Here is a 57671-nt window from a genome sequence, read left to right on the forward strand (position 1 = left end):
GCTTCATGAGGTTTTCCATCTTCTGGTTCGCGCCTTGCATTCCAAGCGGGGCGAGCTCGCTTTCAAACAGCGGAAGATGTTCTATCTCGTCGCTAGAATTGGCCGCCTTGTAGCATTCCAGAAATTCATTCGCGACTTGGCTGGAGTAAGAGCTCTCCTTGCGCGGGCTGGCTTCGATGAAAAGTACTTTCGCCATGGGAACTGTCCTTCGTTTCTTAGAGTTGGCTTGGGTTGGCAATGCGCTGTTAAAGCGATTGCCCGTCATCCACTGTGAACGTTCCGCCTGTGACGTAACGAGACGCATCTGAGCAGAGGTACAGCGTCAGATCATCGAGTGCGTCAAAATCCATCAGGCGTCTCCGGTTCCAACCAGCAATCTGCCGCTCACCGCCCTCAGTGTCGAACCAATCACCCATTATCTCGGTCCGAATATAGCCGGGCTGGATGGTATTGACGTTGATCCCTTGGCGCACCCATTCGCGGGCAAATAGCCGGCCAAGATGCGCCACGCCCGCTTTGCTTGCGCCATAGGCCGCATCGCCCGGTGCATTCATTTGCGCGGTGATCGATCCGATCAGCACAATGCGCCCTTGGCTCGTATCGGAAGAATTCGCAGCAATCATCCGCTTTGCACCCTCGCGGGCAAGCAAGTAGACGCCAAGAAAATTGGTATCGAGAACCGTTCGAAGCCCATCAATGGGCACATCGGTTGACCGGCCATTCGCCGCCGTTCCCGCATTTGCGATGACCGTGTCCACTGTACCAAACGCCGCCTCGGCGGCGTCATAAGCCGCCACAACGGAGTCTTCATCAGTCACGTCGAGAGCGACTGCCAGGGACCTTCCTCCAGACTCCGCGATTTCACCTGAAAGCGCTTCGGTTCTGTCAGCCCTGCGCGCACCGAGAATGACGTTTGCGCCCGCTTTGGCAAGGATGCGAGCGAGATGCGCGCCGATGCCGGATGAAGCCCCGCTCAACATCAGGGTCCGATTTGTGAGGTTTGAGATCATCGGTTTTTTCCCACTGGTTTGACAAGGAATATTGGCCATCGACACGAGCCTAGAAGCCAGTTCCATTGATCTGCAGCTTAGCTTTACATTGTTGTTCAACCAACTAATTTCTTAGTGTACCAAGCTGCGCCCAGTGAGAGAGACCTGAACCGATCGCAGTTCTACAATGGTGCCGGAAGTTTGAGCTCGAATGCTACGGACAAGACTACAGCGGGGTAGAGCTCCAATCGAACGGGGCAAACCAGCTTTTCCGAGTTCGGGCGCCTTAAAAAGTGCAGGTCTGTGTCGCTAAAAGCCGCTACAATTCAGGCTAAAAGCCAATAGCAGTATGGCTTCGAGCAGCGATGCCCGATACCTCACCGCCTCTTGCTTCCTATATGCTTCCAGTTCAAACGACAAATGGCCCCGCTGGTAACAGCGGGGCCTTTTTGCATTGGGTTTTCAATGTGATGCTGGTTGCGGGAGTAGGATTTGAACCTACGACCTTCAGGTTATGAGCCTGACGAGCTACCGGACTGCTCCATCCCGCGCTACCTAGCTGCGCATCTGGCCGATATCCGGACCAGAGACGCCAAAAGGGCCAACCTAAATAGGCCAGCCCCTTTTGACTGCCTTGGCAGACGCTCAAGACAGGCTTTGACATATGAATGGGTTTTAAATCCCGCGCGCGTTTTGAAACGCTATCCAACAGGCTTCAATGCCTGGCGACGACCTACTCTTCCATGCCTTAAGACATAGTACCATCGGCGCTATCTGGTTTCACGGCCGAGTTCGAGATGGGATCGGGTGGGTCACAGACGCTATGGCCACCAAGCAATGGGGCCTGTCGGATATGCGGGTTAAATCGATGTGTGTGTTTGAACAACAAGTGTTGGTGTTCTTGGGCGTATCTGGCTTGGGTGATTCTCTCACCAATGCCAGCCTACCATCAGGCAGGACTGTCATTGACAGTGCGAACTCTCAAGCGCGAACAGAACTATTAGGACCAGTTAGCTACACGCATTACTGCGCTTCCACACCTGGCCTATCAACGTAGTGGTCTACTACGGTTCGATGATACCTTATCTCAAGGGAGGCTTCCCGCTTAGATGCTTTCAGCGGTTATCCCGTCCATACATAGCTACCCAGCGGCACGCCTGGCGGCATGACTGGTACACCAGAGGTATGTTCACCCCGGTCCTCTCGTACTAGGGGCAACTCCTTTCAAGTATCGACGCCCACGGCAGATAGGGACCAAACTGTCTCGCGACGTTCTGAACCCAGCTCACGTACCACTTTAATTGGCGAACAGCCAAACCCTTGGGACCTGCTCCAGCCCCAGGATGTGATGAGCCGACATCGAGGTGCCAAACGATTCCGTCGATATGAGCTCTTGGGAATCATCAGCCTGTTATCCCCGGCGTACCTTTTATCCGTTGAGCGATGGCCCTTCCACGAGGGACCACCGGATCACTATGACCGACTTTCGTCTCTGCTCGACCTGTCGGTCTCGCAGTCAGGCATGCTTATGCCATTGCACTCTCGCAGCCGGTTTCCAACCGGCCTGAGCATACCATCGCGCGCCTCCGTTACTCTTTAGGAGGCGACCGCCCCAGTCAAACTACCCGCCATAGAGGGTCCCACTACCGGATAACGGTAGTTGGTTAGACATCAGAAACAAACAGGGTGGTATTTCACAGGTTGGCTCCACAAGGACTGGCGCCCAAGTTTCAAAGCCTCCCACCTATTCTACACAATTTCTTCCTAATGCCACTCTAAAGCTGCAGTAAAGGTGCACGGGGTCTTTCCGTCTAACCGCGGGTACTCCGCATCTTCACGGAGAATTCAATTTCGCTGAGCATATCCTGGAGACAGTGGGGAAGTCGTTACGCCATTCGTGCAGGTCGGAACTTACCCGACAAGGAATTTCGCTACCTTAGGACCGTTATAGTTACGGCCGCCGTTTACTTGGGCTTCAATTCGGAGCTTGCACTCCTCCTCTTAACCTTCAAGCACCGGGCAGGCGTCAGACCCTATACGTCGTCTTGAAGCCGACTTAGCAGAGTCCTGTGTTTTTGATAAACAGTCGCTACCCCCTGGCCTGTGCCCCCTGTAAAGAGTTGCCTCAATACAGGGCCTCCTTCTTCCGAAGGTACGGAGGCAATTTGCCGAGTTCCTTCAGGATACTTCTCTCAAGCGCCTTGGTATACTCTACCTGACCACCTGTGTCGGTTTCGGGTACGGTTTATACGGAGAGGCTATTTCCAGGAACAACTTGGCAGCATGACCAATCCAATAAGGCCACACTACTTCCGCCATCCGTCACACATCTCCAAGCCCACGAATATTTACGTGGTTCCCATCGACTACCCCCTTCGGGCTCGTCTTAGGGGCCGGCTAACCCTGCTCCGATTAGCGTTGAGCAGGAACCCTTGGTCTTTCGGCGAGAGGGCATCTCACCCTCTTTATCGCTACTCATGTCAGCATTCGCACTTCCGATATCTCCACCGTCGGTTACCCTTCGGCTTCATCAACTTACGGAACGCTCCGCTACCGCTCATAGTAAACTATGAACCCTAAGCTTCGGTGCATTACTTTAGCCCCGTTACATCTTCGCCGCAGGAACCCTTATTTAGACCAGTGAGCTGTTACGCTTTCTTTAAAGGATGGCTGCTTCTAAGCCAACCTCCTGGTTGTTTTGGGATTCCCACATGCTTTCCCACTTAGTAATGACTTGGGGACCTTAGCTGTAGGTTAGGGCTGTTTCCCTTTTGACGACGGACCTTAGCACCCGCCGTCTGTCTGCCAGACAAGACTCGATGGTATTCGGAGTTTGGTTAGGTTTGGTACCGCTCGCGCAGCCCTAGCCCATCCAGTGCTCTACCCCCATCGGCATACATCTGACGCTCTACCTCAATAGATTTCGCGGAGAACCAGCTATTTCCCGGCTTGATTGGCCTTTCACCCCTAAACACAAGTCATCCGAGCATTTTTCAACATGCAACGGTTCGGTCCTCCAGTGCGTGTTACCGCACCTTCAACCTGCTCATGCCTAGATCGCCGGGGTTCGGGTCTAATCCAACATACTCAGTCGCCCTATTCAGACTCGCTTTCGCTTCGCCTACACCTAACGGCTTAAGCTTGCATGCTAGATTAAGTCACTGACCCATTATGCAAGAGGTACGCTGTCACCCCCTATGGGGCTCCAACTGCTTGTAAGCATCCGGTTTCAGGTACTGTTTCACTCCCCTCATCGGGGTGCTTTTCACCTTTCCCTCACGGTACTGTGTTCGCTATCGGTCATGTACGAGTATTTAGGCTTGGAGGGTGGTCCCCCCATGTTCAGACAGAATTTCACGTGTTCCGCCCTACTCAAGTCCTTTTCTAGTCTTTTCGCATACGGGACTGTCACCCACTATGGTCTCACTTTCCAGAGAGTTCTGCTAATAATAGAAAAGGCACTGGCCTGGTCCCGGTTCGCTCGCCACTACTACGGGAATCTCGGTTGATGTCTTTTCCTCCAGGTACTGAGATGTTTCAGTTCCCCGGGTTTGCTTCACCAAAGCTATATATTCACTAAGGTGATACCTTATCCACCTCTCTCAATCTCTCCGAAGAGAAAATGAAAGAAATGGTGAAGGTGGGTTTCCCCATTCGGAAATCGCCGGATCAAAGATTGCTCACATCTCCCCGACGCTTATCGCAGCGTGCCACGTCCTTCTTCGCCTGTACATGCCAAGGCATCCACCAAATGCTCTTACCTCACGCTTGAGAATCCACACCATCAACGACAGACCTGCATAAAGATCTGAAGTCTTGCGATGATGTAGAGAATTATCTCAGCCAGATAATCAATTTGATTGATTTTGTGATGCACTGATCGCGTTAGAATGGTCGGCTAGACCATCCGTGCAATCAATGCGCCACGGCATCGATTTAAAAACCCATTCACAATGTCAAATGATCGGCGGAAACCCGCCTGACCTGTCAGAAGACAGGATCTGTTTCTTTTCATCTATCAGATTAAATACCTGGTGGAGCCTATCGGGATCGAACCGATGACCCCCTGCTTGCAAAGCAGGTGCTCTCCCAGCTGAGCTAAGGCCCCTTAGGTGGTGAACAGCCATCGCGATTAAGCGATGGTAGGTCCGAGTGGATTTGAACCACCGACCTCACCCTTATCAGGGGTGCGCTCTAACCAACTGAGCTACGGACCTGCACCGATGAACCGGCTTGCATTCTCTTACAAGAAAGCATGGCCGATTGCGGCGCGAGCCAGCTCAGGCAAACAACGCAACAATACCGCAAAAGCGGCCGAAGCGCTGTATCTGATTGATGAAAGGACATGAGGACGACGGCAATGTTCTTTGGAACTTGCGAAGCACTTCCAAACGCGAGGTCTGGCGCTTTCGCTTGTATCCTTAGAAAGGAGGTGATCCAGCCGCAGGTTCCCCTACGGCTACCTTGTTACGACTTCACCCCAGTCGCTGATCCCACCGTGGCTAGCTGCCTCCTAAAAGGTTAGCGCACTATCTTCGGGTGAAACCAACTCCCATGGTGTGACGGGCGGTGTGTACAAGGCCTGGGAACGTATTCACCGCGGCATGCTGATCCGCGATTACTAGCGATTCCGCCTTCATGCTCTCGAGTTGCAGAGAACAATCCGAACTGAGACATCTTTTGGAGATTAGCTAACCCTTGCGGGATCGCTGCTCACTGTAGATGCCATTGTAGCACGTGTGTAGCCCAGCCTGTAAGGGCCATGAGGACTTGACGTCATCCCCACCTTCCTCCGGCTTATCACCGGCAGTTTCCTTAAAGTGCCCAACTAAATGATGGCAACTAAGGACGAGGGTTGCGCTCGTTGCGGGACTTAACCCAACATCTCACGACACGAGCTGACGACAGCCATGCAGCACCTGTCACTAGGTCCCCGAAGGGAAAAGATCTGTCTCCAGAAATCGTCCTAGGATGTCAAAGGCTGGTAAGGTTCTGCGCGTTGCTTCGAATTAAACCACATGCTCCACCGCTTGTGCAGGCCCCCGTCAATTCCTTTGAGTTTTAATCTTGCGACCGTACTCCCCAGGCGGATAACTTAATGCGTTAGCTGCGCCACCCAAGCTCTATGAGCCCGGACAGCTAGTTATCATCGTTTACGGCGTGGACTACCAGGGTATCTAATCCTGTTTGCTCCCCACGCTTTCGCACCTCAGCGTCAATAATTGTCCAGTCAGTCGCCTTCGCCACTGGTGTTCTTCCGAATATCTACGAATTTCACCTCTACACTCGGAATTCCACTGACCTCTCCAATATTCTAGCTTCCCAGTTTCAAGGGCAGTTCCGGAGTTGAGCTCCGGGATTTCACCCCTGACTTAAAAAGCCGCCTACGCGCGCTTTACGCCCAGTAATTCCGAACAACGCTAGCTCCCTCCGTATTACCGCGGCTGCTGGCACGGAGTTAGCCGGAGCTTATTCTCTAGGTACTGTCATTATCATCCCTAGTAAAAGAGCTTTACAACCCTAAGGCCTTCATCACTCACGCGGCATTGCTGGATCAGGCTTTCGCCCATTGTCCAATATTCCCCACTGCTGCCTCCCGTAGGAGTCTGGGCCGTGTCTCAGTCCCAGTGTGGCTGATCATCCTCTCAGACCAGCTATAGATCGTCGACTTGGTAGGCCGTTACCCCACCAACTATCTAATCTAACGCGGGCCCATCTAAAGGCGATAAATCTTTGGTCCGAAGACATTATCCGGTATTAGCTCAAATTTCTCTGAGTTATTCCGAACCTAAAGGCAGGTTCCCACGCGTTACGCACCCGTGCGCCACTAACCCCGAAGGGTTCGTTCGACTTGCATGTGTTAGGCATGCCGCCAGCGTTCGTTCTGAGCCAGGATCAAACTCTCAAGTTTGTGAGACTAACCTACCGGACACGAAGTAAACTTCGCCGTTCCGACAAGCCAGAATATCAAGGAGCCGATACCTGCACTGTCAAACGTAATGGATACGAATGAACATGTATCATCAATCCAGACTGTGGAGCCTGGAAGGATGTGGCATCGGCTTGAAATTAACCGGTTACTGGAGCCTTAATGCCTCCAGACCGGGCGCCGTCGCCCACATGTCCCTTCATCAAAAACCAACAATGTCAAAGAGCTCACCAAGCAGCAGAAGCGGACAGCAATGGTATCCCCGATTTACACCGGGGGACCGGCTATCCGTTTGATGTTGGCGACCAACGTTGGCGGGGCCGGTTAAACCGTCAGCGCCGCGTCGGTGGAGGTCATCTAGGCGCGACCTGAGATTCGGTCAACGCCTTTTTGCAATTTTATTTCAAACAACTTCAAAAACGCCAGATTTCCGGGGTTTATGTAGCCATCCGACCCGCTAGAGATGGGGTTGCTGCGCGCAATTGCAACCCCTGCCCGCGCAATCCCGACTGTAAAATTCAATTCCAAAGTAACCATAAGCCAAAGCTAGGCTTCGGATTGTTCATGATTTTGCGCTATGGGCAGCGCCATGAGCTCTGAAAACAGGCCTTCGGTCGCAGACCAAGCAAGCGAGATCGCGCGGCGCGGCATCTGCGAATCAAGCAGATGGCGGGTTTGCTTCGCGTGTGCGCCTTGCCGTGGCCTGGCGATATGGCGGTCAGGTCGCAGCGCAGATCATCACCTGGAGCTCTACCATCATGGTGGTGCGGCTGCTTGATCCGTCGGATTACGGCCTGTTCGCGATGAGCCAGGTGCTGATTACCGCCCTCGCCTTTATGAACGGGCAAAGCTTTGCGGCCTCTTTGGTGCGCGCGGCCAATGTCGGCCCGCGCGAAGTGAGCCAGGTATTTGGGCTTTTGCTCATGCTCAATATAACGCTTGCGACGCTTGTTTTCATCCTCGCGCCATTTTCTGCCGCCTATTTCGGCGAGCCGCAGGTTGCTGAGCTGCTGCGTATCCAGATGGTCATCTTCCTTATCGTCCCGTTCATGGCGCTGCCCGAGGCGATGTTGGCGCGCCAATTGCAATTCCGCCCGCAAGCGATTGCGAGCATGGCGGGCGCTGTCAGCGGCGCGGGCGTGGCGCTTGGCATGGCCTATTTTGGCTGGGGCGTTTGGGCGCTGGTCTATGCGCCCATTGCGCTGTTCGCGGTGCGCGCGATTATCGTATCCTTTGTCGCGCGCATTATTGCCTGGCCGCAATTCGATCTGCGCGGCGCGCGCGCGATCATCACCTTTGGCGGCACCCTGACCCTGTGCCAGCTGTTCTGGATCATTCAGAGCCAATCTGACATTTTCATCGCAGGCCGCGCGTTCGAAACCTATGAGCTGGGCCTTTATTCCGAGGCGCTATTTGTCGCGCTGATCGTGACCGGGCGGTTTTTGCCGCCGATTAACGAGGTGTCCTTCCCTGCCTATTCGGAGCTTCACAACAAAGGCCGCGCGCTGGCTCCCTATTTTGCCCGCGTGCAGCAGACCGTCGCGCTGGTGGTTGCTCCGATCTATATTGGGCTGTCTTTCACCGCGACCGAAGCGGTTGCCACTCTGTTTGGGCCCAAGTGGATGGGGATGGCCCCGCTGCTTGCCAATCTGGCGATCATCATGCCGGTATTTGCCGTGCAGATTGTGTGTGCGCCTTCGACCAATGCTATCGGCAAACCTTGGATTTACCTCACCACATCAATTTGCGGCGCGATTGCTTTTGCCACCTGCTTTGCTTTCGGCGTGGCTTATGGACCCGCTGGGCTGACCTATGCCTGGTGGATCGCTGCGCCCACATTGCTGGCGATTACGATGGCGCTTACATTGCCTGCCTTGAAATTGGGCGTGATGGATCTGTTTAAGGCCTGGCTGCCTGCGATTGTATCCGGCGCGATGATGGGCGGGGCGGTCTATCTGGCGCTTGGGGCGATGCCGCAATGGGCCCCCTGGTGGAGATTGCTCGCTATCGTGCCTGCCGGCGCGGCCGTCTATGGTGCCGCCTTATGGTTCATCTGGCCGCAGACCGTGCGCGACAGCTGGGAAATGCTGCGCCAGAAAAAACCTGCAGGTCCGATCGATCCATCGGGCGAATTGCCGAGCGCTCCGCTTTGAGCTGCCTGCCATTTGGGCAATCCTGCATTGTCTGATAGCTTTGCTTACAGCGCCGCACCAAGAATCAAGGCGCGTCTGGGATCGGATCATATGTCTTATAAGCACTTCGTCACTGCCGCAGTCTTGGCTCTTTCTTTGGCAAGCAGCCCTGCCTTCGCGGAAAACGCCGCCGCCGAAAGCAACGCCCCATTCATCCAGCCCGCGCCCAAACCCAAAGTGCCGGTTGCAGGGATCGACAAGGCGGAAATCACGCCGAACCTCGCCAATCCAGCCACCGAAATTCTCGACCTCGACGAAGAACGCAATCAGCGCCTCACTGTGCCTGTCATGATTGAAGGCAGCGGGCCTTTTGACTTTATGATCGACACCGGCAGCCAGGCAACGGCGGTCACTCACCAGATCAATGAAGGCCTCGCGCTCACGCCTTTGGGTACCGCCACGCTGGTCGGTATGGCCAGCCGGCGGCCCGTTAGCCTTGTCGAGGTCGACAGCATGACCGTCGGATCGCATGTGATCGAGGGGCTGGAGGCTCCCGTGCTTGATCGCCAGCATTTGGGAGCGGATGGCATTATCGGTCTTGATAGCCTCCAAGATTTCCGGGTTCTCATGGATTTTCGCGAAGAAACCATCGCGCTCGAAGATGTGGCGAGCAAAGGCAATTACCGCAAAGGCTTTGAGATTATCGTGCGGGCTCGGTCAAAGCTGGGCCAATTGCTCATCACCGATGCGATTGTCGAAGGCGTGCGCGCCACCGTTATCATCGATACAGGAGCGCAATTCAGCCTCGCCAACAACGCCTTGCGCGACAAGCTGCGCGCCAAACGCGCAACAGAAGTTGAGACGACCGATGTGAACGGGGTTTCGATGATTGGCCAATTGGCAATCGTGCGCACTTTGAAAATACAGGGATTGGCGCTGTCCAACGTTCCACTGACTTTTGCCGATGCGCCCGCATTCGAAGCGCTGGGATTGAAGGACAAGCCGGTCCTTTCGCTCGGCATGCAACATCTGAAAATGTTTGACCGGGTGGCGATTGATTTTTCCAACCAGCGGATCTTGTTCGATGTGCCCCGCGATGTCGCGCGTGAAATGCGGCGGGCCCGGCGAAGCTCGCGCAGTTTCTAAAAAACCTCCGCTCAAACCCAATACGGATAGCAGTCCCTTGCCCTAGGCCCCGCGCGCGCCCACATGGTGGAGCGCAATGCCGCCTGACAATCCCTCCTCCGACACCGCAAACACGCCGCCTGAGGCGGAGGGCTGGCACACGCTCAAACGGTTTCTTCCCTATCTATGGCCAAGCGATAATCCCGGCCTGAGGGTCCGAATTGCCATATCACTGGTGCTGGTGCTTGCGGCTAAGGGCGTGACGCTTGCCCTGCCCTTTGCTTACAAAGGCGCTGTCAATGCGATGGAGGGCAACCCTGCGGTTGCAGCGATAGATACAGGCGCCAGCGTCGCGCTCGCCTTGGTGTGCGCTTATGTGCTGGGCCGGTTCACCTCGCTATTGTTCGACAATCTGCGCAATATCGCGTTTGAGCGTGTGGGCCAGATGGCCACGCTGGCGCTTGCAGAAGATGTGTTCCACCGCCTGCACCGCCTGTCGCTTCGGTTCCATCTGACCCGCCGCACGGGCGAAGTGACCAAGATCATCGAACGCGGCACCAAAAGCATCGACATGATGCTCTATTTCCTGCTGTTCAACATTGCCCCCACCGCGATTGAGCTAATTGCAGTCGGCGTGATTTTCTACCTCAATTTCGGCTGGGAACTGGTGGCGGCAACTGGCCTGACCGTGGTCACCTATATTGCGGTTACCCGCTGGATCACCGAATGGCGCACAAAATTGCGGCGCGAAATGAATGATCTGGATGGCCAGGCGCTGCACCGCGCGGTGGATTCGCTGCTGAATTTTGAAACCGTCAAATATTTCGGCGCCGAACACCGCGAGGAAGAGCGCTATGGCACTGCCGCTCGCGCTTATGCAGCAGCGGCGATGAAATCCGAAAATTCGCTCGCGCTTTTGAACATTGCGCAGTCGCTTATCACCAATTCGCTGATGGCGGCTGCAATGGCTTACACCGTGTGGGGTTGGAGCAAGGGTGAGCTTACGGTGGGCGATCTGGTATTTGTGAACACCTATCTGATGCAGCTTTTCCGCCCGCTTGATCTGCTGGGCTGGGTTTACCGGACCATCCGGCAGGGGCTGGTTGATATGGGCGAGATGTTCCGCCTGATCGACACCGAGATTGAAGTGCATGACGCGCCGGGCGCGCCCGCTTTGGTTGTAAGCAGGCCGGGCCTTGCATTCGACAATGTGACTTTCGGCTATGAAAAAGAGCGCACCATCCTGCACGGTCTCAGCTTTGAAGTGCCTGCGGGATCGACGCTTGCCATTGTTGGGCCATCGGGGGCTGGCAAAAGCACCATCGGGCGATTGCTGTTCAGGTTCTACGATCCGACATCGGGCCGCATTCTGATTGATGGGCAGGATATTGCGCGGGTCCAGCAGGATAGCGTTCGCGCAGCTATCGGGATTGTCCCGCAGGACAGCGTCCTGTTCAACGACACTTTGCGCTACAACATCGCCTATGGCTCGGATGAAGCCACTGAGGCAGATGTTGAGCAAGCCGCGCGCGATGCATCGCTTATGCCGCTGATTGAACGGCTGCCCGATGGGTTTGATACCATGGTGGGCGAGCGCGGGCTGAAACTGTCAGGCGGGGAAAAACAGCGCGTTGCGATTGCGCGCACTTTGGTGAAGAATCCGCCGATCCTGCTGCTGGATGAAGCCACCAGCGCCCTCGACACCCGGACAGAACAGGAAATACTGGGCACTTTGCGCCGGATTGCACAGGGGCGCACGACGCTTGCCATTGCGCACCGATTGTCAACGATTGCCGATGCAGACCGCATTCTGGTGCTCGATCACGGTAAGCTTGCCGAAAGCGGAACGCATGATGATCTGCTCGCAGCGCGCGGGCTTTATGCTGAAATGTGGATGCAGCAAGCCAGCGAATCGCGAGAGACTGAAGCGACAGCCGAGCTGTAACCGCCGCGACTGGCCCCTATTTCACCACATTAGCGAAGTTGACAAAGTTGACACGGCGTCACCCGCCCTTTTTCAATCTTTATATTTACATTCCAGATGGTTATATCGGGAAAAGCGAAGGTGACACTTGTCCAACATGAAACGCACCAAATTTCGCGCAAAAGACCCGCCTCAGCTGACTGTTACAGCAGCGGGAAATCATGCTTTCGGGCATGGGAAGGCCAACGATTGGAAAGAACGCGGCAAGGTGTGCCAATTTTCCAATCTGTAGGAAAGGCGAGAAACGCTCGCCGGGCTAGCGACCTAATTTCGCGCGTCGTCTGAGATTGTCTGCAATGCGGCCATCGCATCATCGCGCCGGTCCCACGGCACAAACAGATGATCGTGGTGAAATCCTGCGATCACATTGCAGGCGATGCCTTCAGCCGAAAGCGCAGTCGCGACCGCTGCGGTTAAGCCCACCCCTTCGAGATCGGAATGCACTTGCAAAGTGATGCGGGCGAAATGAGGGGCAGGCTCGGTTGTCGCCTGAACGATAAACGTCGCGCCCTCCGCCTCGTTTATGACGGCAAAAGTCGCCCCTTCGCCCCTTTTGGTCGCAAAGGCATAGCGCGCAGCATCGAGCACTGGCTCCATCCCCGCAAGCATCGCCTGCAGGTCGCGGACAAAACCCGGCTGCATTAGAGGATAAACTTCGACAGATCGGTGTTGCCCGCCAGCCCTTCGAGCCGTTCGCGCACATAGGCGGCATCGACTGTCACCGTTTCGCCCTCATGATCCTCAGCGTTAAAGCTGATATCCTCAAGCAGTTTTTCCATCACCGTCTGAAGGCGGCGCGCACCGATATTTTCGACGCTTTCATTCACCGCCGCTGCAATCTTGGCGACCTCGCGCACGGCATCATCGGTGATCTCCAGCTCGACCTTTTCGGTGGCGATCAAAGCGCGATATTGTTCGACCAGGTTCGCCCGTGTGTCGGACAGGATTGCAACGAAATCTTCCTCGGTCAAAGCGCGCAGTTCAACACGAATGGGCAAGCGGCCCTGCAATTCGGGCAGCATGTCGGAAGGTTTGGCCACATGAAACGCGCCTGATCCGATAAACAGCACATGATCGGTTTTCATCGGGCCGTATTTGGTCGCAACCGTTGTACCTTCGATCAAAGGCAGCAGATCGCGCTGCACGCCTTCGCGGCTGACGCTGCCGCCGCGCACATCGCTGACCGCGATCTTGTCAATCTCATCCAAAAACACGATGCCGTTGGTTTCCGCATTATTCAGCGCGGTCTGGTTCACATCGTCATCATCGAGGCGCTTGTCCGCCTCTTCATCCACCAGTTTGTCCCATGCATCAGGCACGCGCAGCTTGCGCTTTTTGGTCGGCGTTTTGCCAAACGCTTTGCCCATCATGTCCGACAGGTCGATCATCTGCATATTGCCGCCCATATTGCCCATATCAAACGGAGCAGAGCTGGCTTCTGTCACTTCGATTTCGACCTCAACATCGTTCATCGCGTTTTGAACGATGCGCTGGCGGAAACTCTCGCGCGTGGCTTCGGATGCATTGTCGCCGACAAGCGCGTTGAGCAAGCGCTCCATCGCCGCTTCTGATGCAGCCTCGCGCACGGATTCGCGGCGGCGTTCTTTTTCCAGCCGGATCGCATCTTCGACCAAGTCGCGCGCAATCTGTTCTACATCGCGCCCGACATAGCCGACCTCGGTAAATTTGGTCGCTTCGACTTTGACAAAAGGCGCCTCGGCCAATTTGGCAAGCCTGCGGCTGATTTCGGTTTTGCCGCAGCCAGTGGGGCCAATCATCAGAATGTTTTTGGGCGTCACTTCATCGCGCAAATCATCGCCCAGCTTTTGCCGCCGCCAGCGATTGCGCAAGGCCACGGCCACTGCGCGCTTGGCATCTTTTTGGCCGATTATATGACTGTCGAGCGCGGTGACGATCTGTTTCGGCGTCAACGCATCAGGGGTAATCGTATCTGTCATGGAAGCTTTCGCAAGGAAGTTAGAATTAGACGGTTTCAAGCGTCAGATTGCCATTGGTAAAGACGCAGATATCGGCGGCGACCGCCATCGCTTTGCGCGCGATCTGTTCTGCATCTTCTTCGTAATCGGACAAAGCGCGCGCCGCTGCCAGCGCGTAATTCCCGCCCGATCCGATCGCTGCAATCCCGCCTTCGGGTTCAAGCACATCGCCATTGCCGGTGAGCACCAGCAGCGTTTCCTGATCGGCAACGATCATCAACGCTTCGAGATTGCGCAGATATTTGTCGGTGCGCCAATCCTTGGCGAGTTCCACCGCTGCGCGCAGCAATTGCCCCGAATATTGTTCCAGCTTGGCCTCTAACCGCTCAAACAGAGTGAATGCATCGGCCGTCGCGCCTGCAAATCCGGCGACGACTTTGCCGCCTTCTCCGATACGGCGCACTTTACGCGCGTTCGGTTTCATAACGGTGTTGCCCATCGAAACTTGCCCATCGCCGGCAATCACGGTTTTGTCCCCGCGCTTGATCCCGACAATGGTGGTGCCATGCCACTGGACCAGGCCGTGGCTGTCATTTGGTGTAGTCATGCTGTGCGATATGGGCGCTCACCCGCTGGGGTCAAGCAGAGGCGCTGATGGTTAAGGCCCGCCGCCCGGACCGCCGCCCACGCCGCCGACCTGGCCGATATTGCCGAACAGATCTTCGAGGAAGGAACGCTCGCGTCCCAAAGTGGGCGTTTTGTCGCCATCGGGCGTGAAATAAGCGACCTTGTCGACACCGCTGCGTTCAACCGAGGCAACATTGCCTGCTGCATCAAACTTTACCGCCAGAACGCCATGCGTTTGAATTTTCGGGCGCACAAATGGTTTGCGGCCCGTGACGCTGGATACATAATACCAGGTTGGCTCGCCATATTGGCTGGTGAATGTCGGGCGGCCCAAAGTCCCTTCGACAGAACGTTGATTGTCAATTCCGGGACGGACCGATTCCAGCAGCACATTATCGGTCACATAGCCGCGCGATTCGCGGATGGATGAACATCCCGAAACGCTTACCGCTGCGGCCAACGCCAAAATCGCGCATGCTGCTTTGTTCATTGTCACTCGCCGAAAATCCTTATGTCATTCCTTACAGCAGCCGCGCCGCTGATTGTGCGTGAAGCCTTATCGCGCGCTGCGCTGGCTGGCAATGTCCGCAATTAAGCGGTCTGTTGGCGAGGTGGCGATGCGCGATTGAATTGGCGATGAATGGGCCAGCTGCGCATCCCCAATTGCGCCTATCTGCCAAGGCTAAGCACTATTGCGGAACAGAATATGCGAGGTATTTGTTGCTCCATAAAACAGCCCCTTGCGGCCATTCTGATTTGAAAGCGTATCTAGTCCCATGTCGTTTCTGTCCCGCCTGCTTGGCACCGCTCCTGACCCGCGAGAGACCATCCGCCCGCTGTGGCACCGCGTGGTGGAATTGGCGCGTGAGCCATCATTTTATGCAACCTGCGGCGTGGCCGACAGCGTGGGCGGGCGGTTCGACTTGATCACCGCGGTCTTGTGCACGGTTATGGTGCGGATCGAAGCCTCCGAGATGCGGGCGGAAAGCGCGCTGCTGGCAGAACTCTTCGTCGAGGATATGGACGGCCAATTGCGCGAATTCGGCGTCAATGATGTGGTGGTGGGCAAACGCATCGGCAAATTGATGAGCGTTCTTGGCGGCAGGCTGGGCGCCTATCGCAGCGCCTTGGTGAACCGCGATGCTGAAAAGCTGACCGCCGCCGTGCAGCGCAATGTGACCTTTTCAGAAGGCACAGATGAAGACGAAGCCGCTGCCTGCGTCGCGGGCAAATTGCTCAGCCTGTCCGAACGGCTGGCAGCGCGCAGCGACGATGAATTAATGAAAGCGAGCGGAATTTGGTGAACGCGCCCCCGCCGCCAGGTAGCATAACGCCCGAACTTTCCCGGCCCGTGAAAGCGCGCCTGTTGCCGGGTGATCCTGTGCCGGTCACTGCGGATGAGACAGAACGAAGCGCGCTTGCCCAGCGATTTGGCATCGCCGCGATTAAACGGCTGGATGCAGAAATCGCTTTGGAAAAAACCGCCAAAGGGATTGCGGCCACCGGCCCGCTTAACGCGGCCATCACGCAGATATGCGCGGTATCAGGCGAGGAATTTGATGTCTCGATCACCGACACGCTCAACCTCTTATTCGTAGATAATGCGTTGCTGAACGCGCGTGATGCAGGCGAAGTCAATGAAGATGGCGCCATCGAAGTGGACCTGTTGGCGGACGATGCCGACGAGATTGGATATTCAGGCGAGACTATCGACCTTGGCGAAGCGGTTGCGCAATCACTGGGCCTCGCGATTGATCCCTATGCCGAAGGGCCTGGCGCTGACGCTGCAAGGGCTGCGGCGGGTCTGGCTGATGAAACCACGCCAACAGGGCCGCTGGCGAGCGCATTGAGTGCGGCGCTGAAAAAGGGGTGAACGCCGCGCCAAACAAAAAGCCCCGCAGATCGCTGCGAGGCTTTTGGGTGATTGGTCCGTTTAGGGCCGCATCAAAACGGGATATCGTCATCCAGATCATCATAGCCGCCGCTTTGGCCGCCGCCTGATCCGCCGCCATTGCCGCCGCCTGATCCGCCGCCTTGGTTCCAGCCGCCGCCGCCTTGGCCTCCTCCGCCTCCGCCGCCATAACCGCCGCCTCCGCCGGAGCGCTGGCCGCCGCCGCCGCCGCCGCCACCACCTGATGCGCCGTCGAGCATGGTCAGCGTGCCGTTATATCCGCGCAGCACAACTTCGGTGGAATAGCGATCATTGCCTTGCTGGTCCTGCCATTTGCGGGTTTGCAATTGCCCCTCGATAAAGACTTTCGCGCCTTTTTTGAGGTAGTTTTCAACGACATTCACCAGACCTTCGGAGAAAATCGCGACCGTGTGCCATTCGGTGCGTTCCTGCCGTTCGCCAGTATTGCGGTCTTTCCAGGTTTCCGATGTTGCAATGCGCAGATTGGCAACCTTGCCGCCGTTCTGGAAACTGCGGATCTCCGGGTCCGCGCCCAGATTGCCGATCAGCATAACCTTGTTGAGCGAGCCTGCCATGTTCTAAAATTCCCTTGCGCTGTATCCGATTCTTATCATCGTATTAGGACAGGGGGCCGCGCCGCGCTATTGGCGCGCGGTGTTTTCCACGTGATTGCGGAAAGTTTATTACCGCGAAGGATACCTCAAGCGGCCAAGAAAGCGCGTCAGGCTGGGCAATTCCACATCGCGGCTGGTGAGCTGATGTTTGAACTTTTCAAACTTCATCACGCCATCGATGCGGCGGTCGAGAAATTCGTATGTTTTCGTTTTGCCTTCGCTGTCATCATTGATGAAAACAGCCAAAGTCGCCGAGTAAATTCCGCCCAAAATCATCCGCTTGGTATAATGGTTGTAATCGGTCGAGGTGTCGCCTGCCAGCCGCCACATAATATCCGCCGTGTTCCAGCCCAATTGCAGCGAGCGCGGCGCGTTTTGCGGCATGGCCATGATCGCCAGAGCGCGGCGCACCGCCTCGTCAATATCGCTGACCGCTTCGAGGCGAAACGCAACCAAAGTGCGAATACGTTCACGAATTTTAAGCTCAGCCAGTTTTTCAGCCGGCCATTGCGCTTCCATTTTTTGATCGACCGAGACAATCCATGCCTCAATCATTTGCATCGCCCCGCCTTTGAACGCCAGCTTTGCTACATCCGCGTCTGCACCGGCCATATCGGCAGCAGCCAGCAGAGCGGTTTCATTCCAGCCATCAAAGATAGCAGAAGCGGCAATGTCAGGAGCCAGCGCCACGCGCAGCTCTTCCAAAGTCATGTCGGCAAAGTCGGGAGTGTCTGTCATACTAGAAAGAAGGCCCGTATTGCTTTGTGGTTCCCGTTTCTTTGCGTTCGGCATCGGCAGCGGCGAATTCCTGACGCAGCAGCAGATTGCCAGTTTGCAATTCCATATAGTCGCGCGCTGAGCGGCCGGAATTGTCATTGCGATCCGGATCTGCGCCTTCTTTCAGCAAGCGCGCCACCAAAGGAACGCTGCGCTGGTGAACGGCCGCAATCAGCGGGGTTTCCCCCTGACTATCGGCCACATCAATGCGCGCGCCGCCTTTGATAAGCTCTTCGACACCTTCAACAAAGTTCATGGTGGTGGCGAGCTGAATGGGGGTTTGCCCTTTATTGTTGCGCAAGTTCGCATCCGCTCCGCGCTGGATCAAAAACCGCACCCACAAGGCATCGCGCCGCTGCACGACGATATGCAAGCCGGAATCGCCCGAAGTGATGTCGCGTGTATTGATGATTGTCGTGCCCGGATCGTTGAGCATTTTGGTGACTGCATCGCCATCGCGGTCTTTCACCGCTTTCAAAAATTCATAGCCGGGAGAATACAGCTGGGCCGCGGCAGGCGGCATCGCAGCCCATGCCAGCGCCATGGAGACAAGTGCGACGAGCACGATCTTGGCATTCCTGCCTATCGACCCCATTTTGCGCAAAACAATAGACACAGCCGCTTGAACCTTTCCCGTTTCCTGTCAGATACAAATTGTCTGGATTGCCCCCAGATAACCTTTCTTCGCAGGGACGCAATTAGCAAAGCATGAATATGCAAGCCAAGCATTCTTATCATTCCGCCCGCAAACGTGCTCTGACCGCGCTGGCCGCATTAGGCGCGCTTGCTTTGAGCGGCTGCACGAGTGAGCCTGCTCCGCCTGAAGAACCCCCTTTGGCCGGCGCGACAATTGGCGGCGAATTTGAACTTGAAGGACCGGGCGGCAAAGCCGTGCGCTGGGCCGATTTCAAAGATCAGTACCGCATCATCTATTTCGGATACACATTCTGCCCCGACATCTGCCCTGCTGACGTGTCGCAAATGGTGCGCGGCCTGAAACTGGCGAGTGAGCGCAAGCCCGACCTCGAATATATGATTACGCCGATTTTCATCACAATCGATCCTGAACGCGACACACGCGCGGTGGTGGATGAATTTACCGCTGCATTCTCGGACGAGCTTGTCGGTCTGACGGGCACGGCTGAGCAGGTGAAAGCCGCTGCCGATGCATTCAAAGTATATTATGAACGCGGCGCGGATGTGAACGACACGTATTTGATGAACCATTCCAACATCGTCTATTTGTTCGATCCATCAGGAAAACCGCTCGCCACTTTACCAGTTGATGAAGGCGCCGAAGCCGTCGCAGATGAAATTGAAAAATGGGTGAGCTGAGAGAACGTTTTTGGGAGCTGCCGCTGGCACAGCTCACGCGCGCCGAATGGGAAGCCTTGTGCGATGGCTGCGGGCAATGCTGCACACACAAGATCGAGGATGCCGATACAGGCGCGATTGCGCACACCAATGTCGCGTGCAAGCTGCTCGACACTGGCACCGCGCAATGCTCTGATTATCGCAATCGCAAAGCGTTTGTGCCCGATTGCCTGCGATTGACGCTGGCGATTGTCGAAGATGTCCCGTGGCTGCCTGCGACCTGCGCCTATCGCATTCGCGCAAGCGGCCGCCCTTTGCCGCACTGGCATTACCTTATCAGCGGCGACCGCGATGACGCAGCGCGAGCAGGCGTGTCAGTGGCCGGGCGCGTGGTGAGCGAGACCGATGCAGGGCCGCTTGAACATCATATCGTGGAATGGGCCATGCCCCGGCTGGACGATGATGCGGAAGATGAAGTAGTCTGAGCAGACCAACCGCGCAAAGGGACACGCGCATGATCGACTGGCTGAAACGCGCTCCTGTTGATGCTGAGATATCGCTCAACGGGCAAACCATCCCGATTGTTCTGCGCCGCCACAACACCGCGCGCAGGCTGACTTTGCGTCTGGCGCCCGATGGCCGCGAGGTGCGCGTCACTCTGCCCCGCTGGGCACAGGCAAGAGAAGCGCTCGCTTTTGCCCATGCCCGCTCTGACTGGCTGGCAAAACAGCGCGCCCGCATCCCTGCCCGCGAAACCATTGGCCCCGGCGCGCGCTTCACCTATCGCGGGCGCAACCTCGCGATTGACTGGAGCGATGGCTATCGCCGCCGCCCGGTGCTTGGCGATGACACTGTGCAGATCGGCGGGCCGCTTGAAGGGCTGGACACAAGGCTGCGCCGCTGGCTGGAGCGCGAGGCGCTGGATGCGATTGAAGATGATATCGGGTTTTATTGCACGCGGGCAAAGCTTGACCGTGTCCCCATTGGCCTGTCGCGCGCGCAAAAAAGGTGGGGCAGCTGTTCTGATGGCGGGCAAAGCGGCACATGGCGCATCCGCATCAATTGGCGCTTGATCCAGGCGCCTGATTTTGTCCGCCGTTCGGTTGTCGCACACGAGGTTGCGCATCTTGTCCACTTTGATCACAGCCCGGCATTTCACCAATTGCTGGGCGAGGTGTTCGATGGCGATGTGGCAGAAGCCGATGCCTGGCTGAAGGATAAAGGCCGCTCGCTCTATGCCAGTTTTGGGTAGCTGAGTTTCGGCAGCCCCTACTGCCCATTAAAACTGCCGATCAAAACCGCCCCTTAAAACCGCTCTAGCCAGCCTGCGCCCGCGCTCCTATATTCTGCTCCATGGCTTTTGTTTCACGTTTTAATCCCAAGACCGGGATCGCGGATTTCTGGAGTGAATTTCGCAAACCCAACCCCTATCGCTGGCCCATGCTGGCGGTGTCTATCCTGCCTATTCTTGTGATCATCTATTGGGCCGCATCCGAAGAGGTCTACACCAATCCGGAACGCCCGCAGATCACTTATATCACCTCGTTCGATCCTGACAGAAGCGATGCCGAGATCGCTGCCTCCAACGCTGCCAACCAAGAGATTAAGGAGCTGCGCGAGGCGAATGCTGAAATGCTCGCTGAACGCAAGCGAGAAGCTTACAAAGCGCTGGGCCGGGCATCAGGTATGGATGTCGATGCGATTGAAGCCGAAGCCGAAGCCGAACGCGCCGCTGAAGAAGCCGCACAAATGGCCGCACAAAAAGCGCGGCAGGCAGAAGCTGCCAGCGATGAAGGCGAACCAGAGGGCGGTTCGCAATAGCCAGGGCAATGGCCAGTTTTGCCCCCACAGATCGCGATTGGATGGCAGCCGCATCCCGGCTGGCGGCCCGCGCGCGGCCAATTGCGCGGCCCAATCCGGGTGTTGCAGCTCTTGTGGTGAAAGAAGGCCGTCTGATTGCGCGCGGATGGACGCAGGCTGGCGGGCGGCCTCATGCGGAAAAGCACGCGCTGGGCGCATTACCCTTGGCCGGCGCACAGGGCGCGGATATCTATGTCACGCTGGAGCCTTGCGCGCACATTTCGGCTCGCGGGCCAGCATGCTGCGAAGTGGTGGCAAAGGCTGAGCCTGCACGCGTGATTATCGGGCAGATCGATCCCGACCCGCGCACCGCAGGCAAAGGGATTGCGGCTCTGGAAGCGGCGGGCATCGCGGCGCAGGTGCTGGATGATGAGGCATCTGCACGCAGTTTGGCGGGGTTTCTCACTAAGCAAAGGCTCGGGCGGCCCTATGTCACGCTGAAACTTGCCATGTCGCTGGATGGGTGCATCGCGCTTGCCGATGGGACCAGCCAATGGATCACGGGAGAGGCCGCGCGCGCGCATGTCCATGCGGTGCGCGCCAAAAACGATGCGATCCTTGTCGGCGGGGGAACCTGGCGGCAGGACCAGCCGCGCCTTGATGTGCGATTGCCCGGCCTTGCTGCGCGCAGTCCAGAGCGGATCGTGCTGACCAGCGGCACCGCAAAAGGCGCGCGCGTTATCGCTTCACCGGATGCGATCAGCGAATTGGCCGATGTGCATTACCTTTACATCGAAGGGGGCGCAGGGGCTGCTGCGAGTTTCCTGAAAGCGGATCTGGTGGATGAACTGCACCTCTACCGCGCGCCTATCATCATTGGCGATGGGCTGCGCGCAAGCGGCCCGCTTGGCCTTACCGATTTGACCGAGGCGCATGACCGCTGGCACCGCTCGCATCGCTCAACGCTTGGCAGCGACACGTTCGAGGTCTATTTGCGCCGCCGTAACCTTTAAGGAACCTGCTCAAGATGTTCACCGGCATTGTCACCGCCATCGGCACCGTCACTTCCAGCGATCAACGCGGCGATTTGCGCGTGCGGATTGCCGCGCCGCTTGACCCGGCACGCATTGATATTGGCGCATCGATTGCCTGTTCAGGGGCCTGCATGACAGTGGTGGATCGCGGCGGCAGCGCTGGCGACGCCTGGTTTGATGTCGATGTGTCCGGCGAAAGCGTCAGCCGCACGCGGGCCGGGATGTGGGAAAAAGACAGCCGCCTCAATATTGAACCATCGCTTCGCATGGGCGATGAATTGGGCGGGCATATCGTCACCGGCCATGTCGATGATATCGGCACAGTCGTGGTTGCAAGCCAGGTCGGAGATAGCTGGAAAATCGTCATCCGCGCGCGCGCAGAAATGGCGCCTTTTATTGCTGAAAAGGGATCAATCACGGTCGATGGCGTTTCGCTCACCGTCAATGATGTGCGCGACAAGCCTGATAGAACTTGCGATTTTGCGCTCAATATCATCCCGCATACAGGCGAAGTCACCACTTTGGGCGCGCTTAAAACGGGCGACGAGGTCAATCTGGAGATTGATGTTCTGGCGCGTTATCTGCGGCGAATGCAAGGGCTGACCGCCGCCGGTTAATCCGCGCTTTCGCGCTGTTTTCGCGCTGTTTTCGCGGCGTTATGGTTAACAAAGTGTTCCAAATTTGGATCGGATTTGAGCAAGCCATTAACGCACAAAACTGCTAATTCCCCTGCGCGAAGGCTCGATAGAAGCCTGCTGCGAAAATGATGCCGCCGCCTTTGCCAAATGGCGATAGCCTGCTTTCGCGCATGCCGATTTGAAGGGGAAAAAACGTGAACACCAAATTTCTGATCTCAACTGCAATGGCGGCCAGCACGTTCGCGCTGATGGCCACGCCGCAGGCTGCACTTGCGGATGATTGTCTGCTTGATCGCGACAATGATGGCCAGGTTGATATCGGCACGGCGGACAATGATGGCAGCGCCAATTCCGATGACGATGACGCATCGGTCGCGTGCGGCGTCGGGGCGGAGGCGACGGGATCGTTCGCAAGCGCTTTTGGCAGCAGCGCGAATGCGCAGGGCGATCGGTCCATTTCTGTCGGACGCATTTCCGATGCTACCGGATCCGATTCGTCAGCGGTCGGCCATTTCGCGACCGCCACTGCGGCGAACACGTCTGCCTTTGGCCAAGCGGCCAACGCCACCGCAGCGCAGGCAACCGCATTGGGTCAAAACACCAATGCCAGCGGCATCGGATCGCTGGCAGTTGGCAATGCTTCTGATGCCACAGGCGCTGGCGCCATCGCGATTGGCGGTGATGGGCCCGATGGCAACACCGAAGGCGCACAGGCGCTGGCGGATAACACGATTGCCATTGGCGCAGACAGTATGGCGAATGCGAACGGCGCGACAGTTATTGGCGCCAGCGCCTCTGCCACAGGGGCAGGCGGCACATCAATTGGCCAAGGCGCAAGCACGACGGGCAGCGGGGTTGCCCTCGGTCAGAATGCGACCTCTGTCAGCAACAACACGGCTCTTGGCAATGGGTCGGTCGCAACAGGAGCGGCAGCAACCGCCATCGGCGCGCTGGCCAACGCCACCGGCACATTTGGCACAGCGATTGGTCAGACTGCGAACGCCACGGGCAATTTCTCAACCGCTTTTGGTGTGAATTCGCAGGCTGATGGCGACAATTCAGCTGCCTTTGGCACCAGCGCGAGCGCAATCGGGGACCGGTCCACCACATTTGGCGATGGCGCGCTTGCTCAAGGAATAAGCAGCACAGCCTTGGGCCAGGACGCGCTTGCATCAATGGATAATGCGGTGGCGCTGGGTCAGGCAACCGAGGCAACCGGCATCAGCGCGATTGCAATCGGCGGCGACGGCGATGATGGCGATGCCAATGGCGCGATTGCCACAGGCCTTCAAAGCGCCGCTTTGGGCGCGGATGCCTTTGCCCAAAATGCCAATGCGCTTGCCGTTGGATCGGGCGCGCGCGGCACGGCAGAAAACTCCGCTGCATTGGGCACGGGAACGCAGGCCTCTGGCCTTTCCAGCGCCGCTTTGGGCCGCAATGCCTTTGCCACCGCGGCCAGCGCCACCGCCGTGGGCAACACCGCAGGGGCAACCGGCGGACGAGCCACAGCCGTTGGGCAAGACAGCCGCGCAACCGGCGCGCGCGCAACAGCCGTGGGTTTTGGCGCCAATGCAGGCGAGCGCGCCACATCCGTGGGCGAAAACAGCGTAGGCAGCGGCTTTGCCAGCACCGCTGTCGGGTTTGAAGCGGTCGCATCGAACACCCGCTCCACCGCAATTGGCGCGGGCGCGGCCACCAATCGTAACGATCAGGTGTCGCTGGGCGGCGCAGGATCAAGCGTGCGGATCGGCGATATCGATGCCTCCACCGATGCACAGCAGGGGCCGGTCGATGTCGTCACGATAGATCAGAACGGCACTTTGGGCCGCCAGCAGGCTGCAACCGCAGCATCCGTTGCCAATGTGCGCGTGTCGATGAACGCTTTAGCGCAGGTTACCGATGCGCAATTTGGCGCGCTGGAAAGCCGAGTGAACGGGCTCGACAGCCGGCTGACGGGCCTTGAATTTGCGCTGGAGGATGCCGAAGAAAGCCTTGCAGGCGGGATCGCAGCTGCCGCCGCATTGGGCAGCGCGATTGCCATGCCGGGCAAGGATTTCGTCATCGCAGGCAATGTCGCCACCTATCGCGGCGAACAGGGCTTTGCTCTCACCATGACAGGCCGCGCGAGCGACAATCTGGCGCTAACCGCTGGCGTTGCTGGCAATAGCGGCGAAGGCGAAGTGATCGCGCAGGCAGGGTTCGCGTTCGGGTTTTAACCGGGCAGGCCGGGGCGCATGGCAAATTCGCCAAAGCGCCCCGCCTGTTATCTTCGGTCAAACTCAAACCTGCAGGTGGCAGCACCTGAAGCGATGGTTTGCGGCCTGTTAAATCTGATGCTGGACGGTAAAGCGTCTATCCAAACGCGATCCCATTCGCAGAACAGTCCAAGCAGTTCTGGTGCGCCGTGACGGTCCAGGATTTCCTTAAATCCGCAAGCTCTAACCACGCTTACAAAGCTGCTCGCATCCTCCTCCTCAAAACCGATTGCAAAGCTGGGTCCGTAGAGGCGCGGCGCCGTCTCACGCGAATAGCGGCGCACGCTTTCAAAAGGATCCCGCGATGAGGCACTCATGAGCCACATCATCACCTTCGAGGTTCGCCTGCCCATGCTTGTGATAGGCTTAGAAACCTCAACCCTTGCACTTTGGACATCTGAGCAATGCGCAAGCAAGACGCGGTACAAAGCCAATGCGCTGGCCGCAAAAATGGTCAGGCTTTGCGTGGCTGGGTCATCGCAATATTTGCGCTCCGCTTGCATGATGACTGCGAGCCTTTGGTCGAAATCTTTGGCGTATTGGCGGGGAAGGGATTTGCGAAAATGGCGGATCGCCAGCCGATCAGAAAGGCTTAGACGATAGGCGAGATTGTGCCGCGTATAAGGCATGACTTTGATTTTCCAAGGACGCGAGGATTGCCATGCGAAGGCGGTCCGGGCCGTATCGCAAAGCGCTCCACCCTGCCACAAATGGCAGCGCAGCCTCCTCCTCCATCCTTAGCCGCTAGATCGGCATCGGCGCGATGAAGTTATCTTAGAACCGGGTAGATATCAATCCAGGTGCAAACGGCTTTAGGAAGGCGCACAAAGCGGGCCTGCCTCAAATCCGGCTCGCGTGATTTCATAGACGATATGGAGCACCCTTTTGCCCTGATAGCGGGCAAGCTCGGTGCGATCTGTGCGAACGGCGCCGATGTTCTCCAGCGCTATGCGTGATCGGTAGTTGGTCTCGCCCACGCGAAATTCGGCGCGCTCAACGCTTTCAAACGCATGGGTGAGCATCAGGCGTTTCATCTGCGCATTGATGCCTTTGCCCCAATAGAGCGGCGCGATGAAAGTCCAGCCGATCTCCACTGATCCGCCATCCTCTGGATCGTAGGCTTGAAACCGAGTGGAGCCGATGATTGCATCCTTGGCCCGATCAATCACGGCAAGCGCGCCGCCTTTGGCCAGAGCATCGGCAAAAAATTCAGCAAAAACATCCTCGCGCCAGCGGTCGTGCATGGGATGCTGTTCCCATACGGCGGGGTCTGACGCGATGGCGAACAGATCCCCCCAATCGTCCTGCACCAACGGACGCAGCGTAACGCGGTCCCCTGTAAGGGTGGGCTGGCGATCCATCGTGCTGGCCATTGCGCTGGCGTTTCCTTTCGCCCCGTCAATCAACCCGTTACAGCGGCAATCGCAGCGATAAACTTGTCGATATTGCCCATGGTCAACCCAGCAATGTTCACCCGGCCCGATGCGGCCATGTAAATCCCGTGCTCTTCGCGCAATTGCACGACCTGCTGCTTGGTCACAGGCAGCATGGAGAACAATCCGTTCTGACTGCCGAGCGGGGTAAGATCGACACTGCCCGCCATACCAGCATCAGCCAGCCGCGCGCGCACCTGACGCATGCGTTCGCGCATCTGGTCAAGTTCATCGGTCCATTGCGCCGTCATATCGGCATCGCGCAGGATCAGCCGAACAGCAGCCGCGCCGTGATCGGGCGGCATTGACCAGCTGGCCCGTGCCAGCGCGTTGGCGTTTGAAAATGCCTTGTCCAGAACATCCGCCTCATCCGCCATCACATAGAACGCGCCCACCCGGTCGCGGTACATGCCAAAGTTCTTGTCACAGCTGTAAGCGATGAACGCCTCGGGCACTTTAGCAAGGACAGAGCGTAGCCCGGCCGCATCTTCCTCCAGACCCCCGCCCAGCCCCTGATAAGCGGTGTCGATGATCGGAAAGATGCCGCTTTGCGCAATCGCATCGCCAATCGCGTCCCAGTCTTCAGCGGAATAATCAATGCCGGTGGGATTGTGACAGCAGCCATGAAGCAGGATGGCCTCGCCCTCGCGCGCGCCCCGAATTGCGGCCAGAACCGCATCGAGATTGGCCGTGCCATCGGGATTGGCATGATCAAACGCGGCAAGCTCGAGCTTAAGATCATTGATGATCTGCGCGTGATTGGGCCAGCTGGGCGTGCCCATATGCAGCCGGTTCACACCTGCTTTTTGCGCCAATGCGAGCGCAAGGCGAACAGCGCCCGTGCCGCCCGGCGTCTGCATCCCCGAAATGCGCCCGCCCATGGTCGGATCGCCGCCAAAGATATAGGGCATCAGCGCGGTGACAAACCCCATATCGCCCTCTGGTCCCAGATAGCTTTTGGAAGGCTGTTCATCGACCAGCTTTTGTTCAGCCGCTTTGATCGCGGCAAATACAGGCGTATCGCCTTGACCGGTGCGATAGACACCGACGCCAAGGTCAATCGTATCAGGGCGGGTATCAGCCGCGTGAAGCTTGATCAGCGCCAGCAGCGCATCGGGCGATTGGGGTTCAAGGTTGTTGAGCATAACGCGCGTGCCATGGCGCGCTTGGCCGCGCGCTGCAACCGCCTTTTGCTCGATAATTGCGACTTTGCCGTAACTGGCGACTTAAAATGGCAACCAGCGCTGCTTTTCAGAGAATTTCAGATAGCCGGCATTGATGCCAAGCCGTGCGCCCACGCCCATACGGATGGGGATGAGCACTTTATCACCCCGGCGCACATAGCTCGCGTGCAATCCGCCAATCAAATAGGCCTGCCCCTCGCCCGCAGCATAGCGTTTGAACAATTCCTGCGTGTCATAAAGGTTGTAGACAAGGATAAAGGTGTTCGCTGCATTCGCGCCCGCATCAAAGCCAACAGAGGGGCCCGTCCAGTACACTTTGCGCTGGCCTTCGACCTTGTGATGCAAAGTGCCCGAACCATAGCGCGCGCCAAAAACGAACGCACCGCCTGCTTCGCGCCCGACGATATAGCCATTGGGCTGGCCCTGATCTTTCAGCAGCCCCTGGATCATCCGGGCAAGCCCTTCTGCGCCTTTGCCAAACACGCCCTCGGCAGCGCCGATCAGGTCATCTTCGCCGTAAGTGCTGGCATCCTGCGCGCTCGCTGTCGGAATGGCAGGCGCGCTTTCGCCTGCGGCAATATCGGGGCCCGCCGCCGATGTCTGCGCAGAACCAGCCGCGCCGTAATCGGAATAGGGATCAAACACGCCTTCAAATCCGGGCTCGCTGGTGGGCTGGGATGGAACCGGCTGCTGGGCATTATCGCCAGGAACTGTGTAGGTGGGTGCTGTATAGGTCGGAGGCTGGGGCGCACGAACGGCACCCGGATCGGCCAGATCGGCGTCAATTGTTCGGCTCGCCGGGGTTCGCGCAGGCTGGCTGGCCGTCTGTCCCGCAGCCTGCGAAGCTGTTTGCGCCGCCGTTTGCGCCGCTGTTTCGGGGGCTGCAAAAATCTCGTCGGGGTCAAATGTCTCCACCCCTTGCGCGCTCGCGATTGTCCCGGTGCTGGCCAAAGCGAATGCCGCCAGCAGAGCAATGGCAAATCGGGAAAGAACATCGGGAGTGCGAACGAAAAACGAGAGCATGACAATACCTCTTGGCGGCAAAATGCAGCAATTGTGCTGGGCGCAAGCAGAATCGAACGCGCCTGTCCAAGCAATCGAAAAGGCGACAGACCGAATCGAAAACGCGTTGAATGGAATCGGATTAGAGCAAGTGACGTGAACCGCAGGCGAATTGGCGGGCGAGAACTGCGGGTTTCTATGCAGCGGCAGGCATCAGATGCGGCGCAGAGCGCAATTTTGTCGAAAGCCACCTTGCCGCCCGCCAGAACCATGACTATAGCCCACGCCTCGCAGCCAAAATGCGGCGCGGAGACGTGGGTGAGTGGCTGAAACCAGTTCCCTGCTAAGGAACCATACCTGGTAACGGGTATCGAGGGTTCGAATCCCTCCGTCTCCGCCATTTTCTCAAAATCACAGGTCAAATCTTCGCCATGGGAAATGGTGATTTTTGCTGGCGCTGCGCTGTAACCCTAAGGGCTGCGTTAACCTTCCTTGCCTAAGGCGTTTTCAAGGGGGCGCATCGGGTCAATGCAAGCACAGATATTGGGACTGATAACGCCGATTATGGCGCTGTTTTTTGCCGCAACATTTGTAGTTTTATGGCGGGTTGGCCGGTTGCAGCGGCACGTGCTGGGATTTGGCATTGCCTATGCCCTGTCAGCGATAGGCTTTTTGCTCACTCATTTTCTGCCGGTCGATGCCATTTACGTCTTCCACGCGAGCCAGTTTTTCTACGCGCTTGGGTCGATAGTGATGATAGCATCGGTGTGCGAACGCGCCGGGCAAAATTCGCATTTGGTGAGCTTAGTCTGCGTCTACATCATCACCGCTCTGGTTCTAGGCGTGGCGATCAGCTTTTCCAATGATGTGAGCGCGCGGCTGATTATCGTCAACACAGGTTATGGCGTGATGTTCACGATTGGCGTTGCGACCCTGCTCGCCGCCCCGCGCCGCACGCTGGTTGATGCCGCGATCATCGCTGTGATGGTGTATCAGGCGGCGGACTTTTTCATCCGACCCAACCTTACATTGCTGTTCGAAGGGGCAATCCCGGCGCAAGTTTACCGGGAATCTTTGTATTATTCGTTGATCGGCCTTGGCCTTGCTCTGAAAGGGATTGCGACAGCCATGGTGCTGATCGGGGCCTCTATCGCGGAATGGACCGCAGCGCTGCGCGCCAGCAGCGAACGCGATACGCTGACAGGGTTGCAGGATCGCAGGGCTTTCGAAGAAACCATGCGCAATCTGCTGCCCAAAGCGCAGATCGAAAGGCGCCCGCTAAGCTTGGTGGTGGCCGATATCGACCACTTCAAACAAGTGAATGACATTTGGGGCCATCAGGCTGGCGATCAGGCGATCTCGAGCTTTGGCGACCTTATCCAAAATATGGTGCGCGGATGCGACAATGCAGGCCGGATTGGCGGCGAGGAATTTTGCATCGCGGTGTGGAATTGCGAAAACGCGCCCGCTGCCCGGCTCGCTGAACGCATCAGACTGGCCTTTGCCAGCCTCACTCATGACGGGCTGAACGATGACATCCGGCTGACGGCGAGTTTCGGTATTGCCACAGCGCGCGAAGGAGAAAGTTATGAAAGCCTGTTTGGCCGCGCAGATGCAGCGCTCTACAAGGCCAAAGCAACGGGCCGCGACCGCGTGAGCAATGCCGAAGATCAGCGCAAGGATGTGGTGACCGATCCCCCTGCTCCCGCCCCTTCGCCTGCCCTGCTGCAAAGCGATCTGGCGCAAAGCAAACTGGCGTAAAGCAAATCGGTATTGCTCAGACCGGACGCGGGGCCAAGCGGCGCGTTAGATCAGCTCTTCAATCGGGGTGTAAGGCACGTCGAACCCGAAATATCCGGGGCTGAACACTTTCAGCCCTGCATCGCTGCGCCACAAAGGATCGCAGCGAAAGCCCACCACGCTCACGCGCTGCCCGCGCTTGAAATCGGGATTGTTGAGCCCGTCATAGCTTTCCATATCGATCACGCTGATCAGATCGGGACAGGTGGCTGCAACCTTCCCATCGCGGCGCGCGATCAGATGTTCGTTGATATATTCGGTCGCAAAGCTTTGACCTGCAAAATCGCCGGTGCCCGCCAATGTCAGATCGCCTTTCAAAAACCCGTCTTCATCGCGCCAATTGAAATCGCTGACTGTGCCGGTGAACAGCAGATAGCCATCCCCTGCGGCAATCGCGGCGGCTATCGGATCGCTGCCGTCTGCCTTGGCTATGCGCACCGCTGCGCCCAGTTTGCGCGCCAGCGTGAGGCTGTCTTTCACCAGCACTCCATCGGTTTTGGCCTGCGCGCCCGTGATCGGCGAATCCGCCACGCCGCATTCCTGGCTGGCTTCGGCGACGGCGCGCAAGACATCCTCTGCCCGGCTGGGATCACCCAGCTCTTTCACCACCATTTTATCGCCAAAAGGCGTTGCTGCGCCAATGGGGGTAAGCGGCACTCCGGCGACTTTCACCGAGTGCTGGTTAATCTCTGGCACGGCGCGGCCCACCGTATCGGCATCGAGAGCCGGAACATCCAGCCGCGCGGCGGTAGAAAGCGCCTCGGCCAAACTCAAGGGGCCAATCTCACCCAGGATCACGCCTGAGAATTTGGTGCCGAAATGCTCTTCGAGCGCGGTAAAGGCACCTTGAACCGGCAGTTCAATTCGGTTTTCAGCCGCCTCCAATTTCGCCGCCATTGCATCGCTCATCGGGGCAAGACTGGCAAGGCCATAGGGGCACGCAACGCGGTCTTCATCAGCCAAATCGGCCACACTCAAGACGTTGAATGTGTGACCTGCAGCAAGGTCTGCTGCAATAAGCTCACGCGCTGCGGCTAAGCTCCCGCCGCCGCCCGTGCCAAGATAGGATGAGCCGACCAAAGCATCTTCCAAGTCTTGCGCGGAAAGCGCCTTTGCAGCGCCCGAACTCGCCGTTCCTCCGGCTCCATCACCGCTCACGTCGCTGCACGCCGCCAGCGCCCCGCCGACGACCATCAGCCCGCCCATAAATTGCCGCCTTGGTATCATCACGCATTCCCCCATCTGAAACAAAAAAGGGGCGAGCCTTTTCAGCCCGCCCCTCTTGTAAGTGACTTGATCAGCGAACCCGCCTTACATCGTCGCTGTTGCGCCGAGGAAGAAATATGTGCCCACCGGGCTGACCGGATAGGCTTGCTCGGTTGTGTAAGGATCGCGGCCGAACAGATTGTTCACACCGCCATAGACGGTGAACTGGTCGGTGGCTTCGTAATTGAACGAGATATCGTGAATGAACACATCGCTCCCCACGCCATTTTCACGCGTGAACTGGAAGTTTGGTCCATCACCGATGGCCTCGATCTCAGCAGAGCGCAGTGCCATCGCGTCAAGATAAGTGACGCCGTAAGTCACGCTCAGACCGTTCCAATCCCATGTCAGTGAACCGCGTCCGGCCCATTCGGGACGCTGCAATTCGCCAAGCTCTGGATCGACCGAAGTCAGATCGCTGGGGTCGAAGAAATCATCGAGTTTTTCAACCCATGTGCCGCCAGCATTGATCGTGAAGCCGTGATCGCCAAGGTCAAAGTTGAACCGGGCAGATGCCTCGATACCAGCGGTTTCGCGCCGCGCGAAGTTCACCACCGACTGACGCAGAAAGCGGAAACCGCCATTGTCAGCGCGGCGATCCACATTGGCGCAAAACTGGTTATCAATCGAGGCTGAATCCACGCAATTGTCGACGATGTCCTGCGCGCTGACAGCGTTGATCGCGTCCTCCAGCTCAATATTGTAGTAATCGACACTCAGCACGAGGCCAGGCACAAAGCTCGGCGTGAATTGCGCGCCCACTGTCCAGGTGGTGGCGGTTTCTTCCTGAAGGTCTGGATTGCCCGAAACCGAACCAGAAAAGCGTGCGGTGAGCGGATCAACAAAGGCATAGGCGCCCGTGCCAAGCGTTTCATCGACACCCAATTGGTCAAAGATTGCGGTGCAGTTTGCCTGACGCAGTGCCGGATCAGCCGCCGTCGCAAGCTCTGCAACATCGCATGGGTCAACCGGGCGGAATGTTGCGCCCTGTGCGGGGCTGAACAGCTCTGTGATGTTTGGCGCACGGATCGCGCGGGCATAAGAGCCGCGGAACAGGATGTCCTCCACAGGGGCCCAGATCCCGCCGACATTCCAAGTGAATGTGGTGCCAACGGTCGTGTAATCAGACCAGCGCGCCGCGCCTTCCAATTCAAGCACTTCGGCAAAGGGAACGCCTGACAGGATGGGAAGACGGATTTCGCCGAACAATTCGTAAACCGTGAATTCGCCGCCATCATTGTCGATGACTGCATCGGGATCGAACACCAGCGAGTTCGCCGCTGTTGGCAGATCGCGGATCAGATCGCCTTCATTGGCATCGGCGGTTGTCACCGGGATCACGCCGCGCACCAGCGGGTCAAAGTTTGACCGGCTCACTTCTTCGCGGAATTCGAAACCGGTCACAAAATCAATCGGACCGCCCGGCAGTTCAAGAAACGCGCCGGTGTCACCTGTAAAGATCGCGCTGAACACCAATTGTTCCAGCTCGAACACGTCGGTTGTGGTCGCGGTGATGAAATCAATCGCATCCTGACTGATCGCGCCTGACCCGCCAAGCACATTGGCCGGGCGGCACTGGCCATCGCCGGGGTTAAAGGTGAAGAAGCCGGGATCGCCCACGGGAATGCCAAATGGCGTTGTCGCAGGCGCGGTGGGATCGATATCAGAACGGCAGATAGGATTGCCCGTTACCGGATCGCTGATCACGTCAATCGCGGCGAACCAGCGGTCTGTGATAACGCGGTTGTTATCAATCGATGTGCGCTGGAAGGTGCCGTAATTCCCGGTGATCTCATAGCTGAAATGATCGGTGATATCGCCGCGCATCCCTGCGACAAAGCGCCATGTTTCGTATTCTTCACGGTCACGGTTGGGGCCAAGGTCAGCCGGGTCGCGCGTGAGATACAGCCCTTCTTCCACCCCATCGCCAAAGAATAGCGGCGCGACAAATTGCTGCAAATCGCCCGTGATGAACGGGTTATCCGCGCGGATCGTCAACAGATCGTAGAAGGTGTTGGGCTGGGCCTGAAACTCAGCCGAGTTCGAAACATACTTCCCTTCGAAGAACAGTTCCGCCTCGTCAGAAAACTCATAGCTGAAGTTGGCATTGATCGACCAACGCTCGGTTTCCGGGATCAGAGAGTTTACGTTAAACTCGTTGGGAATGCCGTTCCCGCCGAACTGGTTGAACGTGCCTGTAACAAGGCCATCCTGATACACGCTGAGCGAGCCGTCATCATTGATAACTGCACAGCCGCCTGCAAGGCCGAAGGCGCCCGGATTAAAGGTGGAGTTAAAGCCGACCGAGCTTTCAAGGCAATCGGCAATGCCGTTATTGTTGATATCCGGACCGTCGCTAAGCCCGATATCGCCGGGTGCAACAATGCCGCCAGCAGATGACAGCGAGAAGCGCGGATCTCGCGCAAAAAGGCGAGTGGTGGAATTGGCTGCGCGGTCAAGCAGGGCTTGTTCAGCAGCCGTTGGCGTGAAGCCATCTGCGCTGCCGGGAATCAAACCGCCAGTGAATGCGCCATTGGCCAAAAAGTTTGGTGTGTCAGCGGCGCTAAGCTCGCCGGTTTGAAAGCGCAGAGCCGGGTTTGGCTGATCGTCTTCATTGTTGTTGTCGCGCGAAAATGCACGGTCGCCGATTTGGATTTCGTCAGCACGGGCATATTCGCCAGAGATCACGAAATTGCCGCGACCATCGGCAAAATTGGTGCCCCAGGTCAGATCGCCATTGATCCGGAAAGCATCGCCTTCACCGCTAAGGCCCCCTTGGATGTTGGCTTGAAGGCCTTCGAAATCATCTTTGAGAACAAAGTTCACAACGCCTGTCACAGCGTCCGCACCATAGATCGAGGATGCGCCGCCTGTCAGCGTTTCCACCCGCTCAATCAGCGCGGTCGGGATCGAGTTGATATCGACCGCCTGTTCGCCAGCCACACCGGAGACGTGCCGCCGGCCATTGACGAGCACCAAAGTGCGGTTCGCGCCTAGCCCGCGCAGGTTCAGCACCGATTGGCCAACGCCTTCGGAAAACACACCATCAATCGAACCATCCGTGCTGGTCGAGGTGGTGAGAGCAGGAACATCGCGCAAAGTGTCGACAACATCGGCCGTGCCCGCACGCTTCAATTCTTCCGCAGTCACCGACAGGATCGGGGCAGGCGCGCCAACATTGGGATCGCGCGCAATGCGCGAACCTGTCACCACGATCACCTGTTCATCTGCACCATCATCTGCTGGAGGGGGCGGCGCATCTTGCGCATGGGCAGCAAACGGCAATGTGCTTGCGGCGGTAAACAGCAAAGCGTGGCGGGAGAATTTGGCGTATTGCAAGAGGGCCTCCTAAGGTGTTTGAGCGATCAGACATGCTGCAAGTGCGAAGTCGGGTAAAGAACGACATGCCAATTTGTAACTTAAGCGTAACGATTGCGGCAATTATGTTGCAAATGTGCACCGCAATTGGTCAGATCTTGCCACTCTACCTGAGATATGTGCTCGGGTAGAAGGCAAAGGCCGCTTGACCCTGCACCGCCCTTGGCCGAATAGCTTCGGCGTATTTTGCGACAATTTATCAGGGGCATTGACCGATATGAGCGCACGCATCGCGGCCAGATTTGCAAAGACAATAACCGCAGGCATTGCGGCCTTGGGTCTGGGCCTTCTGGCCACTACCGCATCCGCCCAATCCTTTGCCGATGGCGAATTTGACGCTGCCATCCCGACGCTTGAAAGCGCGGTGGGCCATGAACCGGGCGCGCGGATCACTTCGCCTGAAGAAGCGCATGCCTATCTGCGCGCTCTGGTCGCTGCTGCGCCGGATCGCACGCGGCTGGTGGAATATGCGCGGACATGGCAGGGCCGTCCGCTGCATTACCTCGTCATCACCGCGCCTGAGAATATGGCGCGCATTGATGCGATCCAATCGGACCTTGCCACGATTGCAGCGGGCCGCGCAGGCAATGGCAGCGCGCTGCCCGTCACCTGGCTGGCCTATAGCGTGCATGGCAATGAAATCTCGGGCACTGATGCTGGGCTGATGATGGCCTATCACATGCTGGCGGCGCAAAATGATGCGCGCGTTACGCAAATCCTGCGCGATACCATTGTCGTTATTGATCCGCTGCAAAACCCCGATGGCCGCGCGCGGTTTGTCCATAATTTCCGCACCGCTTTGGGTCTCACCCCGCTGGGCGACAGGCAAACCGCAGAACATGACGAACCGTGGCCATCAGGGCGCGTCAATCATTACATGTTCGATCTCAACCGCGATTGGTTCACTTTAAGCCAGCCCGAAACGCGCGGCAAAGTTGCCGCCGTGCGCGCATGGAACCCGGTTGTGGTGAAAGACATCCACGAAATGGGCGGGGATGAAACCTATTTCTTCAGCCCCGCTGCAGACCCCATCAATCCCAATATCACCCCTGAACAATTGCGCGGATATGAGATTATCGGGCGCAACAATGCGCGGTACTTCGATGAAATGGGCCAGCCTTATTTCACCCGCGAGGTTTATGACCTGTTCTATCCCGGATATGGCGACACTTGGAACGCGCATCACGGCGCGATTGGCAGCACTTATGAGCAAGGCTCTTCGCGCGGGCTGCTGTTTGACCGCCGCAATGGCGAGACCCTGACTTATGCGACCACTGTGCGCAATCAGTTCATCGCGAGCCTTTCCACTGCCGAAGCGGTGGCTGAGAATGCGGATTATTTCCTCTCCAGCTTTGCATCCTACCGCGCGGGCAATGCCAATGGCGCAGCGGGCCGGGGCAGCTATGTTATCGATCTGTCGAAACGCCGCTGGAATGCAGAAAGTTTAGGCCGCAGATTGGCCGCCCAAGGCATCACCGTTTTGCGCCGCGATGGCCCTGTCAGCGTGTGCGGTACGCGCTACCCGGCAGGATATCTCGCCGTTCCCCAGGCCCAGCCCGCCGCGCGGCTTGTGCGCAGCCTGCTTGACACAAACACGCCATTGCCGCGCCAGTTCATTATCGAGCAGGAACAGCGCCGATCCGAGGATCAACCGCACGAACTCTACGATGTAACCGCATGGTCTGTTGGCCTGATGTCGGGCGTGGACGTGTCGCTGTGCACCGGCGCGGTGGGCGGTTCGGCCTTGGATGCCAGCGCCCCTATCGCTCCGATAACCGAGGGCAGCGGCAATTACGCCGTAGCTGTCCCGTGGACCGATAGCGGGCAGGCGCGCCTTGTCACACTCGCTTTGCGCGAAGGATTGGAAGCGCGCATTACCGATGAGGCTTTTACGCAGAACGGGCGGAAATTTGGGCGCGGCACAGTGGTCTTTCCGGCCGCAAGCAACACAGCCGAGGCCATGGCGCGGCTTGACGAACTGGCGCGCGAGATTGGCGCGCATACGGCCCGCATGCCATCGAGCTGGGTCGATGACGGCCCCAATCTGGGCAGCGAAGCGTTCGTCCGTTTGACGTTACCGCGCGTTGCGATGGCATGGGATGATGGCGTGTCGCAATTGAGCGCAGGATCGGCCCGCTATGTGCTGGAGCGGCGGATTGGCCTGCCCGTCTCCCCCATCCGCACAGACCGGTTCGCGCGTGCGGATTTGTCTGATTATGATGTGCTGGTCGTGCCCGATGGATCGCCTGCGGGGACGCTTGGACGCGGCGGCAGAAACACCATCGCGGATTTCGTCAAGCGCGGCGGCGTTCTGGTGACTTTGGGCAATTCGCTGCGCACCTTTGCAGGCGGCGATGATGCGCTGCTGTCTGTCACAAGGGAAGCAGCGTTGGGGCTGGAGGCGGCAAGCGGTGATGAAGCCAGCGCGCCTCTCGCCCAAGGACGCGAGTTTACCAGCGAGGAAGAATACCGCGCCGCCATTCAGGATGAAACCGCCCTGCCTGATAATCTGCCCGGCGCTTTGCTCAACACCGTGGCTGATCCCGACCATTATCTATCGGCAGGCTATGGCGATGGAGAAGGCGGACGCGCAGTGGTGAATGCCACCGGATCGCAGATTTACACCCCGCTTGACCGCGCGGATGGCGTGAATGTCCTACGCTATGCCGGGCCGCAGCAATTGCTCGCCAGCGGATATGTATGGGACGAAAACCGACGCCAGATGGCGTTTAAGCCCTATCTGATGGCGCAGCGTTCGGGCGACGGTTTGACAATTGCTTTCACCCAAGACCCCACCACGCGCGCTTATCTTGATGGGCTTGACCTGCTGCTGGCAAACGCCGTGCTGGTCGCGCCTTCACGGGAACGGTGATTGGTGCGGGAGCAGTGACGCCCGCGCGGCCTGCAGTTTGAACATGGCTAGCTCATATGAATGAAGCCCCGCAATTCGATCTTTTCCCTGGCGCCGAAGGGCATGCTTCTCCGCATGCATTGGCCGGCGCAGCGATCATAGGTCAGGTCTTTTTCGGAGTGATAGCTCTGGGATTGTTTTCGTGGGATTGGCCCAGACTTTCCCTTTTTCTGTTCTTCCTATGGTCCATCTATCTGTACCGACTGTGCTGGAAACGAGGAATTGGATCAGAAAGCGTTTTTTGGAAAATCTCGGTAGGCGCGTTCATGGCTTCGGTTTTTGCAGGGATCGCGCTTTGCTATTATTTTGTACTGCTCACTTGAACAGGCAGCAAGCGTCCGTCACCCTCATCCGGTGACAATTCACTAACCCGCCCCGTGCTCTTTGCGTGCAAGCTCGTGCAGCCAGTCTGCGTGACGCGGCGCTTTCTTCGTCTCGCTCCATTCATCCAGCATTGCAGGCGCGACGCGTTTTAGCTCGGCATATTGTTCAGCCGTGCCGATATCGGCGGCGAGTTCGACGCGGTGGCCATTGGGATCGAAGAAATAGATTGATTTGAAAATGCCGTGATGCGTAGGGCCAAGCACGTCGATGCCTTGCGCCTCAATGTGATCTTTTGCCGCCATCAAAGCCGCTTCGTCAGGCACTCGGAAAGCGAGGTGCTGCACCCATTGCGGCGTATTGGGATCGCTGCCCATTTCGGGCTGGTTAGGCAGCTCGAAAAACGCCAGAATATTGCCGCCGCCAGCATCCAGAAACACGTGCATATATGGGTCATATGCGCCGGTTGAGGGCACATGATCTTCAGCAAAGGCGGTGGTGTATTCCATGCCGAGCACGCGGTCATACCATTCGACCGTTTCTTTCGCGTCCTTGCAGCGGTACGCCGCGTGATGGACGCCGCCCAGTTTGACGGGGTGATTGGTAGTCGTTTTGGTCATCACTCTCTCCTCGTCATTGCGAGGAGCCGAAGGCGACGCGGCAATCCATGTTCGAATGGTTCATCAAGACGTTATGTCTGACGATGGATTGCTTCGCCTGCGGCTCGCAATGACGATACTATTGTCTAATCCGCCACGTCCAGCACGCCGCGCGCGACCTGATCGCGCTCGATGCTTTCAAACAGAGCTTTGAAATTGCCTTCGCCAAAGCCGTCTTTGTAATCGCCCACCCGCTGGATGAATTCAAAGAAGACAGGGCCGATGCGCGGTTCTGCAAAAATTTGGAGCAGCAGGCGCGGGCTGCCGCCTTCGGTGGTGCCATCAAGCAGAATGCCGCGCGTTTGCAAGGCAGCCTCATCCTGGCCGTGGCCCGGCAAGCGTTCGGACAGCATATCGTAATAGGTTTGCGGCGGCGCGGTCATAAACGGCACGCCATGCTTTTGTAGCCGGTCCCAGCAGGCGACCAGATCATCACAGATCAGCGCGATATGCTGAATGCCCTCGCCATTATATTCGCGCAGATATTCCTCGATCTGGCCTTTGCCGTTCTCGCCCTCTTCATTGAGCGGAATGCGGATTTTGCCATCGGGCGCGGTCAGCGCTTTGGAGGTGAGGCCGGTATATTCGCCTTTGATATCGAAATAACGGATTTCCTGAAAGTTGAAGAGTTTCTCATAAAATTGCGCCCAATAGGCCATGCGCCCGCCATAGACATTGTGCGTCAGGTGGTCGATTAATTGGAAACCGCAGCCTTCGGGATGTTTGTCCGCGCCAGGCAGATATTCAAAGTCGATGTCATAGATGGAAAGCCCCTCACCCGCTGCATCGGGATAGCGGTCAACGAGGTAAAGGATCGCGCCGCCAATGCCTCTGATCGCGGGGATGCGCAGTTCCATTGGGCCGGGTTCATTGGCGACAGGCTCTGCGCCCTGCTCCATCAAATGATCGTAAGCTTTGGCTGCATCGCGCACGCGGAACGCCATGCCGCATGCTGACGGGCCGTGTTCGCGGGCGAAAAACCACGCCGCGCTTTTGGGTTCGTAATTGGCGATGAGATTGATGCCGCCCTGCCGCCACAGATGCACATCTTTCGACCGGTGCTTGGCCACAAGCGCAAAGCCCATCGCCTCGAACACAGGTTCCAGCATGCCTTTTTCAGGCGCGCAAAATTCGACGAATTCAAAGCCATCAAGGCCAGCGGGGTTTTCAAACAGATCGCCGGGATGGATCGGGGCTTGGACAGTCATGAGGGGAACCTTCGCGCAAAATTATATGGTTTCAATTGAAACTATATAGGCAGAGTGTGAATATATGTCAAAGGTCTCCCCCGCTCCGCTCAGGATGTATCTTATGAACCAACCCTGCCCAGATTGAGCCCTTTGTCCGTCCTGCTGATACTCAGCCGGACGCCGAATGGTTCCCCGCTTTCAAAGGCCGAACGCGTTGGTTCATCGCTGAGATCGGCATTGCCGACAACCCGCTCGCCGCTGTCATTGCGCCCGATCCAAATGGCGACCGCGCCATTTTTGCCCTTGTTGATCGTATAACTTTCAACGGTGGCTGCAGCGAATGCTTCGGCAGAGGGAGCCACCGCATCATCCGCCATTGGCAGCGTTTCATACCGGTCATTGGCCGACCAATCGGCGGGCTGGACCGAATAGATGCCGGTCGCATATTTGCTCATCCAGCCGCCATTGGCCCCGGTAAGAGCGAAGGAGCCGGGCTTACCGCGCGCGCGCTGGATCGCTTCGCAAATAGCGTGGGCGGAGTAATTGTTTCCGGCCCCGCCAAAGAACGGCAATCCGCCTGTGAGCGTAAGGCCCCGCGGATCATCAGCGGCAAGACCGAAATGGTCGCATTGATTGAAAACGGGAATGGCAAAACAGGAATAGAAATCGAGGAAGGCCATGTCAGCCATCCCTTTGCCTGCGCGGGCAAGTGCCGCCTCAACGCTCGCAATCGAGGCTGGATTGGCGGCCAGATCGCTCCGCTGTGACAGCATCAGTTCGGTGGCTGAGGTGACCGCGTGAATATGCACCCACTTGCTCTGCGGCACGCCCAATTCGCGCGCTTTGCCTGCGCTGGCGATGATGATGCTGGCCGCCTGGTTCACCTGGTCGCGCGCAACGGTCATGCGCGGATAGGGTTCAGCCACAATCCGGTTGCGCTGCGTAATGGTGGCGAGTTCTTCGGCGCTGCGTTCAACGGGCGCGGCGGCATGGGGATTGGCGGCAGCGATCTTCGTAAACGGCGTAAACAATTCGCCAATATCGCGGCGATATTCATCAAGCGATTTGCCAAGCTTTGCCCGGCGCGCATTTTCGGCAATCGCATAAAGCGGGATCGCCCCGCCTGCCCCATGGGCGAACAATGCCGGTTCGGTCATTCCATCAAGGCCAAAGCCCTGATCTTCAAATTCGCCGCCAATCTCTTCGGACCAATCAGGCACCTCGCCTTTGGCCGATAGAGCAAGCACCGTCGAAATCGCCTCGGCCCCGGTGATCACCGCGCATTCGCATTTGCCATCGGCAATATCGCGCGCAAATTCGCCAACCAGTTTCTGGTTGGTTTGGCCGCCTGTTGTCGTCAGGATTTGGCGGGCAGGATTGGCCCCCACGCGTTTGGCGATAGCGCCCGGCACATTGTCCGGCGCCCCAAAAGGCGGATCGCGATCAGGCCGCGACATCTCAAACGCGCGGATCGCAGCGAGCGTATCGATCGCGCCCGCCACAGACCCCGCCGCCCCGCTATCGGCAATCGCAGCGCTAAGCGACCGCCCGGCAAGGTCCATGTAAGACAAAGCCTCATAGCCGGGCTGATCGGTGCGTTCGGAATATTGCCCGACGCCAATGATGACAGGCGTATTGTCCGCAATGTGTGCTTGCAGATCAGTCAACGAAGCCGTCCACCCGCTCCACTATGATCGCAGGCGCCATGCCGCCTGCAGCGCACATCGTCACAAGCCCTGTTTTGAGGTCGCGGCGTTCCAGCTCGTCCAGCACAGTGCCGATCAGGATCGAACCTGTTGCCCCAATGGGATGGCCCAAGGCGATCGAGCCGCCATTGACATTGACCTTATCCCAATCAAGGCCAAGATCGCGCACGAATTTCGCTGCCACCACGGCAAACGCTTCGTTGATTTCGAACAGGTCGATATCCTCAAGGCTCATCCCGGCGCGTTCCAGCACCTTTTTGGCCGCGGGCACAGGCGCGTTCAGCATCAGCGTGGGATCATCGCCCATATTGGCGGTTTGCACGATCCGTGCGCGCGGTTTCAGCCCGTGCTTTTCAGCATATTCTTTCGAGCACACCAACACCGCTGCTGCGCCATCGACAACGCCGGATGAATTGCCGGCATGGTGGAAATGCTGGATGTCGAGATCGGGATATTTCTGGTTGATTAGCCCCCGGAATGTTGTCCCGTTTTTATCAAGCGGCACATCGGCAATTTTGGTGAAAGCAGGCTCCAGCCCGGCCAATGTTTCCATTGTCGTTTGCGGGCGCGGATATTCCTCCCGGTCGAGCAGGACAGTACCATCATCCGCCGTCACGGGAACGACCGACTTGTCAAAGCGGCCTTCGGAGATCGCCTCTGCTGCGCGCTGCTGCGAGCGGAAACCAACCTCGTCCAACTCCTCGCGGGTGAACCCTTCCATTGTGGCAATCGCATCGCCGCAAATGCCCTGATGCGATTGCGGGTGAACGCTTTGCAAACGTTCGTTATAGCTGCCCATCATTGGCGGCTTGATCCCGGCCTGCATTTTCTCTTTCGACATCGCGGCCGTCAGGCTCATCATTTCGGTGCCGCCTGCAACGATGCAATCTTCCATGCCGCTCATCACTTGGGCAGCGGCAAGGTTTACAGACGTGATCCCGCCCCCGCAAAAGCGATCCAAAGTCGTCCCGCTTGAGGTAATGTCATAGCCCGCATCCAGCGCCGCCATCCGGCCCAGATCGCCCGACTGCATGCCGTCTTGCGTGGAAACGGACCAGATCACATCATCAACGGTCGAGGTATCAAGGCCATTGCGCTGCGCAATCGCTTTCAGCACGGTTGCGGCCAAATGCTGCGGATGCTCTTCGGCCAGCGCGCCTTTGCCCTGTTTGCCAATTCCGCGCGGTGTGCGCACCGCATCAATGATGTAAGCTTCGCCCATAATATCTTCTTCCCATTTATCTTATCGAAATTGCTGTTGACGTTTTCGTAAACCGCCTGCACTTCTTTCACAAGAATAGGTTTCTAATAAAAATGGGAGTGAAAACCTGATGAGCGAGGAAGTTCTGACGCAAGTCGATGACGGGGTTTTGATCGTAACGATCAACCGGCCCGAAGCCAAAAACGCGATGACCAAAGCGGCAGCCGAAGGCATTGCCGCAGCGATGGACCGCCTCGATGCTGAAGATGATCTGCGCGTCGGCATTCTGACGGGCGCTGGCGGAACATTCTGCTCCGGCATGGACTTGAAAGGCTTCCTTCGCGGGGAAAGCCCCAGCGTTGAGGGACGCGGATTTGGCGGAGTTGTCCAGGCACCACCTGCAAAGCCGTTGATTGCAGCGGTCGAAGGTTATGCGCTGGCGGGAGGGCTTGAGCTGATGATTGCCTGCGATCTGGTGGTTGCAAATTCCGGCGCGAAATTCGGCATCCCAGAAGCCAAGCGCGGGCTTGTCGCTGCCGCTGGCGGCGTGATGATGCTGCCTGACCAGATCCCCGAACGCATTGCCATGGAACTGGCGCTGACGGGCGACTTTATCGATGCGGCGCGTGCCTATGAGCTGGGCCTTATCAACACGGTCACAGATGGTTCGGCCCTTGATGGCGCGAAAGCGCTGGCCGCGAAAATCGCAGCCAATGGCCCGCTTGCGGTCAAGGTTTCAAAGCAGGTGATGAAGGAATCGCGCAGCTGGGCGATGGAAGATCGCTATGCCAACCAGGGTAAGCTGATCGCGCCCGTATTCGTATCCGAAGACGCCCGCGAAGGCGCCGCTGCCTTTGCTGAAAAGCGCGCTCCGAATTGGAAGGGCAAATAAGATAGATATGGTTTGGTGCGCGCCGGCGGCGCGCGCCAGGCCACCGCGCCCTCCGCCCTTCCACCCGGATTATCGCATCGGGGCACGATCCGGGTGGAAGGGCGGAGGGCGCGGGTGGCTGCGGCTTCAAGGAGAGAAACAAATGCCCGTAATCGACGTTCCCCAGCCCGCTTTTATGGAAGACGAGGAAATCGCGATCTTCGCCGATGCGGTTGGCAAATTCTACCAGCAGCATGCGCCTGAAAAACGTGTCGAAAAATGGCGCGAGGAGGGCCAGGTTGAACGCGAGTTTTGGAATGAAGCGGGTGTAGCTGGCCTGCTCGGCGCATCCGTTCCCGAAGAATATGGCGGCCATGGCGGGGATTTCCGGCATGAAATGGTAGTGATTGATCAGCAATCAAAACACGAAGTGGATGGCTTTGCCGCCAGTCTGCACAACACCATTATCCTGCCCTATCTCGTGCGCCACGGCACCGAGGAGCAAAAGAAGAAATACCTTCCCAGGCTTGTGACAGGAGAGCTCGTCAGCGCAATCGCAATGACCGAGCCGGGCGTGGGATCAGACCTGCAATCCATCACCACGACCGCGCTGAAAGACGGCAATGGCTACCGGATCAATGGCGCAAAAACCTATATTTCCAACGGTCAGACCGCGGACTTTATCGTAGTGGTCGCCAAAACTGACCCGAATGAGCGGGCCAAGGGCATATCTTTGATGCTGCTGGAAACGGACGGGGCAGACGGATTTCAGCGCGGCAAAAAACTCGACAAGATCGGCATGGATGCAGCCGACACATCGGAGCTGTTTTTCGAAGACGTGTTTGTGCCTGCTGAAAATGTGCTTGGCGGGGTGGAAGGCAAAGGGTTCTATCAGCTGATGGGCGAATTGCCGCAGGAACGCCTCGTCATCGCGATGGGCGCTGCCAATGGTATTGAGAAGGCCCTGGAGACCACGGTCGAATACGTCAAATCGCGCAAAGCGTTTGGCCAAACAATCTGGGACTTTCAAAACACGCAATTTGTGCTTGCTGATCTGAAAGCGCGCGGCACGGCTGCGCGGGTTTTTGTGAATGATTGCATCGCAAAACTGCTCAAAGGCGAGCTTGATGTCGCAACCGCCAGCATGGCGAAATATTGGGTGACAGAGCTGCAAGGCGAAGTCGTCGACAAATGCCTGCAATTGCATGGCGGCGCGGGCTATATCAACGAATACCCCATCGCCAAAATGTACCGCGACAGCCGCATCACGCGGATCTTTGGCGGGTCAAACGAAGTGATGAAAATGCTGATCGCGCGCAGCATGTAGCGCTGCATTTACAAACGAGGACGCAAAAAGGGGCGGCCCACTTTTAGAGTGTGCCGCCCCTTCCTGTAGCCCTCTCCCAAAGGCCACATAACTTGGTCTCAAACTTAGAACTGAGTGCGGACCGTCACACCGTAAGTGCGCGGCTCCAGCACGAAGCTGGACCGGGCGTTGATCGCGCCCACTCCGCGAAGCACGTTGTTAAACGTAACGCCGCGTGTCACCACATCGGTCGCGTTGAGAACGAATGCCTCAATCGCCCACGCATCATCAGCAGCGCTGATACCTGCGCGCAGGTTCACTTTCACATTGGCGTCTTGAATATCGCCAACGATCAAGGGCGCTGCTGCAGCCGCGGCCCGTATCTCGGCCTCGCTTGCACCGGCTGCCACTGTGGGCGGCACAATCGCCTGTGTCGAAGTGCGCTCATCCGAAACCATACGGCCTTGTGCCGAGAAGAAGAAGTCGATGTTATCGGTCAGCTCATTCTCGTACAAAACGCCGGCAATCGCAGTGAGATTGGCAGCATTGGTCAGATCATTCCCGCACAGCGAGATAACCGTCACATTGACCAGATCGCCATTGCAATCGTCCGGATAGCGCGAATCGAGGATTGTCGTCGCGAGATTGAAAGTCCAGTTTTCGTTTGGACGAATGGTGCTTTCAATCTCAAGGCCGGTTGAAATCGCCTCAGGCACATTGAACGATTGGAACGCTGCGCCGGTGAATTCGAGAACCTGGAAGTTCGTGAATTCCTGATGGAAAGCCGCGACATTCAAAGTCACCGCATCATCCAGGAACCGCGACTTGAACCCAATTTCATAGGCGTCAACTTCTTCAGATTCGAAAGTCGGATCCGCGCCGAACACACCAGCAGTCGTATCAAGGTTGATCCCGCCCGATTTATAACCGTGCGTGAAGCTGGCATATACATTGGCAGCAGGGCTGAATTCATAGCCCAGCTTGACCGTATAGATCAGCTCTTCATCGTTGAAAGTGTCCTGGAATGTTTGCGGCAAAGGCAGAACAGCCGATGCCGGAGTGTCTGCCGGAGCCGTGAAGCCAAAACAGCCCGTCAGAATGCCCAGCGTATTGAGCGGGCCAAGATCAAACGCGCCGCCAGTTAGCCCTGCAACAAAAGCCGGGCACACCGCATTGGTGTTTTCGAGCTGCTCAAACCCGCCGGATTTGCTTTCATCCGACCAGCGCGCGCCGAGAGTGAATTCAAGCCCGTCCGCGATCTCAAAACTGTTATGCGTAAAGATTGACCAGCTCTCTGCGCTTTGCGTGAACCGGTTGAGGCTGCTGGAACCTGCCGGATCAAGACCGCCCGTCAGCGCTGAAAGCGGGTTGGCGCCAAGCGTTCCCAATGTCGCGCCGCCAGAAAGACCAGCGAACAAGAAACCCGTCAGCTCGCCAAAATCTTCGCCCAGTGTGAAGCGGTTGTTTGCCTCGATCTGCTCGTCCGAATAATAACCGCCGATCATGTAATTCAATCGGCCGCCCAAAGCTTCGCCCTGAAAACGCAGTTCCGCCGTGAATGTTTCGATCTGGGTGTCCAAAGTGACGTTCAGAACGTCGATCGCAGAAAACGAGGAATCGTAATCTTCAACAGCGCTGTATTCGCGGTATGAACCGATGAAGATAATATCAGCGCTATCGCCAATGGGATGCTCAAGCTCTGCGACGACCCCGTAATTTTCGACATCTGCAACAGGGATCCTGTTCAGCGCGACAGTGCGGTCCTGCGCAGCGTTCTTGAACCCTCTTTGATCAAACGGCGATGTGGCGAAATTCGCCGTTGGTTGGCCGCCAGTTGCGGGAAGTCCCACTGCTGCAAAGAAGGGACTGAGCGGGGTTTCAAAAACCTGTACCGCTGCACCAGCGCTGGACTGGTTGTTCGAATAATCAGCAATGATCCGGCCTCTGAACCCTGAATCGGTTTCCCAACCAAGCTGACCGCGCAGCAAATAGCGATCAATATCGTTGGTATCGCCGATCTCATTGCCTGCCGCATCAACAACCGTCAGCGAGCCGTCTCTTTGACGATAAGCCCCGGTAACCCGCAAAGCGAGAGTATCCTGAACAATCGGAACGTTCACCGCGCCTTGAACACCGATTTCGTCAAACCGGCCATAGGTTGCGTTTGCAAATCCGCCGAACTCGCCCAAATCCGGCCGTTTGTTGGTGATGTTGAGCGCGCCAGCTGAGGTGTTGCGGCCAAAAAGCGTGCCTTGCGGACCGCGCAAGACTTCGACCCGTTCGATATCGACAAACTCGCCAAGAGCAACGCCGGGACGCGATTGGTAAGCGCCATCGACGAAAATACCGACGGCTGATTCAAAGCCGATATTGTTGGAAGTGGTACCGACACCGCGAATACGCAGCACAACCGATCCAGCCGCAGTCTGAGCAGTGGTGCTTGAAAAGCTGGGAGCCACGGCTGTAACATCGCGAATTTCATTGATGCCTTGCCGCTCCAACTGAGCGGGGCCAACGGCGGTCACAGCCAGCGGAATATCCTGAACATCCTGAGCGCGCCGCGTTGCCGTCACGATAATGACATTGTCATCCGCTTCGGGGGCTTCGGCTCCATCTGTGTCTTGTGCAAAAGCAGGCGCTGTAAAAGTAGTGCAAGCCAGGAGGCCAGCAGCATAGGCTGCAACCTTACGTGTCATATTTTTCTCCCCATCGAGCGCGGCCTTGGTTGGCGCGCTTCATGATGGGCGGAGACTATCAGCGGTTTTGCCTCCCACAAGGGCGGTTGGGCGCTTTTGCGCGATTGTAGCAAAAATGCAACATGTTACGCTGCAGTGCAGCAAAGCTATAAGCGCGCGGCCTTAAGGCTAAGTTTGTTGCGCGCGCCGCACATCGTTTGACATCAATATCCCACTCTTACGCCCAGCCAAAGCGTTCTGGGCACACCCAGATCAATCGCTCCGCCCGCATTGCGCGTGATGATATCTTCATCGAACAGGTTCTCCCCGCGGACAACCACGCTGATCGTTTTCGTCACGGGGGCCTGTGCAAACAAGTCAAGCGTCGTTGCAGGGGCCAGACGGTCGGTTTCTTGATCGTCTTCAAATTGCGCAGAAACATGCCGCAAAGTGCCTGCGATGCGCCAACCTGCCGCTGGCTGCCACGCCAATGTCGCAGATGCTGCGAGCTTAGGCGTTTGCGGCGGGCGATTGCCATCCAGAGCTGCCGCCGCGCCCTCGCCTGCGATCTGTGCATCAGTATAGGCCAGCGAGGCATCCACGCTGACAGTGCCAATGTCTGTGCCAAATTCTGCCGCAATCGCGCCTTCTATCCCTTGCGCGTCAATCGCGGGAAGGTTGCGCCGCTGGCGCAGATTGGGCGCGATGGTGACATTGGCAATCGCGTTTTCAACCCGGTTGTCAAACGCAGTAAGCGACACGCGCACATCGCGGCTCGCTCGCCAATCGGCGCCCAGTTCGAACCCTTCAAGCCGCTCGTTTTCAAGCGCGGCATTGGCCTGGGTTACCACCGGGAACACGACAAAGGGGCGGTACAGTTCATTCAAAGTCGGCAGGCGCAGCCCGGTATAGGCAGAGCCGCGCAATTCCAGCGTGCGCGAGGCGTAAAACAATGCGCCCGCACGCCAGCTGACGGCCCAATCAGACCGGTCCTGCGCAAGCGTTTCGCTCACCACAGCGCCGCCTGCATCGACCGCGCGGAAAAAGCCATCAGCAATGCTGGTGCGATCCGCGCGCAATCCGCCTGTCAGCAGCAGCGGGCCGATTTGCCAGTCATCCTCGATGAACAGGCCCAAATTGGTGTTCGTCCCGCCCGCACGCCGCCGTTCGCGCAAAGCGCCTGTGAACGCGCTGAACGCCTCTTCCTGCAATTCGCCATCTGCGCGGCGATAATCAAGACCCAGGCGCAAAGTGTGCGCTTCGTCGATGGGCGGGCGCACTTCCAGCTTACCGCCCAGCCCGGTGGAAGGCGTATTGCGTTGATCCAGCACGCGAGTGAACCGCGACGAGCTGATCACGACATTGGAAAAATTGCGCGCTTGCACATAAGCCAGCGCGTCATACTCCCAGGCCCCGCGCCCGATCACGCGCACACTTGCATCCTGCCCCTGATGCGATGAATTGGCTCCACCAAAACGCAGAGTGCGATTGTCATCAAATACGCTGAAGCGGGCTTGCAATTCAGTGCTGGAGGAAAGCGGTGCGACAGCGCGCAATCCGACCTGCCAATTGTCAAACGCCGCGCGCGCGCTGGCGGGCACGCGCTGATCGTCTGGCGCGGTGAAAAATCCGCGCCCCCGGTCCCACCGTCCGCTGACAACAGCAAATCCGCTGCCTAAATTTTGGGCAATGCTGGCAGACGCTTCTGTCTCTGCCCGATTGTTAATCAGCTCGCTGCCAGAAACAGGGCCAAGCGTGGCCGGACCAGCGCTTTCCAGCTCAATCGTGCCTGCCAATGCGCCAGCACCAAATGGCCCCGCCCCGCCCCCGCGCGTCACGCGAATTTGCGCAAGGCTCTCCGGCGCAATCGCGCTTAAAGGGATAAAGCCGAAAAACGGATCGGCCACAGGCACCCCATCGAGCAGCACCAAAGCCCGGCTGGTGGCATTGCCGCCAAGGGCGCGCAATGTCACACCTTGGGCGGAGGGATTGGCCGAGCGGCTGTCTGACCGGCGAAACTGCTGAAACCCTGCAACATTGCGCAGTGTGTCCTCGATCCGGCCTGACCCGGACGCGATAATCGCCTCGCGCTCAATCGTGGTAACGGCATAGGCACCGATGGATGGCGCGGGGTCTAACCCTTCGCCCAGCACAACGATTTCGCCGTCCCATACATTTTCTTCATCAGGTTCGGGCGAACCATCCTGAGCCATGGCAGGCGCGCACAGCCCCATCAGTGATGCGGAAAAGAATAGTGACGGGGCAAAACGCGTAAAATGCAACATGGCGCGCCGCCTAGGGCACGCCGCTGCCAAAGTCAGTTGCAAAATGCCATCAAGACTCGCTTTTCTTCAAGGTGTGTGGTTACATCCGCATCAAGGCGATACGCCAACCAAAATGAGGATCCGATGCCGCAAGCAGCTTTTAACCACAGCCAACCCGATCTGGACGTGCTGATCGTCGGCGCAGGGATTTCGGGCATCGGCATGGCCGCGCATATGAAAATGAAAGCGCCCGGCCACAGTTTTGGCATTGTTGAACGCCGCGAAAAGCTGGGCGGCACGTGGGATTTGTTCCGCTATCCCGGCATTCGCTCTGACAGCGACATGCACACATTGGGGTTTGATTTTGAACCCTGGCGGCATGAAAAAAGCATCGCGGATGCGCCTGCCATTCTCGATTATCTAAACCAGATTGTCGATGAACGCGGCATTCGTGAACACATCCAGTTTGGCCAAAAAGTCATCAGCGCCGATTTCCATCAAGAAGACGCGCGCTGGTATGTCGAAATTGAACAAGGCGACGGCTCACGCAGTCAGATCACCGCCAATTTCGTCTATCTCGGCGCTGGCTATTACGATTACGATGAGCCCCATGATGCAGGTTTCGATTTGTCCGCATTCGAAGGCGAAGTGTGGCACCCGCAATTCTGGCCGAGCGATCCTGACTATGCCGGCAAACGGATTGTGGTGATCGGATCAGGCGCAACCGCGGTGACGATCGTTCCATCAATGGCGGATCAGGCAGAGCATATCACCATGCTCCAACGCACGCCGACATGGATGGTATCGCGCCCGGCAAAGGATTGGTTTGCCAATTCGCTGCGCAAAGTCATGCCCGAAGGATTGGCCTATAAGATCACCCGCGCGCGCAATATCTGGATGCAGGATTTCACGTACAAAATCGCGCGCAACAAACCGGAAAAGGTCATCAAGAACCTGACCAAGGGCCTCGAAAAGGCCATGGGCAAGGATTACGACAAGCAGGCCTTTACCCCGCCCTATAATCCGTGGGAGCAGCGCCTTTGCCTGGTGCCGGATGCCGATATGTTTGAAGCGATCAATTCAGGCAAAGCAAGCATCGCCACCGGCCATATCGAAGCGTTCGAAAAAGACGGTATCCGCCTGAAATCGGGCGAGTTTATCAAAGCGGACGTGATTGTGACGGCAACGGGGCTGAAACTCGCGGTCGCTGGCAAGATCGCTTTCAGCGTGGACGGCAAACCTGTCGATTTTGCAGAGCACTATTATTACAAAGGCTGCATGTTCTCCAACCTGCCCAACCTTGCGGTGGTGTTCGGATACCTCAATGCCAGCTGGACTTTGCGCGCGGATATCAATGCCGATTATATCTGCCGTGTGCTCAATACGATGCGCGAGAGGGGCAGCGATCTGGCCACGCCTGTGATGACCCCGGAAACAGAAGCAAGCCTTCAAGAAGAGGACATTTATGAAATCTTCTCCAGCGGCTATCTCCAGCGGGCCAAATCGATCAATCCCAAAAGTAGCACCAGCTTTCCCTGGTGGCTGAATCAGGAATATGTGCTGGATCGCAAGCAGATGCGTGATGATCCGGTTGATGATGGGCTGCTCGTATTTGGAAGCTCGGCCAATGCAGCTGGCGGCGCAAATGCGCAATTGGAAGCGGCGGAGTAACCGCGCAGGTTTACGCCAAGGGGCTGCACTTAAGGGCTGGCCCGCCGCGCCTGTTTCGCCTAATCCTGCGCGCATGAATTCTCCCACTAAGATTTGGACCGCTGGCCTCATCGTGATTGGCGATGAGATCCTGTCTGGCCGCACACACGACAAGAACATCGCGCAGGTCGCAAGCTGGCTTCAGGTGCAGGGCATCCGCCTCGCTGAAGTTCGCGTGGTCCCTGATATAGAAGACCGGATCGTGGAAGCAGTGGACGCTCTTCGCGCGGCCAATGATTACCTGTTCACCACCGGCGGCATTGGCCCCACCCATGATGACATCACTGTCGATGCCGTCGCCAAAGCGCTGGGCGTGCCGGTTGTCATCCACGATGACGCGCGCACGCTGCTTGAACGATATTACGCCGATAAGGGCGGCCTTAACGAAGGGCGTTTGCGCATGGCGCGCGTGCCCGAAGGCGCTGATCTTATTCCCAATCGCATGTCAGGTGCGCCCGGCATCCGGCGCGGCAATGTCATTTTAATGGCGGGCGTTCCGCATATTGCCGCAGGCATGCTGGATGCGCTTACGGGTCAGCTGGAAGGCGGCGCGCCGCTGCTTACTGAAACCATTGGAAGCTGGGTCGCCGAAAGCGAGATCGCGGGCCTGCTGCGCGAAGTGGAACAGGCGCATGATGACTGCCAGATCGGCTCTTATCCCTTCTTTCGCGAAGGCCGTGTCGGAGCCAATTTCGTCATCCGCTCCACCGATGCTGATATCCTGAAAAGCGCAGCCGACAGCCTGTCAGACGGTCTTGCCACCCATGGGTACGATTTTACCCCCGGCGGTATCTGAGCGCGCTCAGTTCTCTCCCGATAGCTCTTTCGCGCGCGCACGGCGGCGGTTTTCGCTGCGTTTGCGAAAGCGTTCAACCAATGCCTTTCGGGTGGAGCCGGGTTCATGATCGGCAAGCCACAGCCGCACTCGCATCCAGACAATCGGAAACGCAATCACTCCCAACACCGCGCCAGCAGCTATGCCGAAATCACGGTCATATGATGCAATCAAGGCAAAGGCGACCAGCACAACACCAAGCACCAGCCATTTGGGGGCAATCATATCATCTCCATCAAGTGAAGCTTCGCTCAAAGGATTTGCGCGAAAGCGTAATGAGACAGCAGACATGATGTTTTCCATTTCCAATTCAAGCGTCTAATCGCCCTCATGCATGCTGTGCATCGGGGCTTACCTGCTGTTCGTCGGAATGTCGGGCGTGGTTACAGCCGGTTTCGTTTGGTCGGCTTTTTTGCGCAGCGCGGGTTGGATCAACCGCAGCGGCGAAAGGCGGAACCAGAGCCATCGCTGAACTTCACGATCAGCCTGTCCCTCGTCAGGCTTTCAACCGTCAGCATCCTTGCCTTGGGATTGCGTACGGGCCTTGTGCTGCCTGCATCGCCCAAAGTGTAAGTCTCTCTCACCACTACCGCGATGCGGTTACCCACCAGCCGCCAGTCGCCGTTTTCTTCATAAGAGGCGTAGTCACCGCCCGGCTTTAACGCGAGGACGAAATCGGTGGCGCATTTGTCGCCCGCTTCTGCCCAGATGCCCGTGAGGTTTTCCGCTGTCACAGGCAGCGCGCTTGCAGACCCTTCCGCGCCGCTTCCTCCTCCCTCACCTTCGGCAAGCGGGCGGCTGACCAGCTCTTTGCCATTCCAGCTCCATTCCCAGCGGCACACATGCGCAAATTTGCACGATCCGCCCTGCGTCGCGGTGCGCAATCTGCCATCAACAACGCTTGGCGCGATTTCGGAGTGATTGAGAACCGCTTTGGGCCAGCCTCTTTTGCCAGCAGCCCCGTGCCGGTATTGCGAGGAAAGATAGATATCGATGCTGCAATTGTGCATCCCGCAATGGCCGGCGCCAAGGGTCATCAGTGCGCTCGATGATCGGCATGTCACTTGCCGCCAATCAAACAGCACATCACCGCGCCCATCTCCATCCAGATCAGCGCGCGTGATCGCTGTGGGCGACAGGGTAACAGCCGCGCCGCATGCCTTTCGCGCTTTGGCCTCAAGCTGGGATATTGTGATTGGCGGCGCTTTGGCGGCGTCACGTGCCATGGCAGGGCCGGGAGCAAGGCTGGCTGAAAAGCACATGCCCAGTGTCACCGCAATTGCTGCCCAAAAACGCATTACCCGTCTCCCCTGACTGCCCGCCGCATAGTGTGCCCCCGTGCGACTTACCCGCGCATGAATAGCCAGCAGGCCAAAGCAAAAAGGGCCGGAAGCCTAAACGCCTCCGGCCCCATATTGTTTTCGGTCCTTCAGGAACGCCAAGGGAGCAGATGGCCCCGCCGGCGCTTGAAGCGCAAAAGCTTACGCGCCTTCGACCTCTGCCATATCGATTTTAAGGCCGGGGCCCATGGTCGATGTGAGCGAGATTTTCTTCACATATTTGCCTTTCGCGCCCGAAGGCTTGGCTTTCACAATCGCCTGGGTCAGCGCTTCGAAGTTTGCTTTCAAAGCCGCATCGTCAAACGACAGCTTGCCGATGCCGGAATGGATGATGCCCATTTTCTCAACGCGAAACTCGACCTGACCGCCTTTGGCGTCTTTCACGGCTTGTTCGACATTGGGAGTGACTGTGCCAAGCTTGGGGTTCGGCATCAGGCCTTTGGGGCCAAGCACTTTACCAAGACGGCCCACAACGCCCATCATGTCAGGAGTTGCGATCACGCGGTCATAATCGAGATTGCCGGCCTGCATGTCTTCCATCAGGTCTTCTGCGCCAACCTTGTCAGCACCCGCGGCAGCGGCTTTTTCTGCATTGTCGCCTTTGGCGAACACGGCGACTTTCACGTCTTTACCTGTGCCCGATGGCAGCGAGATCATGCCGCGCACCATTTGGTCTGCGTGGCGCGGGTCCACACCGAGGTTCATCGACAGTTCGACGGTTTCGTCAAACTTCGCCTTGTGCGTCCGCAGCGTCTTGATCGCTTCGTCAACGGTGTAGAGCTTGTCATTGTCGAGCTCTGCGAGAGTCTTTTGCTTTTTGGTCATTTTCATCGGATCAGCCTCCCACCACTTCGAGGCCCATCGAACGGCATGACCCTTCGATGATTTTCATGGCCGCATCGATATCGTTTGCGTTGAGATCTTTCATCTTCGCTTCGGCGATTTCCTTGACCTGGCTCTGCTTGATTGAGCCTGCCACGACTTTACCCGGCTCTGACGAACCTGATTTCAGCTTCGCCGCTTTCTTGATCATATAGCTGGCGGGCGGGCTTTTATAGGTGAACGTGAACGAACGGTCCGCATAGACGGTGATCGTTGTCGGGATAGGGGCGTTCTTTTCAAGATCCTGCGTGGCAGCGTTGAACGCTTTGCAGAATTCCATGATGTTAACGCCGCGCTGACCCAGTGCCGGGCCGATTGGCGGCGATGGGTTTGCTGTGCCAGCGGGCACTTGCAGCTTGATATAGCCTTCGATTTTCTTGGCCACTATGGGCCTCCTTTCGCACTGTTCCCTGAAGCATTGCCGCGGCAGGGTCATGTTAAGCGGTTCAGCGGCAAGCCTGCTGGCCTGCCTCCCGCACGGGTTTCCCCGCTGCAACAGCGAAGAGCGGCGCACATAGCGTGTTTGGGCGCAGGTGCAAGGGGAATGTGCCGTGCAGGGGGGCGCGCATCCTCACGAGCGCCCGATGGAAGGCCCCCCTTCAATCTGCGCGAAACCCTGCAAGGGCCGTGCGAAACGCGATTTTACACCGCCGCGCCCGCGATCCTTACCGAGCGTTTACCTTGTTTCCCTTATAGCGCAGCAAACCGAGCCTTAAGGGTGCGCTGATTGATGATGACCGACCCATGCCTTTCCCGCCTGCGCGCTCTTGCGCCTGCGTGGCTGCGTGCGTGGGGTATTGCTGTGTGCGCCGCCCTGGCGATATTGCTCATCGCCGCGCCGCTTCGCGCAGAAACGCCGGGCAAAGATGGCGATGTGACCATTGCTGGCACTCAGATCGTCAATGAATATGCCAGTCTTTCCGGCACCGCATCAGCAGGTGCGCCGTCGATCAATGTGGCGGGACTGGCCGCCAATCTGCCTTCGCTTGAAGCGGGCGATCTTATCATGCTGTATCAGGCGCAAGGGGCCAGCATCAATGCCGCCGATACGGCCGCTTATGGCGCGGTAACCTCGCTGGGATCGGCGGGCAGGTATGAATTTCACACGGTCAAATCGGTCGCGGGCAACACGATAATCCTCCACGATTATGGCGGGGCGTGTACGGGCCTTGAATACTCTTACAGCGCCGCAGGCAAAGCGCAGGTGATCCGCGTGCCGCAATACCGCAATCTCACCGTATCAGGCAGCGTCGTCCCGCGCCCATGGGACGGCACAACGGGCGGGGTTGTCGCGATGACCGTTGCTGACACTTTGACCGTTACAGGCTCAATCGACGCCTCTGCGCGCGGATTTCGCGGCGGCGGAATTGACAACCTGACCACGCCCACAGGCTCCAGCTTTATGGGCTATCGCAGCAACATCGCCAATAACGGCGCGGAAAAAGGCGAAGGGATCGCTGGATACCGCACCGAGCTTCCTGGCGGAAACTTCTACGGGCGCGGAGCCCCTGCCAATGGCGGCGGCGGCGGCAACAGCCACAATGCAGGCGGCGGTGGCGGCTCAAATGGAGACAATGGCAATGGCTGGGCCGGACAGGGTGTGCCCGATAATTCCGATCCCAGTTGGGCGCAGGCATGGAACATTGATGGCACGCTGACAGCGAGCACTTCGGATGCAGGCGGCGGGCGCGGCGGTTACACCTATGCGCGCGATGGAAATGCCCTGACGACTCCTCCGGGTGATCCGTCATGGGGCAATGATTTCCGCCGCGAATTGGGCGGACTTGGCGGGCGCCCGATGACCTATGATCCCACAGGCAGGCTGTTTTTTGGCGGCGGCGGCGGCGCTGGCGATGGCAATAACAATGCAGCCGGCGCAGGCGGCAATGGCGGCGGGTTGATCTTTATATCCGCAGGCACTGTGACAGGCGGCGGCACTATCCGTTCCGATGGCAGCGACGGCGAAGATACCAGTCCGCGCCACAATGATGGCCCCGGAGGCGGCGGCGCGGGCGGCACCATTGTCGTGCAATCGGGCAGCGGCGTCAGCGCATCTTTGCTCGCAGACGGGGGCGATGGCGGCAATCAGCTTATCACCAACAACGAAAACGAAGGGCCCGGCGGCGGCGGCGGCGGCGGTGTGATCGCCGCCAGCGGCGGGGTTAGCGTGACATTTGCACGCGGCGGGACAAATGGCGTGACTTCGGCTTCGTCCATGACTGAATTCCCGCCCAATGGCGCAACGCAAGGCGCGCTTGGCCAGCCATCCGCATCTGCGCCCAGCTTGGCTGCCACGCCGTTTTGCCGCGCGCCGGATGCCCCTGTCACCGTGTCCAAAATCAGCGCATCAACCGCGACCAGCGGCGATGATGTGTTTCGCATCCCCGGAGCCGATCAGACCTACACAATCGGTTTTGCCAATCCGGGCGCGGCGATTGACAACAATTCGATCATCATCACCGATGTTCTGCCCACCGATGTCGAATTGTGGACCGGAGCGTTCAGCGGGACGGAGCCTTTGCCGATTGAGTTTATCGATGGAACAGGCGCTGCGGCAACGGGGCTTTCGTGTTGCTCAGCGGCGCAGATCGAATATTCGCAATTCGCGACCGGCATGGATTTTAGCTATGTGCCCAATGGCGCCTATGATCCTGCGGTGCTGCGAGTGCG

General features: G+C 57.7%; 45 protein-coding genes, 4 tRNA genes and 3 rRNA genes (2 of these 52 cut by a window edge). 21 read left to right on the forward strand and 31 right to left on the reverse strand.

The genetic code is table 11. From position 1 onward, the window contains the following. The 8 genes from AC0V6W_RS05760 to AC0V6W_RS05795 form a co-directional block, all read right to left on the reverse strand. Positions 1–196, reverse strand: the start of a protein-coding gene (locus tag AC0V6W_RS05760) for an FMN-dependent NADH-azoreductase (protein ID WP_486148060.1). The gene continues 455 nt to the left of window position 1, outside the view; only the first 196 of its 651 coding nucleotides appear in the window; it begins with the start codon at positions 194–196; its stop codon lies beyond the left edge, outside the window. Between the two features lie 49 nt (positions 197–245). Continuing rightward, on the reverse strand, positions 246–1076 hold the full coding sequence (locus tag AC0V6W_RS05765; RefSeq protein WP_486148062.1) for an SDR family NAD(P)-dependent oxidoreductase: 831 nt from the start codon (positions 1074–1076) through the stop codon (positions 246–248). Between the two features lie 387 nt (positions 1077–1463). Continuing rightward, positions 1464–1540: transfer RNA gene (locus AC0V6W_RS05770), tRNA-Met, on the reverse strand. A 169-nt stretch (positions 1541–1709) separates the two neighbouring features. Continuing rightward, positions 1710–1824: ribosomal RNA gene (rrf, locus tag AC0V6W_RS05775) — 5S ribosomal RNA — on the reverse strand. Positions 1825–1969: 145 nt separating this feature from the next. After that, positions 1970–4760: ribosomal RNA gene (locus AC0V6W_RS05780) — 23S ribosomal RNA — on the reverse strand. A gap of 261 nt (positions 4761–5021) precedes the next feature. Further along, positions 5022–5097 (reverse strand) — tRNA-Ala (locus AC0V6W_RS05785). 32 nt (positions 5098–5129) lie between these two features. Continuing rightward, positions 5130–5206 (reverse strand) — tRNA-Ile (locus AC0V6W_RS05790). A gap of 208 nt (positions 5207–5414) precedes the next feature. Continuing rightward, positions 5415–6900, reverse strand: a 16S ribosomal RNA gene (locus AC0V6W_RS05795). Together the 16S, 23S and 5S rRNA genes with 3 tRNA genes alongside form the textbook arrangement of a ribosomal RNA operon. Before the next feature lie 704 nt (positions 6901–7604). Between AC0V6W_RS05795 and AC0V6W_RS05800 the strand changes: the two genes are divergently transcribed. The 3 genes from AC0V6W_RS05800 to AC0V6W_RS05810 all read left to right on the forward strand — a co-directional run bounded on the left by AC0V6W_RS05800 (position 7605) and on the right by AC0V6W_RS05810 (position 12120). Beyond that, the gene (locus AC0V6W_RS05800; RefSeq protein ID WP_486148064.1) at positions 7605–9071 is read left to right on the forward strand and encodes a lipopolysaccharide biosynthesis protein; all 1467 of its coding nucleotides are present in this window, start codon (positions 7605–7607) and stop codon (positions 9069–9071) included. A 90-nt stretch (positions 9072–9161) separates the two neighbouring features. Beyond that, a complete protein-coding gene (locus tag AC0V6W_RS05805; RefSeq protein ID WP_486148066.1) occupies positions 9162–10196 on the forward strand; it encodes a retroviral-like aspartic protease family protein in 1035 nt (344 codons plus the stop codon). Positions 10197–10272: 76 nt separating this feature from the next. Beyond that, positions 10273–12120, forward strand: a complete 1848-nt coding sequence (locus AC0V6W_RS05810) for an ABCB family ABC transporter ATP-binding protein/permease (protein ID WP_486148068.1) — start codon at positions 10273–10275, stop codon at positions 12118–12120. A 303-nt stretch (positions 12121–12423) separates the two neighbouring features. Here AC0V6W_RS05810 and AC0V6W_RS05815 read toward each other — a convergent pair whose 3' ends face one another. From AC0V6W_RS05815 to AC0V6W_RS05830, 4 genes are read right to left on the reverse strand one after another with little or no spacing between them, the layout of a single operon-like run. After that, positions 12424–12801, reverse strand: a complete 378-nt coding sequence (locus tag AC0V6W_RS05815) for an ACT domain-containing protein (protein ID WP_486148070.1) — start codon at positions 12799–12801, stop codon at positions 12424–12426. Further along, complete coding sequence (gene hslU / locus AC0V6W_RS05820; protein WP_486148072.1) at positions 12801–14117, reverse strand: ATP-dependent protease ATPase subunit HslU; 1317 nt, start codon at positions 14115–14117, stop codon at positions 12801–12803. The genes AC0V6W_RS05815 and hslU overlap by 1 nt, the downstream gene beginning before the upstream one ends. A gap of 25 nt (positions 14118–14142) precedes the next feature. Further along, the gene (hslV, locus tag AC0V6W_RS05825; protein WP_486148074.1) at positions 14143–14703 is read right to left on the reverse strand and encodes an ATP-dependent protease subunit HslV; all 561 of its coding nucleotides are present in this window, start codon (positions 14701–14703) and stop codon (positions 14143–14145) included. Positions 14704–14754: 51 nt separating this feature from the next. Continuing rightward, on the reverse strand, positions 14755–15213 hold the full coding sequence (locus tag AC0V6W_RS05830; RefSeq protein WP_486151471.1) for an outer membrane protein assembly factor BamE: 459 nt from the start codon (positions 15211–15213) through the stop codon (positions 14755–14757). A gap of 286 nt (positions 15214–15499) precedes the next feature. Here AC0V6W_RS05830 and AC0V6W_RS05835 point away from each other — a divergent pair, with 286 nt between their 5' ends. Then, positions 15500–16027 (forward strand): ubiquinol-cytochrome C chaperone family protein, encoded by a 528-nt coding sequence (locus AC0V6W_RS05835; RefSeq protein ID WP_486148076.1) that lies wholly within the window; start codon positions 15500–15502, stop codon positions 16025–16027. Further along, on the forward strand, positions 16024–16596 hold the full coding sequence (locus tag AC0V6W_RS05840) for a YceD family protein (protein WP_486148078.1): 573 nt from the start codon (positions 16024–16026) through the stop codon (positions 16594–16596). The genes AC0V6W_RS05835 and AC0V6W_RS05840 overlap by 4 nt, the downstream gene beginning before the upstream one ends. A 71-nt stretch (positions 16597–16667) precedes the next feature. Here the strand turns inward: AC0V6W_RS05840 and ssb are convergent, their stop codons facing one another. The 3 genes from ssb to AC0V6W_RS05855 all read right to left on the reverse strand — a co-directional run bounded on the left by ssb (position 16668) and on the right by AC0V6W_RS05855 (position 18591). Further along, on the reverse strand, positions 16668–17210 hold the full coding sequence (gene ssb / locus AC0V6W_RS05845) for a single-stranded DNA-binding protein (RefSeq protein WP_486148080.1): 543 nt from the start codon (positions 17208–17210) through the stop codon (positions 16668–16670). A 108-nt stretch (positions 17211–17318) separates the two neighbouring features. Next, a complete protein-coding gene (locus AC0V6W_RS05850; RefSeq protein ID WP_486148082.1) occupies positions 17319–17987 on the reverse strand; it encodes a COQ9 family protein in 669 nt (222 codons plus the stop codon). A gap of 1 nt (position 17988) precedes the next feature. Further along, positions 17989–18591, reverse strand: a complete 603-nt coding sequence (locus AC0V6W_RS05855) for an ankyrin repeat domain-containing protein (protein WP_486148084.1) — start codon at positions 18589–18591, stop codon at positions 17989–17991. Between the two features lie 143 nt (positions 18592–18734). Between AC0V6W_RS05855 and AC0V6W_RS05860 the strand changes: the two genes are divergently transcribed. The 7 genes from AC0V6W_RS05860 to AC0V6W_RS05890 all read left to right on the forward strand — a co-directional run bounded on the left by AC0V6W_RS05860 (position 18735) and on the right by AC0V6W_RS05890 (position 25028). Next, entirely contained in the window at positions 18735–19361 is a 627-nt protein-coding gene (locus AC0V6W_RS05860; RefSeq protein ID WP_486148086.1) for an SCO family protein, read from the forward strand. Next, a complete protein-coding gene (locus AC0V6W_RS05865; protein WP_486148088.1) occupies positions 19349–19825 on the forward strand; it encodes a YcgN family cysteine cluster protein in 477 nt (158 codons plus the stop codon). The genes AC0V6W_RS05860 and AC0V6W_RS05865 overlap by 13 nt, the downstream gene beginning before the upstream one ends. 29 nt (positions 19826–19854) lie before the next feature. Then, entirely contained in the window at positions 19855–20592 is a 738-nt protein-coding gene (locus tag AC0V6W_RS05870; RefSeq protein ID WP_486148090.1) for a M48 family metallopeptidase, read from the forward strand. 101 nt (positions 20593–20693) lie between these two features. Further along, positions 20694–21161 carry a hypothetical protein gene (locus tag AC0V6W_RS05875; protein WP_486148092.1) on the forward strand — a complete coding sequence of 156 codons (468 nt, stop codon included), beginning with the start codon at positions 20694–20696 and terminating at the stop codon, positions 21159–21161. A gap of 8 nt (positions 21162–21169) precedes the next feature. Then, a complete protein-coding gene (gene ribD, locus AC0V6W_RS05880) occupies positions 21170–22153 on the forward strand; it encodes a bifunctional diaminohydroxyphosphoribosylaminopyrimidine deaminase/5-amino-6-(5-phosphoribosylamino)uracil reductase RibD (protein ID WP_486148094.1) in 984 nt (327 codons plus the stop codon). A gap of 14 nt (positions 22154–22167) precedes the next feature. Further along, on the forward strand, positions 22168–22791 hold the full coding sequence (locus AC0V6W_RS05885; protein WP_486148096.1) for a riboflavin synthase: 624 nt from the start codon (positions 22168–22170) through the stop codon (positions 22789–22791). A 215-nt stretch (positions 22792–23006) separates the two neighbouring features. Beyond that, the gene (locus tag AC0V6W_RS05890) at positions 23007–25028 is read left to right on the forward strand and encodes a YadA family autotransporter adhesin (RefSeq protein WP_486148098.1); all 2022 of its coding nucleotides are present in this window, start codon (positions 23007–23009) and stop codon (positions 25026–25028) included. A gap of 47 nt (positions 25029–25075) precedes the next feature. On the opposite strand, the gene AC0V6W_RS05895 is transcribed toward AC0V6W_RS05890, so the two are convergent. From AC0V6W_RS05895 to AC0V6W_RS05910, 4 genes are all read right to left on the reverse strand, one after another. Continuing rightward, positions 25076–25696 carry an L-2-amino-thiazoline-4-carboxylic acid hydrolase gene (locus AC0V6W_RS05895; protein WP_486148100.1) on the reverse strand — a complete coding sequence of 207 codons (621 nt, stop codon included), beginning with the start codon at positions 25694–25696 and terminating at the stop codon, positions 25076–25078. Positions 25697–25879: 183 nt separating this feature from the next. Then, entirely contained in the window at positions 25880–26440 is a 561-nt protein-coding gene (locus AC0V6W_RS05900; protein WP_486148103.1) for a GNAT family N-acetyltransferase, read from the reverse strand. A 29-nt stretch (positions 26441–26469) separates the two neighbouring features. Further along, on the reverse strand, positions 26470–27645 hold the full coding sequence (locus AC0V6W_RS05905; protein ID WP_486148105.1) for an amino acid aminotransferase: 1176 nt from the start codon (positions 27643–27645) through the stop codon (positions 26470–26472). 81 nt (positions 27646–27726) lie between these two features. After that, positions 27727–28707: a DUF1134 domain-containing protein gene (locus tag AC0V6W_RS05910; protein WP_486148107.1), complete on the reverse strand. Its 981-nt coding sequence runs from the start codon at positions 28705–28707 to the stop codon at positions 27727–27729. Between the two features lie 287 nt (positions 28708–28994). Here AC0V6W_RS05910 and AC0V6W_RS05915 point away from each other — a divergent pair. Next, positions 28995–29086 (forward strand) — tRNA-Ser (locus AC0V6W_RS05915). Between the two features lie 128 nt (positions 29087–29214). Further along, the gene (locus AC0V6W_RS05920) at positions 29215–30447 is read left to right on the forward strand and encodes a GGDEF domain-containing protein (RefSeq protein ID WP_486148109.1); all 1233 of its coding nucleotides are present in this window, start codon (positions 29215–29217) and stop codon (positions 30445–30447) included. 45 nt (positions 30448–30492) lie between these two features. Here AC0V6W_RS05920 and AC0V6W_RS05925 read toward each other — a convergent pair whose 3' ends face one another. Both AC0V6W_RS05925 and AC0V6W_RS05930 read right to left on the reverse strand, forming a co-directional pair. Continuing rightward, complete coding sequence (locus AC0V6W_RS05925; RefSeq protein ID WP_486148111.1) at positions 30493–31692, reverse strand: S-methyl thiohydantoin desulfurase family protein; 1200 nt, start codon at positions 31690–31692, stop codon at positions 30493–30495. A 105-nt stretch (positions 31693–31797) separates the two neighbouring features. After that, a complete protein-coding gene (locus tag AC0V6W_RS05930) occupies positions 31798–35091 on the reverse strand; it encodes a TonB-dependent receptor domain-containing protein (protein ID WP_486148113.1) in 3294 nt (1097 codons plus the stop codon). 256 nt (positions 35092–35347) lie between these two features. Here AC0V6W_RS05930 and AC0V6W_RS05935 point away from each other — a divergent pair, with 256 nt between their 5' ends. Both AC0V6W_RS05935 and AC0V6W_RS05940 read left to right on the forward strand, forming a co-directional pair. Further along, a complete protein-coding gene (locus tag AC0V6W_RS05935; protein ID WP_486148115.1) occupies positions 35348–38002 on the forward strand; it encodes a M14 family metallopeptidase in 2655 nt (884 codons plus the stop codon). 56 nt (positions 38003–38058) lie between these two features. After that, positions 38059–38364 carry a hypothetical protein gene (locus AC0V6W_RS05940; protein WP_486148117.1) on the forward strand — a complete coding sequence of 102 codons (306 nt, stop codon included), beginning with the start codon at positions 38059–38061 and terminating at the stop codon, positions 38362–38364. Positions 38365–38406: 42 nt separating this feature from the next. On the opposite strand, the gene AC0V6W_RS05945 is transcribed toward AC0V6W_RS05940, so the two are convergent. From AC0V6W_RS05945 to AC0V6W_RS05960, 4 genes are all read right to left on the reverse strand, one after another. Next, the gene (locus AC0V6W_RS05945) at positions 38407–38982 is read right to left on the reverse strand and encodes a VOC family protein (protein ID WP_486148119.1); all 576 of its coding nucleotides are present in this window, start codon (positions 38980–38982) and stop codon (positions 38407–38409) included. Positions 38983–39107: 125 nt separating this feature from the next. Continuing rightward, complete coding sequence (gene hppD, locus AC0V6W_RS05950) at positions 39108–40229, reverse strand: 4-hydroxyphenylpyruvate dioxygenase (RefSeq protein ID WP_486148121.1); 1122 nt, start codon at positions 40227–40229, stop codon at positions 39108–39110. A 101-nt stretch (positions 40230–40330) separates the two neighbouring features. Then, positions 40331–41878 carry an acetyl-CoA acetyltransferase gene (locus AC0V6W_RS05955; RefSeq protein WP_486148123.1) on the reverse strand — a complete coding sequence of 516 codons (1548 nt, stop codon included), beginning with the start codon at positions 41876–41878 and terminating at the stop codon, positions 40331–40333. Then, the gene (locus AC0V6W_RS05960; RefSeq protein ID WP_486148125.1) at positions 41871–43139 is read right to left on the reverse strand and encodes an acetyl-CoA C-acetyltransferase; all 1269 of its coding nucleotides are present in this window, start codon (positions 43137–43139) and stop codon (positions 41871–41873) included. The genes AC0V6W_RS05955 and AC0V6W_RS05960 overlap by 8 nt, the downstream gene beginning before the upstream one ends. A gap of 109 nt (positions 43140–43248) precedes the next feature. Between AC0V6W_RS05960 and AC0V6W_RS05965 the strand changes: the two genes are divergently transcribed. After that, positions 43249–44010 (forward strand): crotonase/enoyl-CoA hydratase family protein, encoded by a 762-nt coding sequence (locus AC0V6W_RS05965; protein ID WP_486148127.1) that lies wholly within the window; start codon positions 43249–43251, stop codon positions 44008–44010. 142 nt (positions 44011–44152) lie between these two features. Next, positions 44153–45316, forward strand: a complete 1164-nt coding sequence (locus AC0V6W_RS05970; protein WP_486148129.1) for an acyl-CoA dehydrogenase family protein — start codon at positions 44153–44155, stop codon at positions 45314–45316. A gap of 104 nt (positions 45317–45420) precedes the next feature. On the opposite strand, the gene AC0V6W_RS05975 is transcribed toward AC0V6W_RS05970, so the two are convergent. Beyond that, a complete protein-coding gene (locus AC0V6W_RS05975; RefSeq protein ID WP_486148131.1) occupies positions 45421–47991 on the reverse strand; it encodes a TonB-dependent receptor in 2571 nt (856 codons plus the stop codon). 203 nt (positions 47992–48194) lie between these two features. Beyond that, a complete protein-coding gene (locus tag AC0V6W_RS05980; protein ID WP_486148133.1) occupies positions 48195–50255 on the reverse strand; it encodes a TonB-dependent receptor in 2061 nt (686 codons plus the stop codon). A 123-nt stretch (positions 50256–50378) separates the two neighbouring features. On the opposite strand from AC0V6W_RS05980, the gene AC0V6W_RS05985 reads away from it, so the two are divergent. Both AC0V6W_RS05985 and AC0V6W_RS05990 read left to right on the forward strand, forming a co-directional pair. Then, a complete protein-coding gene (locus tag AC0V6W_RS05985) occupies positions 50379–51905 on the forward strand; it encodes a flavin-containing monooxygenase (protein ID WP_486148135.1) in 1527 nt (508 codons plus the stop codon). Between the two features lie 73 nt (positions 51906–51978). Next, entirely contained in the window at positions 51979–52740 is a 762-nt protein-coding gene (locus AC0V6W_RS05990) for a competence/damage-inducible protein A (RefSeq protein ID WP_486148137.1), read from the forward strand. Between the two features lie 6 nt (positions 52741–52746). Here AC0V6W_RS05990 and AC0V6W_RS05995 read toward each other — a convergent pair whose 3' ends face one another. The 4 genes from AC0V6W_RS05995 to rplK form a co-directional block, all read right to left on the reverse strand. Continuing rightward, a complete protein-coding gene (locus AC0V6W_RS05995; RefSeq protein ID WP_486148139.1) occupies positions 52747–53070 on the reverse strand; it encodes a hypothetical protein in 324 nt (107 codons plus the stop codon). A 140-nt stretch (positions 53071–53210) separates the two neighbouring features. After that, positions 53211–54077 carry a hypothetical protein gene (locus AC0V6W_RS06000; RefSeq protein ID WP_486148141.1) on the reverse strand — a complete coding sequence of 289 codons (867 nt, stop codon included), beginning with the start codon at positions 54075–54077 and terminating at the stop codon, positions 53211–53213. A 183-nt stretch (positions 54078–54260) separates the two neighbouring features. After that, complete coding sequence (rplA, locus tag AC0V6W_RS06005) at positions 54261–54950, reverse strand: 50S ribosomal protein L1 (protein WP_486148143.1); 690 nt, start codon at positions 54948–54950, stop codon at positions 54261–54263. Positions 54951–54954: 4 nt separating this feature from the next. Then, positions 54955–55386 carry a 50S ribosomal protein L11 gene (gene rplK, locus AC0V6W_RS06010; RefSeq protein ID WP_486148145.1) on the reverse strand — a complete coding sequence of 144 codons (432 nt, stop codon included), beginning with the start codon at positions 55384–55386 and terminating at the stop codon, positions 54955–54957. Between the two features lie 345 nt (positions 55387–55731). Here rplK and AC0V6W_RS06015 point away from each other — a divergent pair, with 345 nt between their 5' ends. Continuing rightward, positions 55732–57671: the 5' portion of a hypothetical protein gene (locus AC0V6W_RS06015; RefSeq protein ID WP_486148147.1), read on the forward strand. 82 nt of this gene lie beyond the right edge of the window; 1940 of the gene's 2022 nt are visible here — the first part of the coding sequence; its start codon is at positions 55732–55734; its stop codon lies beyond the right edge, outside the window.

The organism is Erythrobacter sp. JB1-7, assembly GCF_057365015.1.

Bases quoted from the DNA above. Each gene is read 5' to 3' on its own strand.
- AC0V6W_RS05765 (WP_486148062.1), bottom strand. From the start codon at position 1,076: ATGGAACTGGCTTCTAGGCTCGTGTCGATGGCCAATATTCCTTGTCAA.
- AC0V6W_RS05805 (WP_486148066.1), top strand. From the start codon at position 9,162: ATGTCTTATAAGCACTTCGTCACTGCCGCAGTCTTGGCTCTTTCTTTG.
- AC0V6W_RS05810 (WP_486148068.1), top strand. From the start codon at position 10,273: ATGCCGCCTGACAATCCCTCCTCCGACACCGCAAACACGCCGCCTGAG.
- AC0V6W_RS05815 (WP_486148070.1), bottom strand. From the start codon at position 12,801: ATGCAGCCGGGTTTTGTCCGCGACCTGCAGGCGATGCTTGCGGGGATG.
- hslU (WP_486148072.1), bottom strand. From the start codon at position 14,117: ATGACAGATACGATTACCCCTGATGCGTTGACGCCGAAACAGATCGTC.
- hslV (WP_486148074.1), bottom strand. From the start codon at position 14,703: ATGACTACACCAAATGACAGCCACGGCCTGGTCCAGTGGCATGGCACC.
- AC0V6W_RS05830 (WP_486151471.1), bottom strand. From the start codon at position 15,213: ATGAACAAAGCAGCATGCGCGATTTTGGCGTTGGCCGCAGCGGTAAGC.
- AC0V6W_RS05835 (WP_486148076.1), top strand. From the start codon at position 15,500: ATGTCGTTTCTGTCCCGCCTGCTTGGCACCGCTCCTGACCCGCGAGAG.
- ssb (WP_486148080.1), bottom strand. From the start codon at position 17,210: ATGGCAGGCTCGCTCAACAAGGTTATGCTGATCGGCAATCTGGGCGCG.
- AC0V6W_RS05850 (WP_486148082.1), bottom strand. From the start codon at position 17,987: ATGACAGACACTCCCGACTTTGCCGACATGACTTTGGAAGAGCTGCGC.
- AC0V6W_RS05860 (WP_486148086.1), top strand. From the start codon at position 18,735: ATGAATATGCAAGCCAAGCATTCTTATCATTCCGCCCGCAAACGTGCT.
- AC0V6W_RS05865 (WP_486148088.1), top strand. From the start codon at position 19,349: ATGGGTGAGCTGAGAGAACGTTTTTGGGAGCTGCCGCTGGCACAGCTC.
- AC0V6W_RS05870 (WP_486148090.1), top strand. From the start codon at position 19,855: ATGATCGACTGGCTGAAACGCGCTCCTGTTGATGCTGAGATATCGCTC.
- AC0V6W_RS05875 (WP_486148092.1), top strand. From the start codon at position 20,694: ATGGCTTTTGTTTCACGTTTTAATCCCAAGACCGGGATCGCGGATTTC.
- ribD (WP_486148094.1), top strand. From the start codon at position 21,170: ATGGCCAGTTTTGCCCCCACAGATCGCGATTGGATGGCAGCCGCATCC.
- AC0V6W_RS05885 (WP_486148096.1), top strand. From the start codon at position 22,168: ATGTTCACCGGCATTGTCACCGCCATCGGCACCGTCACTTCCAGCGAT.
- AC0V6W_RS05895 (WP_486148100.1), bottom strand. From the start codon at position 25,696: ATGCCTTATACGCGGCACAATCTCGCCTATCGTCTAAGCCTTTCTGAT.
- AC0V6W_RS05900 (WP_486148103.1), bottom strand. From the start codon at position 26,440: ATGGCCAGCACGATGGATCGCCAGCCCACCCTTACAGGGGACCGCGTT.
- AC0V6W_RS05905 (WP_486148105.1), bottom strand. From the start codon at position 27,645: ATGCTCAACAACCTTGAACCCCAATCGCCCGATGCGCTGCTGGCGCTG.
- AC0V6W_RS05910 (WP_486148107.1), bottom strand. From the start codon at position 28,707: ATGCTCTCGTTTTTCGTTCGCACTCCCGATGTTCTTTCCCGATTTGCC.
- AC0V6W_RS05920 (WP_486148109.1), top strand. From the start codon at position 29,215: ATGCAAGCACAGATATTGGGACTGATAACGCCGATTATGGCGCTGTTT.
- AC0V6W_RS05925 (WP_486148111.1), bottom strand. From the start codon at position 31,692: ATGGGCGGGCTGATGGTCGTCGGCGGGGCGCTGGCGGCGTGCAGCGAC.
- AC0V6W_RS05935 (WP_486148115.1), top strand. From the start codon at position 35,348: ATGAGCGCACGCATCGCGGCCAGATTTGCAAAGACAATAACCGCAGGC.
- AC0V6W_RS05940 (WP_486148117.1), top strand. From the start codon at position 38,059: ATGAATGAAGCCCCGCAATTCGATCTTTTCCCTGGCGCCGAAGGGCAT.
- AC0V6W_RS05945 (WP_486148119.1), bottom strand. From the start codon at position 38,982: ATGACCAAAACGACTACCAATCACCCCGTCAAACTGGGCGGCGTCCAT.
- hppD (WP_486148121.1), bottom strand. From the start codon at position 40,229: ATGACTGTCCAAGCCCCGATCCATCCCGGCGATCTGTTTGAAAACCCC.
- AC0V6W_RS05960 (WP_486148125.1), bottom strand. From the start codon at position 43,139: ATGGGCGAAGCTTACATCATTGATGCGGTGCGCACACCGCGCGGAATT.
- AC0V6W_RS05965 (WP_486148127.1), top strand. From the start codon at position 43,249: ATGAGCGAGGAAGTTCTGACGCAAGTCGATGACGGGGTTTTGATCGTA.
- AC0V6W_RS05970 (WP_486148129.1), top strand. From the start codon at position 44,153: ATGCCCGTAATCGACGTTCCCCAGCCCGCTTTTATGGAAGACGAGGAA.
- AC0V6W_RS05975 (WP_486148131.1), bottom strand. From the start codon at position 47,991: ATGACACGTAAGGTTGCAGCCTATGCTGCTGGCCTCCTGGCTTGCACT.
- AC0V6W_RS05980 (WP_486148133.1), bottom strand. From the start codon at position 50,255: ATGTTGCATTTTACGCGTTTTGCCCCGTCACTATTCTTTTCCGCATCA.
- AC0V6W_RS05985 (WP_486148135.1), top strand. From the start codon at position 50,379: ATGCCGCAAGCAGCTTTTAACCACAGCCAACCCGATCTGGACGTGCTG.
- AC0V6W_RS05990 (WP_486148137.1), top strand. From the start codon at position 51,979: ATGAATTCTCCCACTAAGATTTGGACCGCTGGCCTCATCGTGATTGGC.
- AC0V6W_RS05995 (WP_486148139.1), bottom strand. From the start codon at position 53,070: ATGTCTGCTGTCTCATTACGCTTTCGCGCAAATCCTTTGAGCGAAGCT.
- AC0V6W_RS06000 (WP_486148141.1), bottom strand. From the start codon at position 54,077: ATGCGTTTTTGGGCAGCAATTGCGGTGACACTGGGCATGTGCTTTTCA.
- rplA (WP_486148143.1), bottom strand. From the start codon at position 54,950: ATGAAAATGACCAAAAAGCAAAAGACTCTCGCAGAGCTCGACAATGAC.